The 57,671-nt window shown below is 34.5% G+C and carries 44 protein-coding genes, 2 tRNA genes and 4 pseudogenes (2 of these 50 cut by a window edge); 27 read left to right on the top strand and 23 right to left on the bottom strand.

From position 1 onward, the window contains the following. Together ACZZ9T_RS00835 and yidC are read left to right on the top strand one after the other, a co-directional pair. Window positions 1-667 (top strand): annotated as a pseudogene (locus ACZZ9T_RS00835) (CTP synthase) (it extends 946 nt beyond the left edge of the window). Window positions 668-840: 173 nt separating this feature from the next. Beyond that, on the top strand, window positions 841-2,640 hold the full coding sequence (gene yidC, locus ACZZ9T_RS00830; protein ID WP_463440532.1) for a membrane protein insertase YidC: 1,800 nt from the start codon (window positions 841-843) through the stop codon (window positions 2,638-2,640). Between the two features lie 109 nt (window positions 2,641-2,749). Here yidC and ACZZ9T_RS00825 read toward each other — a convergent pair whose 3' ends face one another. Beyond that, on the bottom strand, window positions 2,750-3,334 hold the full coding sequence (locus ACZZ9T_RS00825) for a ribonuclease HII (protein ID WP_463440531.1): 585 nt from the start codon (window positions 3,332-3,334) through the stop codon (window positions 2,750-2,752). 136 nt (window positions 3,335-3,470) lie between these two features. Here ACZZ9T_RS00825 and ACZZ9T_RS00820 point away from each other — a divergent pair, with 136 nt between their 5' ends. From ACZZ9T_RS00820 to argS, 4 genes are all read left to right on the top strand, one after another. Beyond that, a complete protein-coding gene (locus ACZZ9T_RS00820; protein WP_463440530.1) occupies window positions 3,471-4,199 on the top strand; it encodes a TonB-dependent receptor plug domain-containing protein in 729 nt (242 codons plus the stop codon). Continuing rightward, complete coding sequence (locus tag ACZZ9T_RS00815) at window positions 4,165-6,495, top strand: TonB-dependent receptor domain-containing protein (RefSeq protein ID WP_463440529.1); 2,331 nt, start codon at window positions 4,165-4,167, stop codon at window positions 6,493-6,495. The genes ACZZ9T_RS00820 and ACZZ9T_RS00815 overlap by 35 nt, the downstream gene beginning before the upstream one ends. Before the next feature lie 10 nt (window positions 6,496-6,505). Continuing rightward, window positions 6,506-7,969 (top strand): SusD/RagB family nutrient-binding outer membrane lipoprotein, encoded by a 1,464-nt coding sequence (locus ACZZ9T_RS00810; RefSeq protein ID WP_463440528.1) that lies wholly within the window; start codon window positions 6,506-6,508, stop codon window positions 7,967-7,969. A gap of 86 nt (window positions 7,970-8,055) precedes the next feature. Further along, entirely contained in the window at window positions 8,056-9,816 is a 1,761-nt protein-coding gene (argS, locus tag ACZZ9T_RS00805; protein ID WP_463440527.1) for an arginine--tRNA ligase, read from the top strand. A 91-nt stretch (window positions 9,817-9,907) separates the two neighbouring features. Here the strand turns inward: argS and ACZZ9T_RS00800 are convergent, their stop codons facing one another. Continuing rightward, complete coding sequence (locus tag ACZZ9T_RS00800) at window positions 9,908-10,204, bottom strand: MGMT family protein (RefSeq protein WP_463440526.1); 297 nt, start codon at window positions 10,202-10,204, stop codon at window positions 9,908-9,910. Between the two features lie 129 nt (window positions 10,205-10,333). Here ACZZ9T_RS00800 and ACZZ9T_RS00795 point away from each other — a divergent pair, with 129 nt between their 5' ends. Next, on the top strand, window positions 10,334-10,480 hold the full coding sequence (locus ACZZ9T_RS00795) for a hypothetical protein (RefSeq protein WP_463429545.1): 147 nt from the start codon (window positions 10,334-10,336) through the stop codon (window positions 10,478-10,480). Between the two features lie 90 nt (window positions 10,481-10,570). On the opposite strand, the gene ACZZ9T_RS00790 is transcribed toward ACZZ9T_RS00795, so the two are convergent. From ACZZ9T_RS00790 to ACZZ9T_RS00775, 4 genes are all read right to left on the bottom strand, one after another. After that, complete coding sequence (locus ACZZ9T_RS00790; protein WP_047444737.1) at window positions 10,571-11,542, bottom strand: deoxyhypusine synthase family protein; 972 nt, start codon at window positions 11,540-11,542, stop codon at window positions 10,571-10,573. A gap of 27 nt (window positions 11,543-11,569) precedes the next feature. Beyond that, complete coding sequence (locus ACZZ9T_RS00785; RefSeq protein ID WP_463440525.1) at window positions 11,570-12,238, bottom strand: hypothetical protein; 669 nt, start codon at window positions 12,236-12,238, stop codon at window positions 11,570-11,572. 46 nt (window positions 12,239-12,284) lie between these two features. Then, complete coding sequence (arfB, locus tag ACZZ9T_RS00780; protein WP_463440524.1) at window positions 12,285-12,677, bottom strand: alternative ribosome rescue aminoacyl-tRNA hydrolase ArfB; 393 nt, start codon at window positions 12,675-12,677, stop codon at window positions 12,285-12,287. Window positions 12,678-12,766: 89 nt separating this feature from the next. Next, window positions 12,767-13,798, bottom strand: a complete 1,032-nt coding sequence (locus tag ACZZ9T_RS00775) for an AMP-binding protein (RefSeq protein ID WP_463440523.1) — start codon at window positions 13,796-13,798, stop codon at window positions 12,767-12,769. Window positions 13,799-13,895: 97 nt separating this feature from the next. Here ACZZ9T_RS00775 and ACZZ9T_RS00770 point away from each other — a divergent pair. The 5 genes and pseudogenes from ACZZ9T_RS00770 (at window position 13,896) to ACZZ9T_RS00750 (ending at window position 22,854) form a co-directional block, all read left to right on the top strand. Next, window positions 13,896-13,966: transfer RNA gene (locus ACZZ9T_RS00770), tRNA-Gln, on the top strand. Window positions 13,967-14,087: 121 nt separating this feature from the next. After that, window positions 14,088-14,158: transfer RNA gene (locus ACZZ9T_RS00765), tRNA-Gln, on the top strand. A 332-nt stretch (window positions 14,159-14,490) separates the two neighbouring features. Then, window positions 14,491-19,528 (top strand): annotated as a pseudogene (locus ACZZ9T_RS00760) (translocation/assembly module TamB domain-containing protein). Beyond that, window positions 19,528-21,876: a translocation and assembly module lipoprotein TamL gene (tamL, locus tag ACZZ9T_RS00755; RefSeq protein WP_463440522.1), complete on the top strand. Its 2,349-nt coding sequence runs from the start codon at window positions 19,528-19,530 to the stop codon at window positions 21,874-21,876. The pseudogene ACZZ9T_RS00760 and the gene tamL overlap by 1 nt, the downstream one beginning before the upstream one ends. A 54-nt stretch (window positions 21,877-21,930) precedes the next feature. Continuing rightward, on the top strand, window positions 21,931-22,854 hold the full coding sequence (locus tag ACZZ9T_RS00750; protein ID WP_463440521.1) for a YihY/virulence factor BrkB family protein: 924 nt from the start codon (window positions 21,931-21,933) through the stop codon (window positions 22,852-22,854). A gap of 131 nt (window positions 22,855-22,985) precedes the next feature. Here the strand turns inward: ACZZ9T_RS00750 and htpG are convergent, their stop codons facing one another. The 6 genes and pseudogenes from htpG to sucC all read right to left on the bottom strand — a co-directional run bounded on the left by htpG (window position 22,986) and on the right by sucC (window position 29,818). After that, window positions 22,986-24,881, bottom strand: a complete 1,896-nt coding sequence (gene htpG / locus ACZZ9T_RS00745; RefSeq protein ID WP_463440520.1) for a molecular chaperone HtpG — start codon at window positions 24,879-24,881, stop codon at window positions 22,986-22,988. A gap of 97 nt (window positions 24,882-24,978) precedes the next feature. Beyond that, a complete protein-coding gene (locus ACZZ9T_RS00740; protein WP_463440519.1) occupies window positions 24,979-25,572 on the bottom strand; it encodes a hypothetical protein in 594 nt (197 codons plus the stop codon). A gap of 70 nt (window positions 25,573-25,642) precedes the next feature. Next, on the bottom strand, window positions 25,643-26,650 hold the full coding sequence (gene recA, locus ACZZ9T_RS00735) for a recombinase RecA (protein ID WP_463440518.1): 1,008 nt from the start codon (window positions 26,648-26,650) through the stop codon (window positions 25,643-25,645). Between the two features lie 156 nt (window positions 26,651-26,806). Next, window positions 26,807-28,003, bottom strand: coding sequence for an oxygenase MpaB family protein (locus ACZZ9T_RS00730; protein ID WP_463440517.1), 1,197 nt, complete (start codon window positions 28,001-28,003; stop codon window positions 26,807-26,809). 65 nt (window positions 28,004-28,068) lie between these two features. Next, complete coding sequence (locus tag ACZZ9T_RS00725; protein WP_463440516.1) at window positions 28,069-28,551, bottom strand: hypothetical protein; 483 nt, start codon at window positions 28,549-28,551, stop codon at window positions 28,069-28,071. Between the two features lie 75 nt (window positions 28,552-28,626). Further along, window positions 28,627-29,818 (bottom strand): annotated as a pseudogene (sucC, locus tag ACZZ9T_RS00720) (ADP-forming succinate--CoA ligase subunit beta). Between the two features lie 294 nt (window positions 29,819-30,112). On the opposite strand from sucC, the gene ACZZ9T_RS00715 reads away from it, so the two are divergent. From ACZZ9T_RS00715 to ACZZ9T_RS00700, 4 genes are read left to right on the top strand one after another with little or no spacing between them, the layout of a single operon-like run. Continuing rightward, a complete protein-coding gene (locus ACZZ9T_RS00715; RefSeq protein ID WP_463440515.1) occupies window positions 30,113-30,790 on the top strand; it encodes a TetR/AcrR family transcriptional regulator in 678 nt (225 codons plus the stop codon). Window positions 30,791-30,796: 6 nt separating this feature from the next. Further along, entirely contained in the window at window positions 30,797-32,461 is a 1,665-nt protein-coding gene (locus tag ACZZ9T_RS00710) for a peptidase domain-containing ABC transporter (protein ID WP_463440514.1), read from the top strand. Between the two features lie 15 nt (window positions 32,462-32,476). After that, entirely contained in the window at window positions 32,477-33,790 is a 1,314-nt protein-coding gene (locus ACZZ9T_RS00705) for an HlyD family secretion protein (protein ID WP_463440513.1), read from the top strand. After that, complete coding sequence (locus ACZZ9T_RS00700; protein ID WP_463440512.1) at window positions 33,774-35,180, top strand: TolC family protein; 1,407 nt, start codon at window positions 33,774-33,776, stop codon at window positions 35,178-35,180. The genes ACZZ9T_RS00705 and ACZZ9T_RS00700 overlap by 17 nt, the downstream gene beginning before the upstream one ends. A gap of 24 nt (window positions 35,181-35,204) precedes the next feature. Here the strand turns inward: ACZZ9T_RS00700 and ACZZ9T_RS00695 are convergent, their stop codons facing one another. The 3 genes from ACZZ9T_RS00695 to ACZZ9T_RS00685 form a co-directional block, all read right to left on the bottom strand. Next, window positions 35,205-35,591 (bottom strand): DUF423 domain-containing protein, encoded by a 387-nt coding sequence (locus tag ACZZ9T_RS00695; RefSeq protein WP_463440511.1) that lies wholly within the window; start codon window positions 35,589-35,591, stop codon window positions 35,205-35,207. A 1-nt stretch (window position 35,592) separates the two neighbouring features. Further along, a complete protein-coding gene (locus ACZZ9T_RS00690) occupies window positions 35,593-36,663 on the bottom strand; it encodes a hypothetical protein (RefSeq protein WP_463440510.1) in 1,071 nt (356 codons plus the stop codon). Between the two features lie 165 nt (window positions 36,664-36,828). Beyond that, complete coding sequence (locus ACZZ9T_RS00685) at window positions 36,829-38,157, bottom strand: hydroxymethylglutaryl-CoA reductase, degradative (RefSeq protein WP_463440509.1); 1,329 nt, start codon at window positions 38,155-38,157, stop codon at window positions 36,829-36,831. A 195-nt stretch (window positions 38,158-38,352) separates the two neighbouring features. Between ACZZ9T_RS00685 and ACZZ9T_RS00680 the strand changes: the two genes are divergently transcribed. The 5 genes and pseudogenes from ACZZ9T_RS00680 to gap all read left to right on the top strand — a co-directional run bounded on the left by ACZZ9T_RS00680 (window position 38,353) and on the right by gap (window position 43,128). Then, a complete protein-coding gene (locus ACZZ9T_RS00680) occupies window positions 38,353-39,612 on the top strand; it encodes a putative DNA modification/repair radical SAM protein (RefSeq protein ID WP_463440508.1) in 1,260 nt (419 codons plus the stop codon). Then, complete coding sequence (locus tag ACZZ9T_RS00675; RefSeq protein WP_463440507.1) at window positions 39,612-40,043, top strand: hypothetical protein; 432 nt, start codon at window positions 39,612-39,614, stop codon at window positions 40,041-40,043. Before ACZZ9T_RS00680 ends, ACZZ9T_RS00675 begins: the two co-directional genes overlap by 1 nt. 138 nt (window positions 40,044-40,181) lie before the next feature. After that, window positions 40,182-40,940, top strand: a complete 759-nt coding sequence (locus tag ACZZ9T_RS00670; protein ID WP_463440506.1) for a TIGR03915 family putative DNA repair protein — start codon at window positions 40,182-40,184, stop codon at window positions 40,938-40,940. Between the two features lie 159 nt (window positions 40,941-41,099). Next, a pseudogene (gene pfkA, locus ACZZ9T_RS00665) lies at window positions 41,100-42,085 on the top strand (6-phosphofructokinase). A gap of 32 nt (window positions 42,086-42,117) precedes the next feature. Further along, window positions 42,118-43,128 (top strand): type I glyceraldehyde-3-phosphate dehydrogenase, encoded by a 1,011-nt coding sequence (gap, locus tag ACZZ9T_RS00660; RefSeq protein ID WP_463440505.1) that lies wholly within the window; start codon window positions 42,118-42,120, stop codon window positions 43,126-43,128. Between the two features lie 54 nt (window positions 43,129-43,182). Here the strand turns inward: gap and ACZZ9T_RS00655 are convergent, their stop codons facing one another. Both ACZZ9T_RS00655 and ACZZ9T_RS00650 read right to left on the bottom strand, forming a co-directional pair. Beyond that, entirely contained in the window at window positions 43,183-43,746 is a 564-nt protein-coding gene (locus ACZZ9T_RS00655; RefSeq protein WP_463440504.1) for a hypothetical protein, read from the bottom strand. 213 nt (window positions 43,747-43,959) lie between these two features. Then, the gene (locus ACZZ9T_RS00650; protein ID WP_463440503.1) at window positions 43,960-44,844 is read right to left on the bottom strand and encodes a mechanosensitive ion channel family protein; all 885 of its coding nucleotides are present in this window, start codon (window positions 44,842-44,844) and stop codon (window positions 43,960-43,962) included. Between the two features lie 97 nt (window positions 44,845-44,941). Between ACZZ9T_RS00650 and ACZZ9T_RS00645 the strand changes: the two genes are divergently transcribed. Next, window positions 44,942-45,577, top strand: coding sequence for a peroxiredoxin (locus ACZZ9T_RS00645; protein ID WP_463440502.1), 636 nt, complete (start codon window positions 44,942-44,944; stop codon window positions 45,575-45,577). 102 nt (window positions 45,578-45,679) lie between these two features. On the opposite strand, the gene ACZZ9T_RS00640 is transcribed toward ACZZ9T_RS00645, so the two are convergent. The 3 genes from ACZZ9T_RS00640 to ACZZ9T_RS00630 all read right to left on the bottom strand — a co-directional run bounded on the left by ACZZ9T_RS00640 (window position 45,680) and on the right by ACZZ9T_RS00630 (window position 49,357). Beyond that, window positions 45,680-46,270, bottom strand: coding sequence for a hypothetical protein (locus ACZZ9T_RS00640; protein WP_463429519.1), 591 nt, complete (start codon window positions 46,268-46,270; stop codon window positions 45,680-45,682). Window positions 46,271-46,425: 155 nt separating this feature from the next. Next, complete coding sequence (locus ACZZ9T_RS00635) at window positions 46,426-46,941, bottom strand: hypothetical protein (RefSeq protein WP_463440501.1); 516 nt, start codon at window positions 46,939-46,941, stop codon at window positions 46,426-46,428. Between the two features lie 85 nt (window positions 46,942-47,026). Then, window positions 47,027-49,357 (bottom strand): TonB-dependent siderophore receptor, encoded by a 2,331-nt coding sequence (locus ACZZ9T_RS00630; protein WP_463440500.1) that lies wholly within the window; start codon window positions 49,355-49,357, stop codon window positions 47,027-47,029. 184 nt (window positions 49,358-49,541) lie between these two features. On the opposite strand from ACZZ9T_RS00630, the gene ACZZ9T_RS00625 reads away from it, so the two are divergent. Both ACZZ9T_RS00625 and ACZZ9T_RS00620 read left to right on the top strand, forming a co-directional pair. Continuing rightward, complete coding sequence (locus ACZZ9T_RS00625) at window positions 49,542-50,600, top strand: Gfo/Idh/MocA family oxidoreductase (protein WP_463440499.1); 1,059 nt, start codon at window positions 49,542-49,544, stop codon at window positions 50,598-50,600. A gap of 8 nt (window positions 50,601-50,608) precedes the next feature. After that, a complete protein-coding gene (locus ACZZ9T_RS00620) occupies window positions 50,609-50,767 on the top strand; it encodes a hypothetical protein (protein WP_463429515.1) in 159 nt (52 codons plus the stop codon). Window positions 50,768-50,827: 60 nt separating this feature from the next. On the opposite strand, the gene ACZZ9T_RS00615 is transcribed toward ACZZ9T_RS00620, so the two are convergent. Next, window positions 50,828-52,726, bottom strand: coding sequence for an ABC-F family ATP-binding cassette domain-containing protein (locus tag ACZZ9T_RS00615; RefSeq protein ID WP_463440498.1), 1,899 nt, complete (start codon window positions 52,724-52,726; stop codon window positions 50,828-50,830). A gap of 107 nt (window positions 52,727-52,833) precedes the next feature. Then, window positions 52,834-54,078 (bottom strand): cation:proton antiporter, encoded by a 1,245-nt coding sequence (locus ACZZ9T_RS00610; RefSeq protein WP_463440497.1) that lies wholly within the window; start codon window positions 54,076-54,078, stop codon window positions 52,834-52,836. A gap of 267 nt (window positions 54,079-54,345) precedes the next feature. On the opposite strand from ACZZ9T_RS00610, the gene ACZZ9T_RS00605 reads away from it, so the two are divergent. Then, window positions 54,346-54,855: a DUF1761 domain-containing protein gene (locus ACZZ9T_RS00605; RefSeq protein WP_463440496.1), complete on the top strand. Its 510-nt coding sequence runs from the start codon at window positions 54,346-54,348 to the stop codon at window positions 54,853-54,855. 45 nt (window positions 54,856-54,900) lie between these two features. Further along, window positions 54,901-56,037 (top strand): 8-amino-7-oxononanoate synthase, encoded by a 1,137-nt coding sequence (locus ACZZ9T_RS00600; RefSeq protein ID WP_463440495.1) that lies wholly within the window; start codon window positions 54,901-54,903, stop codon window positions 56,035-56,037. 54 nt (window positions 56,038-56,091) lie between these two features. On the opposite strand, the gene ACZZ9T_RS00595 is transcribed toward ACZZ9T_RS00600, so the two are convergent. Further along, window positions 56,092-56,955: a glycoside hydrolase family 25 protein gene (locus ACZZ9T_RS00595; protein WP_463440494.1), complete on the bottom strand. Its 864-nt coding sequence runs from the start codon at window positions 56,953-56,955 to the stop codon at window positions 56,092-56,094. 65 nt (window positions 56,956-57,020) lie between these two features. Between ACZZ9T_RS00595 and ACZZ9T_RS00590 the strand changes: the two genes are divergently transcribed. Continuing rightward, window positions 57,021-57,671: the 5' portion of an NAD(P)/FAD-dependent oxidoreductase gene (locus ACZZ9T_RS00590; protein WP_463440493.1), read on the top strand. 612 nt of this gene lie beyond the right edge of the window; the window shows 651 of its 1,263 coding nt (coding positions 1-651); the start codon lies at window positions 57,021-57,023; the stop codon falls past the right edge of the window.

Below are 57,671 nucleotides of genomic sequence, written 5' to 3'. Positions count from 1 at the left end.
TTTCAAACACGCCGGAGCAGATATTGAAACGGAAGTAAAAATAAGATGGGTTTACAGTGGTGATTTAACCAAAGACAATATCAAAGAAACTCTAGACGGAGTTTGCGGTATCTTGGTTGCTCCAGGTTTTGGTGACAGAGGTATTGAAGGTAAAATCCTTACGGCTCAATATGCAAGAGAAAATAAAGTTCCGATGTTGGGTATTTGTCTGGGAATGCAGATCATGACGGTTGAGTTTGCCAGAAATGTTTTAGGTTATACTAAAGCTAACTCTATGGAATTTGATACTTCTACGGAACATCCTGTAATTTCTTTAATGGAAGAACAGAAAAATGTAGTAGACAAAGGAGGTACAATGCGACTCGGAGCATGGAAATGTGCTGTGAAAAACGGGTCAAAATTACATGAAATCTACAGCAGTAAGCATATCTCTGAAAGACACCGTCACCGTTACGAATTCAACAGTGAATATATTCAGGAATTTGAGAAAAATGGTTTCTTAGCAACGGGTACAAACCCGGAAACAGGCTTAGTGGAAGCGCTGGAAATGCCGGATCATCCATTTTATGTAGGGGTGCAATATCACCCGGAATACAAGAGTACGGTAGCAAGTCCGCATCCTTTGTTCAGAGCTTTTATTAAGGCTTGTGAGAAAGAGATAAAGTAATTACTTGATAAAGACGTTATATAATACACTCAGATTGATTTTTGTCAGTCTGAGTTTATTATATAGTAACATATTATAATGTAGAGTTTTGATAAAAAAACAGTATTTTTGTCGACTCAAAAAGTATGGCATTGCCATGCTGATTTAAATTTTAAAATTTTAATTAAAATAAAATGCAACAGAACAACGGACTCGATAAAAGTCAGATTATTAGTTTTGCGGTTTTATGTTTGGTCCTTTTCGGATTCATGTTTTATTTTCAGAATAATCAACAGGAAGAAGAAAAGCTGAAAGCTGAGCAACAGAAAACAGAACAGGCAAAAAACCCCGTAAAACCAACTCCGGCAGCCAATATCAATCCCAATGTAACTCCGAATTCTATTCAGATTTCTAATTTGGAAAACAAGCAGCTGAAACTTGAATTTTCAAGCTTAGGAGGGCAGGTTTCAAAAGTGGAACTTTTAGAATACAAAGCGTATGACCGTAAAACGGATAAAGCAGATCTTCCGCTTAATCTGATTACTAAAAATAATTCAAGCTACGGTTTTCAGTTTAAAGATAAAACAGGGAAAACCATCAATACTAAAGATTTGGTTTTTTCGCCAACTGTTGCAGGAAATGCAGTGACCATGACTGCCAATTATAACGGAGCTGTTATTCAGTTTATTTATACATTATTAGATAAATACAGAGTTGATTTTAAAGTAAGAACTCAGGGGCTTGCAAAAATTACTTCTGATAATAAAGCAGATTTTATTTGGGACTACCAAGTGAGAAATCTCGAAAAAGGAAGAGCTCAGGAACAGTCTCACTCAGAATTTTCTTATGCGTTTAATAATTATGAAGATTATGATTATGACGGAAGAACGGATATGACTGAGGATAAAGAAACACTCAACTGGATTGGTGTAAAACAACAATTTTTCTCCTCTGTAATCGAGGCTAAAAATGGTTTCACACAAAGTAAAGGAAATCAGGAAGCCTTCGAAGAAGGTGAATATCTGAAAAAACTGAATTATGAAGGTTTTGTTCAGATGACAGGAAGTGAATTGAATCAGGATTTTACCTGGTACTTTATGCCTTTAGATCTAAAACTACTAAAAACCTACGATAAAAACTTTGACGAAATTTTACCGTTAGGCTGGTCATTCATCGGAGCAATGAACCGTTATTTCTTCATGCCGATGTACAATCTTATTGCATCTTGGGGAATTACAGCGGGTTGGGTAATTTTCTTAATGACGATTATCGTAAAATTAATCTTGTCACCCATTATGTACAAGCAGCATAAATTGAGTGCGATGATGAAAGTGATTCGTCCGGAAATTGATGAAGCAACCGCAAAATTCAAGGATGCAGATCCTATGAAAAAGCAACAGGCTACAATGGAGATTTACAGGAAAGCGGGGGTGAATCAAATGGCGGGATGTTTACCGGCATTGGTGCAGATTCCTATTTTCTATGCATTATTCAGATTTTTCCCGAATTTTATCGACTTGAGAGGTCAGGGTTTCTGGTTTGCAAAAGATCTTACAGCATATGACGATTTGATTAAATTGCCATTCAATGTACCGTTTTTAGGAGAGCATTTAAGTGTATTTGCTATTGCTTGTACAATTGTTATCTTAATTTACACGGTAATGACTTCAGGAAATATGCAGCAGCCACAACAGGAAGGGATGCCGAATATGAAAGTATTGATGTACATTTTCCCAATCACATTCTTATTCTTTCTGAACACATCAGCTTCAGGTTTATCTTGGTACTATTTTGTGTCAAATGCGATCAACATCTTGATTATTCTTGTCATCAAGTATTTGATTCTGGATGAAAAGAAAATTCATGCACAGATTCAGGCAAATAAAGAAAAGCCGAAAACAGAAGGTAAGTTCCAGAAGCGAATGCGAGAAATGATGGAAAAGGCTCAGGAACAGCAGAAAACGCAGGAGCAGACAAAAAATAAAAAGAAATAACTTATTATAACAAAAAGAGAAGCAGTTTATTGCTTCTCTTTTTTATTTGGAATGATTTTAAATTTAAAATGTTAAAATCTGTAATATAATAATTCACACACCAATTTATTTAATCATAGTTTAACCTGAAAGATAGACGGTGATATTTTGTTACACCATGCTTTGTCAGGGCTTCCTGGTGTTTTTTTGTGGCATAACCAAAGTTGGTGTTCCAGCCATATTCTGGGTGTTCATCATGTAGCCGGATCATCAGTTGATCTCTGTAATTTTTGGCTAAAATAGATGCTGCAGCAATTGATAATATTTTTGAATCACCTTTAATGATACATTGATGCGGAATGAAATTATATGGATGAAATTTGTTTCCATCTACCAAAATGAGCTCTGGTATAATGGTAAGTTGATCAAGAGCTCGATGCATTGCATGAATACTGGCATTCAGTATATTATGTTCGTCAATGAAAGTTGGCGGAAGTTCAGCAATTGCATAATTTTTTACATGGTCTTTGATGTAGCTGTCGAGTTCCATTCTCTTTTTAAAAGTTAATTTTTTTGAGTCATTTACCAGATTCTGATTAAAATTTTCATCCAAGATTACTGCCGCCGCAACCACTGGTCCACACAGGCATCCTCTGCCTACCTCATCGCAACCTGCTTCAATATAAAGATTTGACCATTTCTTTAATAATTCCATAAAAATTAACATTTACGTAAAGACAAATTTATCGAAAAATTAATGTACTATGAAGTGAATAATAATTTTTTCTCTTTTTAACAGTTTTTTATGAAAAAGTTTCACAACTTTGTTAACACAAAATTAATGTATAAATATGAAGAAATTAACAGCAGGTGTACTAGCTTTAGTATTATCTTCCTCGTTTGTTGTTGTAAATGCTCAGGAAACGCAGAAAGATACAATTAAAACACAAGAGATTGAGGGAGTTGTTGTAACCGCACTTGGTATCAAAAGAGAAAAAAAATCCTTAGGTTATTCGTCACAAACTCTAGACGCAGAGAAAGTAAATTCTGTACCAACAAATAATTTCATCAATAACTTATCGGGGAAAGTTGCCGGTATGGAAATTAAAAATAATGGTAATTTCGGTGGATCTAGTAATATTGTTTTAAGAGGTACAAAAAGTATTACGGGTGACAACCAAGCTTTAATAGTTTTGGACGGAGTACCCATTATTAGTGGTAACTTAAATTCAACTGATGCTTCAAGAGGTAGAGATGGTTTCGACTTCGGAAATGCTACTGCAGATATTGATCCAAATAACATAGAATCTATAAATGTTCTAAAAGGAGCAGCTGCAACTGCATTATATGGTAGTATGGCATCCAACGGAGCTGTCATCATTACAACTAAGAAAGGAAAAAAGGGGAAATCACTAGGTCTTACATTGAACTCAACAGTTTCTGTTGGTGAAATTGACAGATCAACTTTTCCTAAATATCAAAAATTATATGGAGCAGGATATTCGGGTCAAGACAGTTTTTTTAATGAAGATGTAAATGGTGATGGTGTCGTTGATATTTTCAGCACCAACTGGAGATGATGCTTCATATGGTGCTGCATTTAATCCTAATTTATTAGTTTATCAATGGAATTCTTTTGTACCAGGAAACCCAAACTTTGGAAAAGCAACACCATGGGTAGCTGCTAAAAACGATCCTAGCAAATTTTTCCAAAAGTCACTTTCTTTTGTCAACAGTTTTAATTTAAATGGAGGTGACGAATCAAATACTTATAACTTAACTTTTACTAACAACTATGAAACGGGTATTTTACCAAATAGTAGATTGAATAAAAATATGCTAAGTGGTAATTATACCAGAAAATTTAATGATAAGTTTAGTGCACGTACTTTTTTAACATTCAATGATCAAACAACTATCGGACGAAATTCTGTAGGATATGGTGATAATATTATGACCGGTTTTAGACAGTGGTGGCCAGTAAATGTTGATATTTTAGAATTGAGAGACGAATTTTTCAGAACCAACCAAAATTATACATGGAATATGAATTCTCCTCTGGATGGTGATCTGTCTGCCGCATTTTGGAATAATCCTTATTGGGATAGATACAAAAACTATTCATCTGATGATAAAACAAGATTAATTGCTGGTGCTGAACTATCTTATGATGTTACCGACAAATTTAATGTATTGGGAAGAGCGACAATAGATTATACAAACAGCAAACAAGAAATAAGAAAGGCTGTGGGCAGCCATGCTGAAGAGTTTGGCCTTGCACAAGCTGATGAAACTTCAGGATATTGGGTTTTTGATGATAATGTTATGAGACAGACCTACGATGTAATTGGAAGGTATAATTTAAATATATCGGATAAATTTAGTGCTTTGTTTGTAGGTGGAGCGCAGTTTTTGGATCAGCGCCAAAGAAGTATGGAAAATTCAACTACAGGCGGGCTGATAATACCTGATCTTTATACAATTGGTAACTCAAGATCGTATTTTCCTCCTATCGAAGGCAATATAAGAGGTCAGAAAGCTGGAGTTTATGCTCAGGCATCATTTGATTTTGACAGATTTTTGTTCTTAGAAGGTACTATTCGTAATGATACGTCAAGTGCTCTTCCAAAAGCAAATAACAACTATACCTATTATTCATTAGGCTCTAGTTTTGTTTTCTCAGAATTATTTAAAAGCAGCTGGTTAAATTTTGGAAAAGTAAGATTAAGTTATGCAGAAGTTGGTAATGATATGGCATTTGGAAGACCTGGCTTCTTCTCCAACAGAGGAACTGTTAGCGGAACTCCTATGGCAGATATAAGTACAACTTATGTAGACTATAATAACCTAAAACCAGAAAGACAGAAAAGCTGGGAAGTGGGTCTTGAGACATCTATGTTTAAACGAAGAGTAACTTTAGATTTGTCACTTTATAAAACAAATACATCTGACTTACTGTTTAGCGTGCCTCAGTCACCATCTACTGCATATAGTTTTTCTTTAATCAATGCAGGTGAAACAGAAAATAAAGGTATTGAAGTATCATTAGGTTTAGTACCACTGAAAAGTACAAATTTCCAATGGGATATTAATCTTAACTGGGCTAGAAATAGAAACATTGTAAAGGCTTTAAACCAAGGCAGAGATAATTTACAGCTTGCAAGTTTCCAGGAAACAACTCTGAATGCGACTATTGGTCAGCCATACGGAACGTTTCGGGGAACAGGATTTGTTTATGACTCAAACGGTAATAAAGTGGTAGACGATGATGGATTCTATTTGGTAGCATCGGACAAAGTTTTAGGCAACATTCAACCAGATTGGATTGGTGGAATCTACAACACGTTCAGATATAAAAATATTTCACTGGGTTTCCTGATTGATGTTAGACAGGGAGGCAGTGTATATTCTCTTGATCAATCTTACGGAGGACTTACTGGAATTTACGAATACAGTGCAGGATTAAATGATTTAGGAAATCCAATCAGAAATACACTTGAAAACGGTGGTGGAGTTATATTGAACGGAGTAAAACAAGATGGTACTCCCAATGATATAAGAATTGACGCATCTTTTGCTGGAGGAGCGTTCGGTACAGATGCAGGTGTACCTCAAGAGGCTTTTGTATATGATGCTTCATATGTGAAACTGCGTGAGGCAAAACTTTCTTACAGCTTACCTGCAGATTTATTGAGAAATACATTTATTAAAGGAATGACTTTAAGTTTGCTCGGTCAAAATTTATGGATTATACATAAAAATCTTCCTGATGCTGATCCTGAAGCCGGTACTTCTTCCGGAAATATACAAGGATTCCAATCAGGGGTAATGCCAACGACACGTATTTATTCTTTCAACGTAAAATTAGATTTCTAAATTAATTAAAATGAAAAAAATATTTTCAATACTAACCATAGGTTCTCTAGCTGTTTTCACGGGATGTGTAAACGGAGATGAAGAATTCAACAATAACCAAAGTCAGCCATACGAGGTGCCATCTGAACTTCTATTTACCAATGCTCAGAAAGAGCTTATGGATCAAATGGAAACACCAAGTGTAAATTTAAATGTCTTTAGATTTTTTCAACATTATTTAGCTACAACGATTTATAGAAATGATGCTAGGTTCAATTTTACCGGAACCAGAAAAGTTCCGGATAATATGTGGTTAGCATTGTACACTGATGTATTGGGTAATCTTAACGAATCTAAAAAAGTTATTTCTAAAGAGGTTAAGCCAACTGCAATTTCTCAGGCAGCATGGGAAAAGCAGCAAGCTAATAAATTAGCAATTGTTAATTTATTAGAAATTTATACTTATCAAGTTTTAGTCGACAGTTTCGGAAACGTCCCATATACGGAAGCAGCAAAACCAGAATCAATAGTGCTTCCAAAATATGATGATGCCAAAACAATATATGAAGATTTGATCAGCAGATTAAATACGATCGTAGGGACATTAGATTCAGGATACCCAAGTTTCGAAACGGGAGATAATATTTACAATGGTGATGTAAGTAAATGGATTGTTTTTGCTAATAGTTTAAAACTTAAAGTAGGTATCAATCTTGCAGATGTTAATCCTACTTTAGCAAAGCAAACTGTGGAGTCTGCTTACAAGGGTGGTGTTATGCTTACAAACGCAGAAAACTCATCATTTAAATATGACGTTACTTCGCCAAACTTTAACAGATTGTATGCTGAAGTTATTGCAAGTAATAGAAATGATTTTGTTGCTGAAGAAGAAATTGTAAATACAATGAATAATTTAAATGATCCTAGAAGACCTTTTTACTTTACAGAAGTATCTGGAGGAGGTTATGTCGGAGGTACAGTGGGGCAAACAAATACCTATAGTGCTAATTCTCACATAGGCGATGCTTTACTTCCAGCGAATAAACCAGGATTGTTATTTGATGCAGCCGAGGTTAATTTCTATCTTGCTGAAGCTGCAGCAAGAGGATACACCGTAGGATCTTCCGCTCAACAATATTATCAAAATGCTATTGAAAGATCGATGCAGCAATGGGGCGTGCCGGCAGCTGCTATTACTGCGTACTTGGCCAATCCTGATGTAGCTTATTCTAATGCCAATTGGAAACAAAAAATTGGTCAACAAGCTTGGATTGCCATGTATAACAGAGGATTTGAATCTTGGAATTTTTACAGAAGATTAGATTACCCTGTTTTGGCAGCACCTGATGCAATACCTGCAGCCGAAGGCAAGGTACCAACAAGATTGACTTACCCTATTAATGAACAGACGGTAAACGGTACTAATTGGTCTTCTGCTTCTTCTGCAATTGGAGGAGATAAATTGACAACAAAAATATTTTGGGATATTAATTAATTTAGAGTTAATTTAATATTATTCAAACTTAAACCGCCTTCGGGCGGTTTTTTTATTTCCGTATATTTGCCATTCAAATTAGAATAATGAATATTAAAGATATTATAGAACAAAAACTGGCAGAGGTTATCCTTAATGTCTATCAACTTAAAGATATAAAATTAGAAATTCAGGAAAATAAAACCGAGTTTGAAGGAGATTTTACCATTGTCACTTTTCCGTTGGTGAAACAGTTGAAGAAAAACCCTGAAAGTATAGGAGTAGAATTAGGTGAAGCGTTAACGACTCAAACAGATCTGCTTGAAAGTTTTAATGTAATAAAAGGCTTTTTGAATGTAAAAGTTAAAAATCAGTTTTTTATTAATCAATTTAAAACAGTAGCTGAACAATTTGCAACGATAGAAAAGAAAAATGCTACCGTAATGGTAGAATATTCTTCACCCAATACCAACAAGCCACTTCACTTAGGACATATCAGAAATAACTTATTAGGATTTTCTGTTGCGCAGATTCTGAAAGAAGATGGATATGATGTCATTAAAAGTCAGATCATTAACGATAGAGGTATTCATATATGTAAGTCGATGTTGGCTTGGGAAAAATTTGGGAAAGGCGAAACTCCGGATACAGATCATATAAAAGGAGATACATTTGTTGGAAACTACTACGTTGAGTTTGATAAAAACTATAAAAAAGAAATCGCCGAATTAATAACACAAGGAATTTCTGAAGATCAGGCAAAAAAAGAAGCTCCTCTCATGAAAGAAGCCCAAAAAATGCTACTTGATTGGGAAAATGGTGACGAAAAAGTGAGAAATCTTTGGAAAGAGATGAATTCTTGGGTGTATGAAGGTTTTAATCAGACGTATAAAAGACTTGGGGTAGATTTCGATCAGGTTCAATATGAAAGCAATACTTATATTTTAGGAAAAGATCTTATTCAGGAAGGCTTGGATAAAGGTGTTTTGTATAAAAAAGAAGACGGCTCTGTTTGGTGTGATTTGACTGAAGGTGGTTTGGATGAGAAACTTTTGCTTCGTTCAGACGGAACTTCAGTATATATGACGCAGGATTTAGGAACTGCAGTTGAGCGTTTTAAAGAAAATAATATTCAGAAGTTAATTTATACGGTAGGTAACGAACAGGATTATCATTTCCAGGTTTTATTTAAAGTTTTAGGTAAGCTTGGGTATTCGTGGGCAGATCAATTGTACCATTTGTCTTACGGAATGGTTGAGCTGCCGGAAGGGAAAATGAAATCTCGTGAAGGAACCGTAGTGGATGCAGACGATTTGATGCAGGAAATGTATGAAACGGCAAAATCAAAATCTCAGGAACTAGGAAAATTAGAAACTTTGTCTGATGAGGAAAAAGAATCTTCTTATGAAGCAGTTGGTATGGGAGCTTTAAAATATTTTATGCTGAAAGTTGACCCAAAGAAAAAAATGCTTTTCAACCCAGCTGAAAGTATTGATTTCAATGGAAATACAGGTCCGTTTATTCAATATACATTTGCCAGAATTCAGTCGCTTTTAGCAAAAGCTGAGTATACTAAAAAAGAGATTGCAGAAGTTGAATTGAATCAATTTGAAAAAGAATTGATCATGCAATTAGCGAACTATAAAACGGTTGTTTCCAGAGCGGCAGAAAGTTTAAGTCCGGCTTTAGTTGCTAATTATCTGTATGATGTTGTAAAAACGTATAATTCATTCTATCAGAATAATCCGATTGTGATTCAGGAAAATGAAAATATAAAACAATTGCGTTTAGAATTATCTGATCTTACTGCGAAAACAATTAAAAAATCTTTAGGATTATTAGGAATTGGAACGGTGAACAGAATGTAAAATTCTTAAACAAGTTAGTTTTTAAAGCAATAATAAAAGTCTGGTGAATAGCCGGACTTTTGTATTTTAGTAGTGGCTTTAAGTATCATTATTACAGCTCATTAAGAGGATTCCAAAATATATTTTTAAAGTTTTTTATTCTGAAATTTTCTATTTCAATACCTTCAGCTTCTAATCTTTCCTGAAATTCTGGAACAGACAAAATTCCTGAACTGGAAATCACCCGATGAGCCGGAACATCTTTCGGGCAACCTCCCATTGCTTTTCCAACGTGGCGTGAATGATTGGGAAAGCCAACCGCTTTAGCAATCGCTCCGTAGCTTGTCACCCTTCCTTTGGGAACTAACTTGGTAATTTCCCAGACCTGTTGTTTGAAAATTTCATTCATTTAGTTTGCTTAAATTATATTCAAAAATAAGATTTTAGCTCATGTATTAAAGTTTAAAATGAATGTTTTTTTAGGAATTTATTTTAAATATTGCATAATTTTTGAATTATACTATTTAAATCTAAAGTTATGAAAAAGTTCATTTTCAGATTATTAAATAAAATCAACAAAGCCGTTTTACCGAAACTGAGTGATAAAGATCCTGCAAAACTCACTAAACTGCAAAAAGGCATTTTAGCATATCGTTACTTTGTACTGACCAATTCTTTGGATTGAAACAACGTTAATCGCGAGATTTTTAGAAACAAAAAAACGCCTCAAAGTTGAAGCGTTTTATATCTAAGATTCAGACTTTTGTCTGCAAATTTAATTTTCTAAGATGTAAGAAAACATCAATGGTGCACAAATGGTTGCATCACTTTCAACGATAAATTTCGGCGTAGTGATATCCAGTTTACCCCAAGTGATTTTTTCGTTCGGAACAGCTCCGGAATATGAACCGTAAGAAGTCGTTGAGTCTGAAATCTGACAGAAATATGACCAGAACGGAATATCATGCATTTCCATATCCTGATACAGCATGGGTACAACGCAAATAGGAAAATCTCCGGCTATACCTCCTCCAATTTGGAAGAAACCAACCCCTTTTCCGGCAGAGTTTTTAGTATACCAATCTGCCAGATACGTCATGTATTCGATGCCTGATTTCATGGTTGTAGCAGTCAATTCACCTTTGATGCAGTAAGACGCAAAAATGTTTCCCATGGTAGAATCTTCCCAGCCGGGAACTACAATTGGAAGATTTTTCTCAGCTGCAGCAATCATCCAGGAGTTTTCTCTGGGAATCTCATAATATTGCTCCAAAACTCCGGAAAGAATCATTTTATACATAAATTCATGCGGAAAATATCTTTCACCCTTTGCTTCAGCATCTTTCCAGATTTCTACGATATGTTTCTGCAATCTTCTGAAAGCTTCTTCTTCAGGAATACAAGTATCGGTAACTCTGTTTAAGCCTCTTTCCAATAAATCCCATTCGTCCTGAGCTGTCAAATCTCTATAATGAGGAACTCTTTCGTAGTGAGAATGCGCAACAAGATTCATCAGGTCTTCCTCAAGATTCGCCCCAGTACAAGAGATAAAATCTACTTTATCCTGACGGATCATTTCAGCTAAGATCTTTCCCAACTCAGCAGTCGACATTGCTCCTGCCAAAGTAATCATCATTTTTCCACCTTCTTTCAAATGGGCAACATAGCCTTTTGATGCGTCTACCAAAGCTGCTGCATTGAAGTGCAGGTAATATTTTTCTATGAACTCAGTAATCGGTTTGCTCATTATTTTTATTTTTCACAAAGATAAAATTTAAAAACGGAAAGTTGCAGCTACACTCAAAGAAAGTCTGCTTAATCCTTCTTTTTCCTCATCACCGAAATTTACCGTTGTACCATTATATTTCATCTTGCTTAAAGTTCCTGCGGTAGTACCTAATTTTGGACCTATTAAAATCTGATTGGTGATTGCATATTGATAAGCGAAATTAGCTTCCAAACCAAGATTGGAGCCTGTTCCTTTTACAGCTCCTGTTTTGGTGGTGTAGGTAATAACACCTAATGCAATGTCATAATAGAATTTGTGTTTAGTGTCTTGTTTAAAATTTGAAAACATAAATGAAGGTCCAATAAATGTAATATTATCTTTGGTGCTTACAAACCCCGAAACCGTGTTTCCATTTGAATCTTGCACAGTTATTCTCCCATCGTTTGAAGCACTGAAGTTTGAATATTTTACACCAATTGCACCGTCTCCTTTTAAATGATAATATGCAGAAATATCAAAATTAATTCCGCTTTTCAGACCTTTAATGTAATCTCTCGTTTCTTTGGGAATTCCACTGGGCATTTTTGCCAAACGCCATGCATAACCTACAGACGGAATTAGCGAAATTTTTGGTTCTGATTTTAAGTTTTCTTCTTGCGCTGAAAACAAGAATGGGATTACGAAAGCTCCCGACATCAAAAGTTTTTTAAACATAGTTATTAATTTCCGCAAAAATACTGTTTTTTCTAATTGACGAGAATTAAAATTTGAAACGTCTGTTTTCTTTTTTGTCTGAATTTTGTTTTTTCTGCTGAATACGTTTTTCTACAGACGATTTTGTTGGTTTCGTTTTCGCCCTGAATTTTGGAATGATTAAAGCTTTATCTACAATATCAAGAATCTTTTCGGTAGCAATTTTCTTATTCTGAAGTTGTGTTCTGCTTTCAGAAACGCTTAGAAATAAAAATCCTTCCAGATTGATTCTGTTTTTCAGTTTTTCTAAAATTAAATCTTTTTGTCTCTCATTAAAAAACTCAGACTCTGAAATTTTCCAGGTAACGGTAACTGCAGTTTCCACTTTATTTACATTTTGTCCGCCTGCGCCGCTGCTTCGGGAAGTTTTGAAATTCAGTTCTTTGGAAAAATCTTTCATGTTTCACATTTTTAATTCCTTCATTTGGAAAGTTGGATCAACTTTAAGAAGAATTGCGACGAGGTGTTTATCAATTAGAATCTAATAAATCAACGACTTTCAATTGTTTTACGAAGCTCAGTTCTTTTTACCTTTCCATTGGGTGTTCTTGGGATTTCATCAACAAAGATAATCTGTTTTGGCTTGTGAAATTTCAGTTGATAATTGGTGATTAATATTTTTTCGATTAAAAATTCAGATTCATTTCCTTCAATTACTGCAATTAATCTCTCTCCCAAACTTTCATCTTTTAGGCCTAAAAATACAACTTCATTCGGAATTTCTTTTTTAACTAAAGCTTCCAGTTCTTCAGGAAATATTTTTGCTCCACCGGAATTGATCACGTTATCAATTCTCCCTAAAAACTTAAATTGATTGTCATCTCTTATTTCAACTAAATCATTAGTTTGTAAAGGTTCATCATTTAAATTAGGTGTGAAAATTTTCAGACAGCCTCTTTCATCCAAAGAAATGGAAATATTTTCAAAAACTGTAAAGTAGGGTTGCTGGTCTGGATAAATCTCTTTTAATGCAATGTGAGAAAGCGTTTCAGACATTCCGTAAGTTTCGTAAATTTTTATTTGAGAGTTGAAGGGTTTAAGAGTTTGGGTGATCTTAATTTTTAAGCTTTCCGAAACGGCTGCTCCGCCAATAATGAGATTTTTAATGAGATGAATTTTGTCTAAAGAATTTTCGACTTGCAAAGGAGTCATTGCACAGAAGTTAATTTCTTCATTCAGATTTTCTAAAGGTTTTACAGATGGATCAGTTACGATAAGCTTTAATTTTCTTTCAAAAGCACGAACCAACATCATTTTTCCGGAAATATATTCTACGGGAAGACAAAGTAGGGCAGTGTTATTTTTTTTCAAATCTAAAAAATCACAGGTCATTTTTGCTGAAGTGATCATTTTCGTTTTCTCAATTTCAAACATTTTCGGAACTCCTGTAGATCCGGATGTCTGTACTTGTACTGTTTCGGAACTCGAAAGCCATTCTTTTAAGAAAAAAAATATTTTTTTTTGAAATTCGGTATGAAAATGTAAATTATTAATTTCGAGATTATTGAAGTCAATCACCATGGTTGTCGCGGATAAAAATTTAGGTAAATTTAAAAAAAATAAAAAAACGATTTGCAGATAAATAAAAAAACTGTAAATTTGCATCACTAAAATAAACAGACCCATGGTGTAACGGTAGCACTCTGGTTTTTGGTACCATCAGTTGGGGTTCGAATCCCTGTGGGTCTACAAACCATCCTTTCTAAGGGTGGTTTTTGTTTTTAAGTACAGTTAATATTTTTTTCAAATTCATTTATATTTTTTTGTAGATATAGAAAAAAAATGTAGATTTGCACCACTAAAATAAAACAGACCCATGGTGTAACGGTAGCACTCTGGTTTTTGGTACCATCAGTTGGGGTTCGAATCCCTGTGGGTCTACAAACCATCCTTTTTAAGGGTGGTTTTTTTATTTTAATTAATCAAAAAGGGTATTTTTCACAAACCTGTTTATGGTGATCAGGTTTTTGTTATATAAAAACATACCTCATTTTCACAGAAATTCACCCTAAAAGGAACGGTTGGCAAACATATTGCTCATAAAATCAAACAAGTCCTATTTTTAATAAGCCATCACAAATAATATTACAATGGTAAATATCATTAAGTTTCAGATTTTCAAGATATAAGAGATTCATAAGAAATTTAAACAGTGGTAAAGAATACAAATTTGCCAACATTAAATATTGTATATTGGTCTAAATCAGAAAATTTTGAAACTGAAATTCAACAAAAGAAAAATTCTCAGAGGTATTGTTATTGCAATCATCTCTATCATTGTATTGGTTATCCTTCTTATATTAAGTTTACGACTTCCTGCAGTACAGAATTACGTAAAAGATAAACTGGTTGTTTATTTAGAGAAAAAAATCAAAACAAAAGTAAGTCTTGATAAAGTTTACATAGGTTTTCCAAACAGTTTGGTGATGGAAAATCTGTATTTGAAGGGTCAAAATATAGATACGTTACTTTCAGCGAGAAAATTAGATGTCGGATTAGATATGTGGCAACTTATGAAATCAAAAGCTGATCTTACTTCGATTGATCTTGAAGGCGTTCGTGCAAATGTGGTAAGAAATCCACAAGGGAAATTCAATTTCGATTATATTATTGATGCGTTTGCCACTTCAGATAAAGAAGAAAGCACTTCAAAACCTTTCATCATTTCTCTTGATAAAATTAAACTGAAAGATATAGGATTGACTTTCAATGATCAGCAATCTAAAAATGACATTAAAGTCTATTTTAATTCATTTGATACAAGAGTAAAAACTTTTGATCTTCAAAACAATTCTTATGCAGTTAATGATATTAATCTTGACGGATTAAAATTAAAATTAAAGCAGGATTTTGTAGAAGAAGTTTCTCAAAATGTTGAAGAAAAAGTAGACTCTCTCAATCAGAAAAAGCCTATGAAATTAGGTTTGAACGGAATTAAACTAACCAATTTCAATATTGATTACGGAGATGACAATTCTAAAACTTTTGCAAAAGTTCTTTTTAAAGAATTAAGCACGAAAGTCAACAGCATTGATCTTGAAAATAACGATTACAATGTTGGAAATGTCTATCTGACCGGAGCAAACATCAACGCAAATCTATTTCTTCCAACGGAAAACGCAAATTCTAAAAAAGACGAAAATCCAGAAGTTTCAACCGTTTCTAAAAAAGAAAAAGCGATGAAAGTTCTTTTAGGAAAACTGGTTCTTGATGATGTGAAAGTTGCTTATAACAATACCGCAGTTGCCCCCACCAAAAGCGGAATGGATTTTAACCATCTGAATTTTGCTAAACTAAATCTTGACGTCAGAAATTTTAAAATGGAAAACAATGGTTTTGCAGGAAGTGTAAAATCAGCAGAAATTCAGGAAGCGAGAGGTTTAAACGTTCAGAAATTCAATACAGATTTTGTGTATGAGGCAGAACAGGCTTATCTGAAAAATCTTTATTTAAAAACACCAAAAACAGTTTTAAGAGACGAAATTATTTTAAATTACAATTCGATTGAGCAATTATCGGCAAATCCGGGAGCAGTAAAAATTTCTGCAGATATTCGTGATTCTAAAATTGGTTTTTCAGATATTTTAAATATAGTTCCGACCCTAAAAAATACGGCTCCGTTTAATAAATATCCAAACGCATCACTCAACATAAATGCTTTGGTAAACGGTACAATTAATGATCTTGCGATTCAAAATCTGAAAGTTTCAGGTTTAGACAAACTAAAAGTTGCTGCTTCGGGAAGAATCAAAAATGCAATGAATCCTGATAACTTATATTATGATTTAAAAATTGCAGAACTCTCTTCTTCCGCAAAAACGATTTATAATTTAGTCCCGAAAAATACCATTCCGAAAAACATCACTTTACCATCTTTTTTCAGCGTAAAAGGAACAGCAAAAGGAACAACGAAAATTGTTGATACTAATTTGCGTCTGAATTCTACATTAGGAAATGCCGGAATTATCGCTAAAGTTGATATGCGAAGAAAAAACAGGGAAATTTTTGACGTAAAAGCCAATCTGCAGAATCTTCAAATAGGTAAATTGATTCAAAATAAAGATTTAGGAAGCATCACCGCACAGATCAATGCAAAAGGACAGAGTTTTGATCCGGAAGTAATGACTGCTCAACTAGCTGGAGCTGTAAAATCTGCTACGTACAAAGGTTATACTTACCAAAATATGAATCTGAAAGGGAAGATCAATCGTGGTGCTTACGATGTTGATTTAAACTCAAAAGATCCCAATGCCAATTTACATCTTGCAGCTTCAGGAGTTTACAACGAGAAAAATCCTACTGTAAAAGTTAATGGAAATATCAATAAACTAGATTTAAACAAATTAGGATTCTACAGTTCGCCAATGATTATTGCGGGAGCAGTTGACGGTGATTTTAAAAGTTTAGATCCGGATAATTTGAATGGATATTTGAATCTTAAAGATTTTGCGATCTCAGATACGAAAGAAGTCTACCCGGTTCAGGAAGTGAATTTGCTGGCGGTTTCTACGGCAGATTCTACCCAAATAAAATTCAATTCTCAGATTGCAGATGTTGAATTGAACGGAAAATATAAGCTGACTCAGATTTTTGGAGCGTTAACACAAACGATCAATCAATATTATCAGTTTCAAAAACCAGGGAAAGTTCAGAGAATTGATGCCGGACAGTTTTTTACCTTTAATGCTAAAATTAAAAATGATGATCTGATCAGAAAATTTGTTCCTGAACTGAAAAGTTTTGAAACCATCAAGATTACAGGAAATTACAACGCAGATTCTCAGAAAATAGAACTTGATGCACAGATTCCACAGGTTTTATACGGTGCAAATACACTTGAAAATACAAGCTTAAAAATTACCAACGAAAACCAGGCTTTGCAATATGATCTAAGTGTTGCGGCCTTGAAAAATGAGAGTTTGGCTTTAAATAAAGTTAATATCAACGGTGACGTTGCTCAAAATATTATCAATTACAATATCACGACAAAAGATGATAAAGATGCTACGCAATTCCTGATTGCAGGAAATGCCAAATCGATGAACGACATTACCGAAGTCTCCTTAAATCCTAATGGTTTAAAACTGAATTACATGGATTGGACGGTTGCTGAAAACAATAAGATTCAGATTTTCAGCCAAGGAATTGTTGCAGATAATTTTACACTTTCCAATGAAGGAGCTGAAATTTCTTTACAGTCTGAAAGCAATTCACCAAGCAGTCCGCTCAATGTTTCGCTGAAAGATTTTAAAATCGAAACGATCACGGAAATCATTAAAAAAGATTCACTTTTGGCCAAAGGAACGATCAACGGAACGGCTCAACTGAGAGATTTAACCAAAAAAATGACATTCACTTCAGACATCAACGTTTCAGATTTAATTGTTTACGGAAGTCCGGTCGGTAATTTAGCCATCAAAGTCAATAACCAGTCTGCGAATCTTCTGAATGCAGATGTAGTGCTTTCAGGGAACAATAATGACGTTAAAATTTTAGGAAATTACAATACTTCTTCAAGTACGTTTGATTTAGATTTAGATATGAATCAGCTTCAGATGAAAACGCTGCAAGGCTTTAGTATGAATGCTATTACCAATACAGAAGGTTATCTTTCCGGAGATTTAAAAATAAAAGGAACTACAACAGCTCCAAAAATTCTTGGTGATGTTAAAATGAATAATGTAGGATTAATGATTTCACAAACCGGAAGTGATTTCAGAAACATTAATGATAAAATAGGATTTACGAACCGGGGAATTGAGTTTGATAATTTCAAAATTAATGACAAAGACGGAAATTCTCTCAACATAGACGGACAGGTTCTTACGCAAACCTACAGAGATTTTGCATTTAACCTCGATTTGGATGCGAAAGATTTTAAAGTTGTAAATTCTGAAAAATCAAACGATGCGATGATGTACGGTATTCTGGCGATTGATGCAGCTTTGAAAGTAAGAGGAAATTTAGATTTGCCTAAAGTTGACGGCAGATTGGCCGTTGCAGAAACTACTGATTTCACTTTTGTTCTGCCTCAGTCAAGTCCGTCTTTACAGGAAAGAGACGGGATTGTCGAATTTATTGACCAAGATCAGATTGCTCTAAATAAAACCATTAAAGCAGATTCTATTGATGCTCAAAGCCAGATCAAAGGATTGGATGTGAATGTAAATATTGAAGTAGACAAAGAAGCGAAAATGTCTATTGTTATTGACAAAGCAGCCGGTGATTTTGTGAAACTTCAGGGTGAAGCAGATTTGACGGGAGGCATTGATCCTTCTGGAAAAACCACTCTGGTTGGTGTTTATTCAGTAGAAAAAGGAAGTTATGAAATGTCTGTAAGTGTTCTGAAAAGAAAATTTGACATTCAGAAAGGAAGTACAATTACCTGGACAGGAGAGCCTACGACTGCGAACCTTGATATCACAGCGATTTATAAAACTGAAACTGCACCGATCGATTTGATCGAGCAGCAAGTCGGGGATGCAGATCTGAACCAATACAAACAGAGAATACCATTTAATACGCTGTTGATTCTGAAAGGTGAACTCATGAAGCCTCAGATTTCATTTGACATTACAACAGATGAGAAAAATAATGCTGTTTCATCTGCTGTCACGGAGACCATTGATGGAAAACTCGCTCAGCTAAGACAAGATCCCAATGAGATGAACAAGCAGGTTTTTGCGTTGCTTTTATTGAATCGCTTCATTGGTGAAAATCCTTTCCAGAAGCAATTCCGGAGTATCCGCAGAGACCATGGCAAGACAGAGTGTGAGTAAAATTCTTTCTCAGCAGCTGAATAATCTGGCTTCAGATTTAATAAAAGGCGTTGATCTTAATTTCGATTTAGAATCTACTGAAGATTATTCTACAGGAACACAAAATACCAGAACGGATCTTAACATCGGTTTAAGCAAAAAATTACTGAATGATCGTCTGAAAGTTTCAGTAGGAAGTAATTTCGGATTAGAAGGCGAGGCGAGACAAAACGAGAACACGACCAATATTGCAGGAGACGTAACCGTAGATTACAGCCTTTCACGGGACGGAAGATATATGCTGCGTGCTTATCGTAAAAATGATTACCAAGTTGCTTTACAGGGACAGATTGTAGAAACCGGTGTTGGATTTATCATCACTTTAGATTACAATCAATTCAGAGATATTTTCCGGAAGTCGAGAAATAATCGAAACAGAGAAAGTCGTGAGAATAAGAAAAAACAAGATAACCAGGTCGTAGAATTTAAGTAATGAAGAATAAGATAAACATCTATTGTAGATATTTTTTAGCATCGGGAATGACTGCGGCTGTTGTTTCGTGCAGCAACACCAAATTTTTAAAAGAAGGACAAATGCTCTATACAGGAGCAGAAGTGAAGATTGAAAATGATACCCTTCCGAAAAAAGAAAAGAAAGCATTAAAAGCTGCTCTTGAAGAAAATTTAACACCAAAACCAAATTCGTCTTTTCTGGGTTTAAGACCTAAACTGTATGCCTACAACGTTACCAAAGAACCGAAGAAGGAGAAAGGAATTCGATATTGGCTGAAATATAAATTTGGAGAAGAACCCGTTTTATTGGGTGATGTTGACCGTGAATTTAATAAAGATATTATTGTCAATTATTCTGAAAACAAAGGATATTTTAATGCCAAAGCGAAGTATGACACCGTCTCAAAAAATAAGAAAGCGCAAGTAATTTATACTTTAAATCCGGGTGCACAATATTTAATCAGTAATGTTAATTTTGTGCAGGACTCAAGTTTAATTAATCAGGAAATTCAGGCTTTAAAAGGTAAAACGTTATTAAAACCGGGAAATCCTTTTGATCTGGATGTTATTAAACTCGAGAGACAGAGAATTGATGATGGCTTAAAGGATAAAGGTTTTTATTATTTCAATCCTGATAATATCATTGTTCAGGCAGACAGCACCGTTAGCAAAGATCATAAGGTCGAGATGATGGTGAAATTAAAAGAGAATACTCCAAAATTGGCGACCGAACAGTTTTCGATTGATAAAGTAGTTGTTTTCCCGAATTATAATCTTCGTGATGCGAAAAAAGGAAAATACAGCATTCCGATGAATCTGGATTCGCTGAAAGGCTATGAATACAATGATATTTATGTCGTTGATCCTGATAAAAAATTCAAACCGAAAATTTTCGACCGTGCTTTATATTTTAATAAAGGAGATATTTATAACAGAAAAGACCATAATTTATCTCTGAACAGACTGATAAGTTTGGGTGTGTTTAAATTCGTAAAAAATGAATTTGTAGTTTCAGATTCTTTAAATCATAAGTTTGATGCTTATTATGTACTGACTCCGAGAGAACTTCAGTCTTTACGTTTGGAAGCTCTGGGAAGAACCAATTCTGCCAATTATGCAGGAAGCGAATTAAACTTAAACTGGACCCAAAGAAATTTTTTCCGTGGAGCTGAACAGTTTAAAGCTTCTGTTTATGGTGCTTTTGATGTGCAAATTGGCGGACCGGCAGATGCTGAAAATATTTTCAGGGCAGGAACCAATGCGCAGTTGTCAATTCCTAGAATTGTTGCTCCTTTCCGTTTTAATTCTTCAAGTGCCTTTGTTCCCCGAACCAATATTCAGATCGGATATGAATTTCAAAACCGAACGACTTTATATACTTTAAATACTTTCAACGCCTCATTCGGATATCAGTGGAAAGAAAATGTAAGAAAAGAGCATGAGCTAAAAGTGATTGATGTTTCATTTATAGATCCTGCTAATGTAACACCGAAATACATTGAAAAATACCAACAAAATCCTTATCTGGCAAGAGTAGTAGAACCACAACTTATTTTTGGTCCTACTTATTCTTACACGTATTCAACCACCATGCTTCCCAGAAAGAATACTTTCTATTACAAAGGAATGCTTGATTTAGCCGGAAACATCACGGGACTTGTAACCGGAGCTAATGTAAAAGAAGATGATCAGAAAACAATCTTCGGAGTTCCGTTCAGCCAATATGCGAAGATTGAAAATGATGTGAGATTCTATCACAAATTTGGTGAAAAAACATCTTTTGCATCAAGATTTATTGCAGGAGTTGCTATTCCTTATGGTAATTCAGAATACATACCTTTTTCTCGACAGTTTTTTGTAGGGGGTAGTAACAGTATCAGAGCATTCCGTGCAAGAACTTTAGGACCGGGAAGTTTTGATCCGAGACCGCAACAGCAGGAGGGTTTTGTGTTTGATCAGGCAGGTGACGTAAAACTAGAACTGAATGCAGAATACCGTGCAAATATTTATAAGTTCCTTAATGTTGCCGTTTTTGCAGATGCAGGAAATATTTGGCTGATCAATGATGATCTCGATGAGAATGGGGTTAATAGAAGACCGGGAGGAAAATTTTCTAAAGAATTTTTAAGCGAAATAGCCGTTGGAGCAGGAGTTGGTTTGCGACTTGATTTTTCAATTCTTGTTTTACGACTCGACTTGGCAATGCCGTTACGGGTACCTTATTATGAAAAAGGCGAAAGATGGGCTTTTGACAGAATCAATTTTGGAGATTCAAGCTGGAGAAGAGATAATCTGATTTTGAATATTGCGATTGGTTATCCATTTTAAATAACTGAAATACTCATCAAAAAATTTTCAAACGTAATATTTAATCATAAAATGATGCTTAAAGAACTCAAATTTTTCTGGGAGACTGTAAAAGAAACATTCAAAGAATGGAATAATTCTTCAGCATCGAACGATTCTGCAAGCTTAGCATATTATGCTATTTTCTCAATTCCGGGATTATTAATTATTATTATCTGGCTTGCCGGGTACTTCTTTGGTGAAGAAGCTATACGTGGACAGATCAGTACACAAATCAGCGGAATGATGGGTGCAGATGCCGCCAAAAGTATTGAAGAGATGATCGCAGGTGCATTGATTGACAAAGAAAATATCTTCATGAAAATTATTGGTATTGGTTCGCTTGTTTTCGGTTCCACTACATTGTTTTTTCAATTACAGAAATCATTAAACAGTCTCTGGGATGTAGAACCAGCTCCCAAAAAGGCTTTTGTGAAATTTTTATTAGACCGTGCCAACTCGCTTGGTATGATCCTTATTATTGGATTTTTACTAATGATCACTATGGTTTTAACACTGATAATCAGTTTGCTTAATAATTTTCTCACCAGATATTTCGGACTCGAAACCTACTATTTGGTGGAGGTCATCAATTTTTCAGTAGGTTTTGTCATTACTGTTTTACTCTTTGCAATGATGTTTAAGGTACTTCCTGATGTGGAAATTAGCTGGAAGTCTGTATGGAAAGGAGCGATCCTGACTTCCGTACTATTTACTTTAGGTAAATTTCTGCTCAGCTTATATTTCAGTGAACTTAAACCTACTTCCGCATTTGGAGCCGCAGGAACTATTATTTTGGTCATGTTGTGGATTAACTATTCGTGTATGATGATTTTTTTCGGCGCAGAATTTACGAAAGTATACACCTACAAAAAAGGGTATAAAATAGCACCATCAAAACATGCAAAATGGAGTAATTCTAAGTTATATAAAGACAGTCAATTAAACATGAAAGTTTAACACTCTGCCTTCACAAATTGAAAAACAATAGTAAATTTTACTTATAAGTATTTTTTTAGATACAATTTCGGCGGCACCAAAGGTGCCGCCGAAAATATTTAATCATGTAAACCCTGAAGGTTTTCTACACATTATTTTTCCAACTGTTTGTAACTTCTCTGGATGAAGTCTGTCAAGTCTTTTCCTTTCAACAAATTTTGAGAAAGCTTAGCCAAATCTAAGGCATATTTAATCAAACTTTCTTTACTTTCAACATCCTCAGTTTTCAGAATTTGATTCGCAAATTCACTGTTAGAATTGACCACCAAATTATACATTTCCGGGAAACCGCCCATTCCGAACATTCCGCCACCACCGGTTGCCTGCATATCTTTCATTCTGCGCATAAATTCGGGTTGGGTAATGGTAAACGGAGCATCTGTACTGTCTAAATCCTCAAGCTGAACCGTGAATTTTGTATCTTTAATAGACTCTTCTACGTTTTTCTTCAGCGTTTCTTTTTCGGTTTCATTTAATTTAGAAATCGCTGGTTCATCTTTCTTAATCAAATTATTGATGTGGTCTGCATCTACTCTTGCGAAGGAAATTTTCTCTTTTGAAGTCTCTAATTTCTGAATTAAATGCGGAACAATCGGCGAATCTAAAAGTATCACTTCATATCCTTTATCTTTTGCAGATTGAATGTAAGAATGCTGCTCATCGGCATTGGTAGCATAAAGGATAACCATGTTACCGTCTTTATCAGTTTGAGACGGCTTGATTTTTTCTTCCAATTCATTCCATAGGAAATAGTTTCCGTCTGTTGTAGGGTACAATGCAAATTTGTCAGATTTTTCGAAGAATTTGTCTTCAGAAATCATCCCGTATTCGATAACGATTTTGATGTCGTTCCATTTTTTATTGTAATCTTCACGGTTTTCATTGATTAAAGAGACCATTTTGTCGGCAACTTTTTTCGTAATGTAAGAAGAGATTTTCTTCACCGCACCGTCGGCTTGTAAATAAGAACGCGAAACATTCAACGGAATATCCGGAGAATCAATCACACCTCTCAACAGCATCAAAAAGTCAGGAACAATTCCTTTCACCTCATCCGTTACGAAAACCTGGTTTTGATATAATTGAATTTTATCTTTTTCAATGTTTAAACTGTTCGCCAATTTCGGGAAATACAAAACTCCCGTTAAGTTGAAGGGATAATCAACATTCAAATGGATGTTAAATAAAGGCTCTTCAAACTGCATAGGATACAACTCGTGGTAGAACGCTTTGTAATCTTCATCTTTCAATTCACTTGGAGATTTCGTCCAGGCTGGAGTAGGATTGTTAACAATGTTATCTACTTCAATCTTTTCTGCAACGGCATCTTCAGCAGCTCCTTCAGGTAAAGGGAGTGTTTCTGTTTTTGTTCCGAATTTAATAGGAACAGGCATGAATTTGTTGTATTTCGTCAACAACTCACGGATTTTACTTTCTTCTAAAAATTCTGTAGAATCTTCGGCGATGTGAAGGATAATTTCTGTACCTCTGTCAGTTTTTTCAGTAGTTTCTTCTAAAGTAAATTCCGGACTTCCATCACAGATCCAGCGAACTGCAGGATTTTCCTCACGATAAGATTTAGTGAGGATTTCAACTTTTTCAGCCACCATAAAAGCGGAGTAAAAACCTAAACCGAAATGTCCGATAATTCCTGAATCTTTCGCAGAATCTTTATACTTATCTAAGAATTCTTCAGCTCCGGAAAATGCAACCTGATTGATATACTTTTCTACTTCTTCAGCGGTCATTCCCAAACCTTGGTCGATGATGTGAAGTTTTTTGTTTTCTTTATCTATTCTGACCTCGATTTTCGGATTCCCGTAATCTACTTTGGCTTCACCGATGTTGGTTAAATGTTTTAATTTTAAAGTGGCATCAGTGGAGTTTGAAATTAATTCTCTTAAAAATATTTCGTGGTCGCTGTACAAAAATTTCTTAATCAGCGGGAAGATATTTTCCACCGAAACATTGATATTTCCTTTTGTCATTTTTTAGATTTTTTAAATTTGATTATGAATTCTCAAAAGGAATACCATTGAACGGAAAGTGACAGATTGGCATTTTAATCTTGGTTTTTATCTATTTTTATAAATCATCTTTAGCCTTATCATAAATTCTGTTACCATTAATTTTGTCAAAATACATTAATTTTACAAAGCAACTGATAACACCATTGTGTTCTATAGATAATTGAATTTGTCCTTTGTCAGTTTCCCAAATTGAATAATATTTACAGTTGTCAAATTTAACTTGATACATTTTAGAACTTTCATCTTCAGGCTGAGAATAGGATTTTGTTACAAATTTTTCTAAAACATCTGACGGTTCTCCATATTTTTCGCTTAGCATTTTTTTTAAATTAAAATAGTTGTCTGAAAGTGATGACCATGTTTCTTTTTCAGGAAATACAACTGCAATTTTTGAAACTAAATCTGCCATTTTTAATGTTGAAACTCCGATATGGCAATCCTTATATCCTGCAAAATCACCTTGCAAGATCGCTTTTCCATCTTCAGTACTCAAATGAGTTAGTCCATTTTTTTTCATCTTGAGAATATAGTCTGCAAGAGTGCCGTCTATCGGAACGTTTTTAAATATAAGATGTTCAGAAGCGTAGTTTTGCGCATTAGAAAATATAAATAAAAATAACGTAATTGAAATTAAAATTTTTGTTTTCATAGTCCCTGTTTTTATATAATACAAAAAAAGACAGCTGAAAGGCTGTCTTCAATATTGTAACCAAAACAAATTATTTTTTGTTGTTGATAATTTCTTCTTTTACTTTTGCTTCAAGCTCTTCAGCCAGTTCAGGATTGTCTTTCAGCAAATCTCTTACACCGTCACGACCCTGACCTAATTTAGTTTCGCCATAGCTGAACCAAGAACCACTTTTCTTTACAATTCCCATGTCAACTGCAGTATCTAAGATTTCACCGGTTTTAGAAACTCCTTCACCATACATAATGTCAAATTCTGCCATTTTAAAAGGTGGAGCAACTTTATTCTTCACAATCTTCACTTTTACACGGCTACCCACTGCTTCATCACCATTTTTAATAGGCGCACTCGCTTTTCTGATATCTACTCTTACTGAAGCGTAAAACTTCAAAGCATTACCACCTGTAGTCGTTTCAGGATTTCCGAACATAACCCCGATTTTTTCTCTCAACTGGTTGATGAAAATCACTGTACATTTTGTTCTTGAAATCGTTGCGGTCAGTTTTCTCAAAGCCTGAGACATCAATCTTGCATGAAGACCCATTTTAGAATCTCCCATTTCGCCTTCAATCTCTGCTTTTGGAGTCAATGCTGCTACGGAGTCAATTACCACAATATCAATCGCCCCTGAACGGATTAAGTTATCGGCAATTTCCAAAGCCTGTTCACCATTATCCGGTTGAGAAATAATCAGATTTTCAAGATCGATTCCTAATTTTCCTGCGTAACCTCTGTCAAAAGCGTGCTCAGCATCAATAAATGCTGCGATTCCGCCTGCTTTCTGAGCTTCTGCGATGGCATGTAAAGTTAATGTTGTTTTACCAGAAGATTCAGGTCCGTAGATCTCAATGATTCTTCCTCTTGGATATCCTCCAACGCCCAAAGCGATGTCTAATCCTAATGATCCGGAAGGGATTACTTCAATCGTAGTGTCAATTGCACTGTCTCCCAAAGTCATCACAGTTCCTTTTCCGTATGTTTTATCTAGTTTGTCAAGCACCAATGCAAGTGCTTTTTTCTTATCGTCTAAATTGCTCATTTCGTATTCTTATAATTATCAAAATTACGGAATTTAAAATTCAAAAGCTAATTTTATTTGTTTCTGGAAATAGTTTTTAGCGTTAAAAAAATGATAAATTTCACCCCTTTTAAAAAGTGAAAATGTTTTATCTAATTTATTTTTATTTTTAAAAATCTAATGAAAATTTGAACTTTGAGTAACTCTCAAATAATCTTCCAAAACTTTTATCTGATCTTTGTTTCCTTTTTTAATTCTTGCTTCTCTGCTTACTGTAGAATCGTATATTTTATTAATAATTCTTTTAGTAACAGGAAATCCTTTCTTAAAAGGAACATCAGGAATCTGAAGTCTTTTGCACACTTCGTGATCTAGTAAATACCAAGTGCAACAAATGTGAAGATAACGAAGATTTTTTCTTTGAAACGTATATTTTAAAATAGGATTTTCAAGTGATTCATTCAGCAAAGAATGGGCAAGCAAAACCGAATCTTTATCGGATGACGGCTGTATGGATGTCCACAAATAAAAAAACTCTGTTGCCTCTTTTTTATCGTTTGGTAAAAGTTCTAAAGGTATTCCCAAAAGATAACCTACATATTTCCAAAGGTGAAAATGACCTTTCTCTTCCTCTTCGGAAATGGTGTTTCCTAATTTGTGAAGACTGTGCAGGAAAACCAAACTGAAACCAATGTATGTCGCCATCATATCCCAGGAATTAATTGGTTCGCCCCAATTTTCTGTATCCCAGTTTTTGTAATGTTTTTTAATAGAAAGTCGTGCGTAAGAATGTATTAATCTGGTTTTAATCGCAAATTCGTAACCTTTTTTATGAATTTCTAATGCGTCATATCTTGTAACATTTACCCAAAAATCTAAAGTTTCTGAAAGTCTTTTTACAGCACCTTTTTTCAGGGCTTCAGTAGCAATCAGTGGTTTGTTGAGATAAGAATAATCGTAGCCGCCAATGAGGCAATAATCCCGGAGAGAAATCAGCGAGTCGATATTGCAGCGCATACAAAGTTCTGCACCTTTTTTTATTAAATTATAATCCAGCCAATCAGGAATCGTCTGGGTTTGACTGAAAAGTTCTTTTACGCTTTCCGGAATTTCATCATTTTCTGAAACTCCTTTTCTGATGTAGTTTTCTATCTCTCGTGATGCTTCACTGTATTTTTTAGTTAAATAAACGTCTTTTACAACCTCGTCACCGATTGCATCAACATGATAAAAGTATTTTGAAAAATTATCAAAGTTTTTAAAGCTCACTTCAGCGCTGGAAAAGTCAATCAGCTGTTTTCCATTGCCATTGGTCCAAAAATCTTTGAAATGTGTTGAATCTTTAAATCTGGGTTGTAAAACTTTTCTTTCCATGTAATGATAAAAGTACGGGTTTTAGGTGGAAATCTTGATGAGATTTGTCAGCTGTGATTTAAGTATTAATTAGTTGATACCTTATTTAGTTTAATACTGTCATTTTTAGAAGCTTTGAATGCAGTATCATTTTGTATCAAAGGCTTACCTAATGTAAAATTTTTATTTTCTGTAGTATCAATCTCTAAATCAACTACTACTTCTCCTACAGTAGTACATTGTTCCTTAGATTTTCCACAGCTTACCAAAAATAAAATCAACGAAAAAAAAGAAAGTGTTATTTTATTAGTTCGAAAACTTACAGGAATATGTTTTAAAAATTGGTTTTTAATATTCAGTGAATTCTCAATATTTAATTGAGAATTGTGAAATCTCCCACAAATTCTTTCATTTTGTTTTTCTTTTAAAATCTCAATAATTTCTTGAGGTTTCTTTTCAGTAAAATCAGTTACGCATTTGTCACATACTGAACAAAATCTTCCTTGCTCTTTTGGTGACATTGAGTCCCACTTTTCAGAACAAGGAATTGGAATGTGTACATTTTTCATCATAACTATTTAAGGTAAACGCATTAAAAAACCGTTCCAGAATTGAAACGGTTTAAATTTATATAAAATTTTAGACTAAGCTAAAACTTCTTTTACTTTGTTTGCAGCTTCTTCTAAAGTAATAGCAGAGTGTACCGGAAGACCAGAACTCGTCAATTAATCTTTTAGCTTCTACAGCATTAGTTCCTTGTAATCTTACAATCAACGGAACAGGAAGACTTCCCATCGCTCTGTAAGCATCTACAACACCCTGAGCAACTCTGTCACATCTTACGATACCTCCGAAGATGTTGATTAAGATTGCTTTTACGTTTGGATCTCTTAAGATGATTCCGAAAGCAGTCTGTACTCTTGCAGCATCTGCAGTACCTCCAACGTCTAGGAAGTTTGCAGGGTTACCACCAGATAATTTAATAATGTCCATAGTTGCCATTGCAAGACCGGCTCCGTTTACCATACAAGCGACGTTACCGTCTAGCTTTACGAAGTTAAGACCAGCTTCACCAGCTTCTACATCTATAGGATCTTCTTCTCTTGTGTCTCTCAATGCTTCAAGATCTTTGTGACGGAACAATGAGTTACCATCCAAAGTTACTTTAGCATCTACAGCGATAATTTTGTTATCAGAAGTTTTTAAAACAGGATTGATTTCAAATAAAGAAGCATCAATTCCTACATAAGCATTGTATAAAGAAGTAATGAATTTTGTAAATTCTTTGAAAGCATTACCTTCAAGACCTAGGTTAAAAGCAATTTTTCTAGCCTGGAAACCTTGAAGCCCCAAAGTAGGATCGATCAATTCGTTGTGGATCAAGTGAGGAGTTACTTCAGCAACGTGCTCAATGTCCATACCACCTTCAGTAGAATATACGATTGTATTTTTACCTTCAGCTCTGTCTAAAAGGATAGAAACATAAAATTCTTTAGTTTCGCTTTCTCCTGGATAATATACATCCTCTGCTACCAATACAGAATTTACCAATTTACCTTCAGCAGAAGTCTGAGGGGTGATCAATTGCATTCCGATGATGTTTTGAGCGTTTTCTTTCAATTTATCCATGTTCGGAGAAAACTTTACACCGCCACCTTTACCACGACCACCTGCGTGAATTTGTGCTTTTACAACCCAAGCCTGAGCTCCGGTTTCAGCAGTCAGCTTTTCAGCAGCAGCTACAGCTTCTTCTACGTTGTTTGCAACGTGACCTCGTTGTATTGCTACTCCGTACTTTGATAAAATCTCTTTTGATTGATACTCGTGAAGATTCATATTATTTTATTATTTATTTAAATTTTAATATTTACAAAGATAATAAATTTGAGTAGATTTTCTATACCCCTAATAAAAGTCATTTTACATTTTACAAAAAATATAAATTACGATTTATTTCAGTTATACATTTTATTATTGATGGTTTTGTTTAAAATTGAAAAATATAGAAAGATCTAAAATTTAAAATTAATATTGATGATAGTATTACTATTATTTAAAATATAAATTATATATTTGCTGTAATAATTGCTATCGGTATTAATAGCTTTCAACTCTAAAGTGATCTGTAAAATGGAATTTCAATTAAAATTTAAAGTCAATGAAAATCTCTATCTCAGAGATCCCGAGAATAGTGAAATAGGAAAAGCTATCGTGAAACATTCGATTGAGTTGATTTATGAGATGGGTTTTGAGAATTTCACCTTCAAAAAGCTGGCGCAGAAAATAAATTCAACTGAAGCAACAGTTTACAGATATTTTTCATCAAAACACAAATTGCTTACTTATATTCTCAATTGGTACTGGTCGTATATTGAGTTTATTTCTAAACTCAGGCTCTCGGAAATGAAATTTCCTAAAGAAAAAATTGAAGTAATTCTGGAGATCATTACTCATCAGAATAAAACGGAAGATAAAGTTGAAGATTATAATCTTTCAAAACTTCACGCAATTGTCATTTCAGAAAGCAGCAAATCGTATTTGGTAAAAGAAGTAGACGAAATTAATAAAGAGTTGGTTTTTAATCCTTTAAAAAGCTTCTGTAATTTTTTTGGCGAAGTGATTTCTGAAGCCAAACCAGATTTTCCTTATCCAAAGTCTTTTGCGAGCACCCTTTTGGAGACTGCACACGATCAGCAGTTTTTTAGTGAGCATTTGCCAAAACTTACAGACAATCATATTGATCAGATCGATCATAAAAAATATGTATTAGAATATTTGAGACACATTACTTTTATTATCATAAAATAACAATTGATGGAAACTACTACGCCCAAACAACACGGTAATAATCTTTTTAAATACGTTACCAAAGAAAAAAAAGATGTTACGAATATCTATTTTTATGCAATACTTAATGGTTTGGTACAGCTTAGTGTTCCGTTAGGAATACAGTCTATTGTAAGCTTTGTAATGGGAGCTACAATGGCAACCTCTATCTATATCCTGATCATTTTTGTGGTCATCGGAACCTGGCTTGTAGGGTATTTCAAATTGAAAGTAATGCAGATTATCGAGAAAATACAGCAGAAGATTTTTTTTGAATTTTCTATTGCTTTTGCAGAAAAACTACCCAAAGTAAACCTAAGTGATACCAGAAAATATTATCTACCGGAACTCGTAAACCGTTTTTTTGATACCCAGAATTTACAGAAAGGAATCTCAAAGATACTTTTGGAAATTCCGACAGCCATTATTCAGATTTTATTTGGCATTCTGCTGCTTTCGTTTTATCATCCCTGGTTTTTGATGTTCGGGGCGCTTGTAATCATTTGCGTGATTATTATTTTTAGATTTACGATGGAAAGCGGAATTCAATCCAGTCTTGAAGAAAGTGAAAAAAAATATGAAGTAGCATCGTGGATTGAAGATATTGCAGCTGCGATCAAAACTTTTAAAATCAATTCTAAAACCGATGTACATCTGTCAGGTGTTGATGAGCGGGTTGTAGATTACCTTAATTTCAGAACTTCCCATTTTCGGGTTTTGGTGGTGCAGTACAAAACGATTATTGCTTTCAAAGTAATTATTACGCTCGTGATGCTGGTAATAGGAACATACCTTTTGGTTAATCAGCAGCTCAATATTGGTGCATTCATCGCAACAGAAATTGTAGTTTTAAGTATTATGGCGGCGGTAGAAAAATTGATCATCAGTTTAGAAAGTTACTATGACGTTATTGCTGCCCTTGCCAAGCTAAATAAAGTGACAGATCTGCCCGAAGAAAACAATGGAGAGATTATTTTGGAAGGTCATCATCAAGGTTTAGAATTAGAATTCAAAGAGGTAAACTTTGCTTTTAATGAGCATCAAAGTATTTTGAATGATATCAACTTTAAAGTTTCTGAAAATTCTCTAACGGTCATCTCCGGAAAATTAGGAGCAGGAAAATCACTTTTACTCAACATGATTACAGGCTTTTACGAACCAACATCAGGATCTGTGCTTTTTGATAAAATACCCCTCAAAAATATTGATAAAACAGAATTGAGAAACCAAATTGGTTTGTATCTCGAGGATATGACCATTATTAAAAGTACGGTACAGGAAAATATTATTTTAGGAAATAAAGATATAAGCCCGGAAAGCATACTCGAACTCGCTGATGAAATAGGAATTGATAATATTTCAAGTCAGTTCAGTGCAGGATTTTACACAGAATTAAGTGAGACAGATACAGAAATTTCATTCAGTTCGAAGAAGAAAATTTTACTGCTCAGAGCATTGTTGGGTAACAAAAGATTACTTGTGTTAGAAGATCCGCTTGATGGGATGAATGACGAATTCAGAAACAAAATGCTTCTGTACCTTAATAAAATTAAAAAAAATACTACCGTCATTATAGCCTCTCAGGATCAAACGCTTATGCAGCTTGCAGATCAGCGTCTTCATCTTCAGAACGGAACTTTAGAAATCGTTTAATCAAAGATTTTAAAAATGAAACTGCAATCATACGACAGAATATATCAGATCAATAAAAAAACAAAGGTAAAAAGATGGTTTCTCTTCATCTTTCTGGCAGGAATCATTGTTCTGTTTTTGCCCTGGACTCAAAATATAAAAGTGAAAGGGAATGTAAGTACACTGTATCAGGATCAGCGACCTCAGCAATTAAATTCTCCTATTCCCGGCAGAATTATTAAATGGAACGTCAAAAACGGAGATTACGTTAAAAAAGGTGACACGTTGATGCAACTCTCTGAAGTGAAAGAAGATTATCTGGATCCTCTTCTGGTACAAAGAACCGAGCAGCAGGTAGATGCTAAAAAAGGGGTAAGAGATTACTATGAAGCGAAAATAGGAACTACAAACAGTCAGCTTGATGCAATCAACTCATCACGAGATCTAAAACTCAATCAGCTGAAAATTAAAATAAGTCAGCTCAATAATAAACTTCAGGGTGAAGAAGCAGAGCTTGCTGCAGCCAATAACGAATTGAAATTAAGTGAAGATCAATACTCCAGACAAAAAAAAATGTATGATGAAGGACTTGTTTCTCTTACTCAGTTCCAGCAGCGAAGTGTATCTTTTCAGAATGCAGCAGCAAAAAAAACATCGGCTGAAAATAAGGTTGCCCAAACCAGACAGGAAATGATGAATGTAAGCATCGAGCAAAATGCCACTATTCAGGATTATACCGAAAAACTGAGTAAAATAGAAGGCGAACGTTTTCAGAGTATGGGACAGATAGAGGGAAGTGATGGTGAAATTGCCAAACTTCAAAATCAGGTAGCCAATTATCGCGCAAGACAGGGTTTGTACTTTATTCTTGCTTCCCAGGACGGACAAATTGTGCAGATCAACAAAGCAGGTATTGGTGAAATTCTTAAGGACGGCGAAAACATTGCCACTATCGTTCCTGATAAAGTTGACTATGCAGTAGAAATCTACATCAAACCTGTCGATCTGCCTCTCATAAAAGAAGGGCAGAGAGTGATGTGTATTTTCGACGGTTTCCCGGCAATCGTATTTTCAGGATGGCCCAATTCCAGCTACGGAACTTTTGCAGGTAAAGTAATTGCCGTAGAAAATAATATTAGCGCTAATGGACTTTTCAAAGCGTTGGTCATAGAAGATAAAAATGAAAAACAATGGCCTCCGAAAATAAAAATAGGAACCGGTGTGCAAGGTATTGCTATTCTGAATGACGTTCCGGTTTGGTACGAATTATGGCGAAACATCAATGGTTTCCCACCGGATTATTATGAAGTGAAAACGGAAAAATCTACAGAGAATGAAAAAGCAAAATAGAGTATGGCTGACCGTTGTGGCAATCTTTCTTTTTCAGTTTTCGTTTGGGCAGGATTGTTTGAAGCTTTCTCATCAGGAATTTCTCGAAATCGTAAAAAGATACCATCCACTGGCATTTAAATACCAACTACAAAATAAAATCGCCGAAGCTGAAATTACCAAAGCCAGAGGAAATTTTGATCCTGTACTTTCTGGTAAGTTGGGCGAAAAAAATATTGATGGTACGAGGTATTATGAACAAAAAAACGTAGAACTGGATATTCCGACCTGGTACGGTATCAACATCAACGGAGCTTACAATTATCTGGACGGAGAAAAACTTAATAACAGCGATACGAAAGGTGGTTTGGCTCAATTTGGCGTTACTGTTCCGCTTGCCAAAAATTTGTTGTATGATAAACGCAGAGCAATGCTGGATCAGGCAAAATTTGCTTTGAAAATGACAGAGGCGGAGCAGATTGTTCTGACTAACGAGTTACTCTTGGAAGCAGAAAATACGTTTTGGGAATGGGTGAAAAACTATGAAGTTTATGATCTTCAAAGAAAAGCGGTACAGATTAATTTTGAGAGATTAGAACTGACAAAAAAAACGTATAATTACGGTGAAAGACCTGCAATAGATACCGTAGAAGCGGTTTCGCAACTTCAGAGTTTCCAGTTGCAGGAAAGAGATGCATATCTTAGTTTTGTTAAAAGTACACAAGATCTGCAGCTTTTTTTATGGAAAGATAATCAGGAATTGTACGAAATTTCTGAGCTCATTTTTCCTTCAACTCGTCTTGATGAGCATAAAGGCTATAACGATTTTGAATTTTTGGTGCAGGACATACAGACGAAACAGCTCAATAATCACGCTTCACTTCAATACTATTTTCAGAAACAAAATATTTTAGAAAGCGAAAGAAGGCTTAAGTTGCAGAACTTTCTTCCCAAAATAGATTTTACCTACAATTTTTTTAATAAAGAAAATTACCGTGCAGAATATCTGCCATTGTTCGATCATAATTTTCAGTACGGCATCAAATTAGAAATCCCTATATTTCTAAGAGAAGCCAGAGCAGACTATCAAATTGCAAAGCTGAAGATTGCACAAAATCAACAGGATGTACAGCTGAAAACGAGAGAAATCAATACAAAAATTGAATCCTACAAGAATGAAGTTTTAAATTACCATCTGCAAATCGAGTTAGCTACCAATAATCTCAAAAATTATCAGAAACTTCTGAATGCCGAAGAAATAAGATACAGCAACGGAGAAAGTTCTCTGTTTCTTATCAATTCCCGCGAAAACAAATTAATTGAAGCTCGTGAAAAAAATATTGAACTAAAAGCTAAATTCCTGAAAAGCTATAATAAATTGAAATGGCTCAACGAGAATTTTAGATTTTAACCAAAAATTTTTTATGATGATAAATTAAATTCTATTTTTTGCAAAATAAAAAATAAGCATCAGCCAGCTCAGAATCATCAGTAATCCTCCAAGCGGAGTAATAGGTCCTAAAAACTTCAAGTTTGCTCCCAGATAATCCTGTAAACTCAAACCATAGATGCTGAATGAGAACAGTATGGTTCCTGCAATCATAAAGATGGAAATCCATTTTTGAGATGAGGTGTCAAACTTTAAAATATAGCCAATAATCAGCAAAAAGAAGGCTGCATACATTTGGTATCTTACGCCAGTTTCAAAGCTTTCCAATCTTTCTACAGATAATATTTTCTTTAAAGCATGAGCTCCGAAAGCTCCCAAGATAACGGATAACATGCCATAAGCGGCACCGAAGATTAATGTTATTGTTTTCATTTTATAATTCTTCTAATTCTAGTTTTAAATATTTTTTCGTTTTATAATTCTGCCAGGTTCCAATAATTTTATTTCTCTGTACATCTGCTTCGACCAAAGCTTTGAAGATCCATTGATTCGTTTCTTCGCTGTAATAGTCGTTTTCTATGATGGAGATGTGATGACCATTTAGTTTTCCATCCCATTGAATGAGTTTTTTATTCTTATTATACCAGTATTTTGCAGAAAAAGAACCGTCCGCATACACCTGATTGATCAAAACTGTGATTGAATATTTTCCGTCAATTTTTCCTTTATACAATTTGTTGTCAAAACTGGTTTTATCAATTTTTCCTGATTCAGACAAAAGGTTTTTTGCGTAAGAGCTCCAATGTTTTTCTAATTCTTTGTAGGAAAATTCGACAACATGACTACCGAGTTCATCCAATGCTCTCATTGCGTGATTAGAACATCTTCCCGCAATAAATCTGATCTTATCTTTTGCAAAATAATATTCAATTCCTTCTAATGTATAATCGGTAAAACAATCTTCATACATAGAAATTTGCTCTGAAACTTCTTCCGATGGGTTTTTCTCCGACTTTAACTGAACAAGAAAATCATTAACCTCTTTTTTGACGTTTTTCTGAATTAAATTTTCAATAGTTTTAACTGATTGAGGTTTAAATAAATCTTTAGCATTGATAAAGTTTCCCGTTCTCAAGTCAAAATTTTTCCAGATTGAAAATCCTTCAGGATAGGCACCAGAAGCTTCTCCGTCGATAGCAATACTCAGAATATTCTTTGGAGTTTCCAGCTTTTCCCAACTGTAAAAATAAACGTAGTTGGAATATGAAGTTTTTCCTGATGAAACCAATTTCGAAGGACTTACCTCTGAGCCGGGAATATATTCAAGCCGATCAACCTGCAGAAACGTATTGATTTTATTTTCTACTAAAGGTTTCTCGGGATAAGAGATCTTTGGGAAATTAAAATCCTCAGATTTGGGCTGCAAGTCGGTTATTTTCACATTTTTCTGTTGTGAAAAACAAAGCGAAGAAATCAGAATGAAAAATAATAAACCTTTTTTCATTATTGAGTTTTAAGATATTTTAAAATGATTCCACCAATCAGTGTCAGAATTCCGAGAATAATGAAAAAGGTAGAGAATTTTCGAGATCTTTGAAATTCTTGTTTTTTGGTGTTTTTTTAAAAATTCAAAATAAAATAAAGGTGATGGATCCTAATATTCCGAACATTATTGTGCTCTCAATCTGTTAAATTCCGTAATCACCTCATGATGCGTCACCGTTTTATCTTTAAAGTAAGTCACAAAATGTTGTTTCTCCTCTTCTGTTGCTCCCATTTGGTTTAAAATATTAAATAAATGCATTTTCATATGACCTTTTTGGATTCCTGTGGTTACCAAAGATCTTAAAGCACCAAAATTCTGAGCTAAACCCGAAACTGCCAAAATACTCATTAATTCCTGGGCAGAAGGTTTTCCCAATAATGCCAAAGAGAATTTTACCAAAGGATGAAGATTCGTTAAACCTCCCACAACGCCTACAGAAATCGGAAGATCGATCCAGAATCTGAAAATTCCGTTATCGATTGTACAATGCGTTAATGAAGAATATTTTCCGTCTTTTGCAGCATAAGCGTGTGCGCAGGCTTCCGTCGCACGGAAATCGTTTCCGGTAGCAATTACCACTGCATCAACACCGTTCATAATTCCTTTATTATGCGTCGTTGCACGGAAAGGTTCGATCTCTGCAATCGTTACCGCCTGTTTAAATTTTCTTGCAAATTCTTCATTAGAAATTCCGCTGTCGTCTTTCAGATCTTCAATTTTACATGAAACTTCTGCTCTCACGATACAGTCCGGAGTAAAATTAGAAAGAATATTCATCACCACCTGCAAAGAATCTCTTTCTTCCTGCGTGAAACTTTCTTCTAATGAAACCTGTTCTTTTAAAGTTTTACCAAATTGCTCAAGACAAGAATTGATGAAGTTGGCACCCATAGAATCTACCGTATCAAAACTTGCTTTAAGCTGATAATAATTAGGCATTTCCGAAGTTTTGTCTACCAGTTTTATTTCCAAAATTCCACCACCACGATTTCTCATGTTTGCTGTGATGCTTTCTGTGGCTTCAAACAGTTTTTTCTTTAGTTTAAAATTAAAAAAATGCTGAAGTTTGTGAGATTCTACATCAATAATGAAATGAGTGTGACCTAGTTTTTTTGTGTTAATAATGGTGGTCTTAAAGCCTCCTTTATCGATCCAGAATTTTGCTGCTTTTGAAGCTGCTGCAACCACCGAACTTTCTTCAACTGCCATTGGCAGAGCCAATAATTTTCCGTCAATCAGAAAATTAGGAGCAATTCCGTAGGGCATATAAAAATTGGAAATGGTGTTTTCAGAAAACTCATCATGAAGTTTCTGAAGATCCGCATTTTCGTTCCAATATTGATTGAGTATATTTTGATAATCTGTGTTTCCCTCGAGATATTCGTTGACAAGCCAATCAATTTTCCCCTGTTTGGTCAGTTTAGAAAAACCTTCTACCGGTTGATGATTCATAGATACGTTATTTTTGATAGATAAAAGTGGAATCGACCGTTTACGATTTCACGCATAAATTAATGATGGTAAATATAGTAAATTTGCTTTGGAAGTTTGTGGATAAGTTTGTTTAAAAAAGGGTGATATTTCTCAATTTTGGACATATTTTTGTATAGTAAATTGTATCTTTATCATAAATTCCAACTACAATAAATGAATTTTGACCGCCTGAAAGAAAAGTTAGAAATTCTTGCCGATGCTGCGAAATATGACGTATCATGTTCGTCAAGTGGAGGTTCAAGGAAAAACAAAAAAGGCGCTTTGGGAGATAGTTCTGCAAGCGGAATTTGTCATACCTATACCGAAGACGGGCGTTGTGTTTCTCTGCTTAAAGTTCTTTTAACCAATCACTGTATTTACGATTGCGCTTACTGTGTTTCGCGAAGTTCAAATGATATTAAAAGAGCCGCTTTTACAGTAGAAGAGGTGGTTGATTTAACGATCAATTTTTACCGCAGAAATTATATTGAAGGATTGTTTTTGAGTTCAGGAATTTTTAAAAATGCAGACACAACCATGGAGCGTTTGGTGCGTGTTGCCAAAAAACTTCGTCTGGAAGAAAATTTTAACGGATATATTCATTTAAAGTCAATTCCGGGAGCAAGTGATCTATTGATGCAGGAAGCGGCTTTGTATGCAGACCGACTTTCCATCAACATTGAAATTCCGACTGAAAGTGGTTTGAAATTATTGGCTCCTGAGAAAAACCGCCAGGATATGCTCAATCCGATGAAGTATATTCAATCCGGTATTACTCAATATAAAGAAGAAAAGAAAATTTTCAGAAAAGTGCCGAAGTTTGCTCCGGCCGGTCAATCTACACAAATGATTGTGGGCGCAACCAATGAAAACGATCTGCAGATTATTAAAGTTGCCGATCATTTTTACAAAAATTACAATCTTAAAAGAGTGTATTATTCGGGTTATGTTCCGGTTTTGGAAGATAGCAGATTGCCTGCATTGACGACGGCAGTTCCCATGCTTAGGGAAAACCGTCTGTATCAGTCGGATTGGCTGATGAGGTTTTACGGTTTTAAAGCAGATGAGATTTTAGATCCACATATGCCGTTTCTGGATTTGGAAGTTGATCCCAAATTGAGTTGGGCTTTGCGACATCTCGATCAATTTCCTGTCAATCTTCAGAGTGCAGACTATCAGATGATTCTTCGTATTCCAGGAATTGGGGTAAAGACTGCATTGAAAATAGTTTCAGCGAGACGTTTTCAGGTTTTAACAATTGATCATTTGAAAAAACTTGGAGCAGCGGTAAACCGAGCAAAATATTTTATTGATTTTAATGCAGGAAATGTTTTTCTGAGACATTTAACTGATCTGAATTTGAAAAAATTACTGATTGGAGGAAGCACTTCAAAATTTCAGGATCAATTTTCGCAGCAATTGACTCTCTTCTAATGATGATAAATAGTAAAGCGATAAGAGATGATGAACAAAAAATTAGAGATATTGAAAAAACAGTTGCTCAATTCTCTCAACACTTCATGTCAAATTCCAAGTGGATTAAATTAGTTAATGCAATAGTAGAAAACGCTGATTATTTTAAGAAAATTCAATTCAAAAAAATCCAAAATGATAATATTGGAGAATTATTTTTAAATGAAGACAGTATTTTCGAATTTGATTATTGGCAAACCGGATTTGAAGGGAATAATTCTTTAGGAGGATGGCTTGAATATAAAGAAATTGAGTTTCTTATTTTCGCGAAAATTATTAATTCTAAAGCTATACAGGATTTACATAAAATTGAAAAACTGATTAGAAATATTGGTGAATTCTATATTGAACATGATCAGGAAGATTTGAAAATCATGTGTTACAAAAGATAACTTAAACACTCATGCACGAATATTTTCACGAATTACACAAATAATAATATTGAGTATTTGCTGTTGAAGCTTTAGTTTAAATTTTAAACAACTGAATCACACAGCAACCCAAAAACTCTCAAACTCTCCCACTCAGAAATGACCACTTTACTCTACGACGGCAGTTTCGACGGACTTTTTACCGCAATATTCGAAGTTTTCGAGTATAAGTATAAAGATGCAGAGATTTTTTCAAAAGTAAGATTTCATCAGGAAAATATCTTTGCAGAAATTCATGAGGTGATTACGCAACAAGAAAAATCTGAAAGAGTTTTAAATAGATTAGAAGATAATATTGGCAAGTCGGGCATTCATGAATTGGTGAAAGTTTTTTTGTCGGAAGAGACAGATTCAGAACAAATCATTTTGTCTGCCGTAAGACAGTCGATTAAACATCCCAAAGAAAATATTCTTCAAAATTATGCAGATCAGGATATTTTGAGAATAGCTAAAATTTCAAAATCGGTCAGTAGGGAACGGCATCGTATGACGGCTTTCGTCAGATTTGAAAAAATGCAGGATGAGGTTTTTTTTGCGAAAATTGATCCGGATTTTAATGTTTTGCCTTTGATCAGGAAACATTTCAAAGACCGTTATCAGGATCAGAAATGGATGATCTATGATCTGAGAAGAAACTACGGAATTCTTTATGATCTGGAAACCTGCGATTTCTTTTATCCCGAAGAGAAAATAGATCTGAATAAATATCAGCAGAAATTTCATGATGAGGAGAAAAACTATCAGACACTTTGGCAACGTTATTTCACAAAAACGAATATTGTGGAAAGGAAAAATTTAAAATTACACATTCAGCATGTTCCCAAAAGGTATTGGAAGTATTTAACGGAAAAGACTTGACGAAAAATGTAGTTATGAGTTTCATAATTAATATTGTAAATGGTTTCTAAAACAATTTGATTTTAAATTTACAGGATACTAAAGGATGAAAAGTATTAGCAAGATACTGCCGTTATCTGAACTTGTTTTTGTAAATTTGTGTTTGAAATTTTTAACTAAATGAAAGAAAGTGCTGTAAAAAAAATTGCAGTTCTCACTTCCGGAGGAGACTCTCCTGGGATGAACGCAGCATTAAGAGCGGTTGTAAGAACTGCTAATTATTACGATATCGAATGTTACGGAGTGAGAGAAGGCTACAATGGTCTTATTCATGATGATTTCCTGAAAATGGGACCTCGTTCTGTAAAAAATATAATCAACCAAGGCGGAACTATTCTGAAATCTGCCCGTTCTAAAGAGTTTATGACCAAAGAAGGTCGCCAGAAGCTTATGACAATTGTGTGAAATACGGAATTGAAGCATTGGTGTGTATCGGCGGTGACGGAACTTTTACCGGAGCGAAAATCTTCTACGAAGAATTCGGGATCAAAGTGATTGGTGTTCCAGGAACAATTGATAATGATATCTTCGGGACAGACAACACGATTGGTTACGACACTGCTTTGAATACAGCAATGGATGCGATCGATAAAATCCGTGATACTGCGACTTCTCACAACAGGGTTTTCTTTGTTGAGGTAATGGGTCGTGATGCAGGTTTTATTGCTTTAAACAGCGGATTGGCAACCGGAGCTTTGGATATTTTGATTCCTGAGAAAAAAGACAGTATGGATGAGTTGTTTGCCAACTTCAGAAATGCAGAAAAAACAGGAAAAGCATCCAGCATTGTTGTGGTAGCCGAAGGTGAAAAATTAGCCAATATCTATGAACTGGCTGAGCAAACTAAGGTAGAGTTTCCGGAATATGATATTCGCGTGGCTATTTTAGGTCATATACAAAGAGGAGGATCACCAAGCTGTGCCGACAGAGTTTTAGCGAGCAGACTGGGTTATGGAGCCGTGACCGGATTGATGGATGGGCAAAACAATGTGATGGCAGGAATGCGCTCAAACGACATTGTTTATACACCCATTGAAGAAGCCATCAAAAAACACAACGAAATCAACAAAGATCTTTTACTGATTTCAGAAATTTTAGCAATCTAATATTTTATATAATTAAATAAATCAAAACAATTATGTCAACAATTAAAGTAGGTATTAACGGGTTTGGTAGAATCGGTCGTCTTGTTTTCAGAGCAATGACTGAAAGAGACAACATCGAAGTCGTTGGTATCAATGACCTTATCAATGCAGAATACATGGCTTACATGTTAAAATATGATTCTGTACATGGTATTTTCCCGGGAGAAGTTTCTGTAGAAGGAAATGACCTTGTGGTAAATGGTAAAAAGATCAGAGTTACTGCAGAAAGAGATCCTAATAACTTAAAATGGAACGAAATCGGTGCAGATTATATCGTAGAATCTACAGGTTTATTTTTAGATAAAGAAAGTGCTACGGCACACATCAATGCTGGTGCAAGAAAAGTAATTCTTTCTGCTCCGTCTAAAGATGATACGCCAATGTTTGTAATGGGTGTAAACCACACAGAACTTACAGATGATATCAAAATCTTATCAAACGCATCTTGTACTACAAACTGTTTAGCTCCTTTGGCTAAAGTAATTCACGATAACTTCGGAATCGTAGAAGGTTTGATGACTACTGTACACGCTACAACGGCAACTCAAAAAACTGTTGACGGTCCTTCTGCGAAAGACTGGAGAGGTGGTAGAGCTGCATTAAACAATATTATTCCTTCTTCTACAGGCGCTGCAAAAGCGGTAGGAAAAGTAATTCCTTCTTTGAACGGAAAGTTGACTGGTATGTCTTTCAGAGTACCAACTGTTGACGTTTCTGTGGTAGATTTAACAGTAAGAATTGAAAAAGCGGCCTCTTATGACGAAATCTGTGCGGTGATTAAAGCGGCATCAGAAGGTGAGTTGAAAGGTATTCTTGGATACACAGAAGATGCTGTAGTTTCTCAGGATTTCATTGGAGATAAGAGAACTTCAATCTTCGATAAAGATGCAGGTATTATGCTTTCTCCTAATTTTGTAAAACTTGTTTCTTGGTATGACAACGAGATGGGATATTCAAACAAATTAGTTGATATGTTGATCCACGCTTCTACATTATCAAAATAATTAGTGCATTCAGCTATAAATAAAGAAACCTTCCGATTTGGAAGGTTTTTTGTTTTATTCGATGACTAAATTAAACAATTTATTGGTGTCTTCATCTAATGTCATGGTTATGTAATCTGGTCTGTATTTAAACGTTGCAAATAGAGTTCCTGAATTTCTACCTTTTCCTGCTACACTCATTTTTAGACCCGCAGAACTTCCGTCAGGAGCAATGCTGATGCCTTTATTAGTCCCCACTACACGAGTCCAGCTTCTGGTTGTATAAAAAGAAGGGATAGGAGCTCCAACATATTTATATCCACAATTTTTTTTACCACCTGAAGATTTGCTGGTACACCAGTTTTTCACTGACAGTTCTACAAATTTGCTCTCAAATTCAGTTTTTCTCTCCTGTTTAAATTTATTCTTCAACTTTATAATCTCTTCATTAAGCAACCTTTGTTTTTCTTCTAACGAAATATCTTCTCTGAGTTGAATCTGCGAATATGCCATTTTGTAATAGGGCTTATAATCTGACAGATAAGAAATGTAAGGTTTTACTTCATACGTTTTTTGGTTTTCTTGAGCTGAGCCCATTACTGAGGCAAACAAAAATGCAGCAATTGATAATTTTTTCATGATAATAATTTTAGAATTAATGTTTAATGATTATTATTAACACAAATTTTGAAAAATTATGAATACAAAAAAATTACCTGTTTGTGTGATTTATATTTCAAAAATTAATGATCAAAACTTTTAGTTGTCACTTATTAATGTTTTAAAATGATTACAAAAATATTTTCAGGGGTATTAAAAGTATTTGGATAGAAATCTATCAATCATGATTTTTTACAAATCCGTATGATCCTTCAGAATTTCAGATGGAGTATTGGTAATGTTAATGCTGGTTGGCGTCACCAAAGGAATACCATCATCATCCAGACGTTTTTTAATTTTGGCTAAAGCTTCACTCTTTATCTGCAGCATGTTACTTCCGGTGATAATCCAGAATTTTGCCTGAAGATTAAAAACACCTTGTTTTAAACTTGTAAAAATGACTTCTGCAGTTTCTATTTTGTCAATATTTTCTATATTTTTAATGACATCCAAAATTCCTTTCTGAGCTTTGGATACATCTTCGTCTGCAGGAATTTCAAAATCTAAAATAATTCTCCGCTGAGGTGATGCTGTAATATTGTAAAAAGGCGCATTAAAAATTACCTGATTCGGGATGTAAGCTTTTTTCCCATCGTCAGTGATCAGTTTCGTCGTTAAAAAACCAATATCCTGTACCGTTCCGGAGTGATTTCCGATTGAAATATAATCTCCGACTTTAAAGGCCTTATCGATGCCGATCAACATTCCTGAAAATATGCTGGACACTAAATCTTTCAAAGCAACACCTGCAATCACCCCTGCAACTCCCAAGCTTCCGATAAACTTCCAAAGAAATCCGCTGAAGCCCATAATTTCCAGTGCAATGAAGCTTCCTATCATCATAATAAGGAATCTGAAGATACCAATAATAGTAACTACAGAACCCTCCTTCTGGCTTTTAGGCAAAACCTTATGCATGATCTTCACTGCTAGTTTACTCAGGTATTTACTTGTGAATAAGAAAAACATAAAAACAAGAATTCCTACTACTAGTTTTGGAGTGAGTTTCGCAAATGCGATATACCAATTCTCTAAAACTTTATAAACCGTGTCTACATAGCTTAAGCCATATTTCATAAAAAATATTTTTTCAAAATTAAGAATAAATTTCTCAACAAAAATTTTGCCAGTTGGAATAAGTCTATTAAATTTGTAGACTAATAAATAAAACAGTATGTCAATCAAACTAGGAGACACCGCACCCAACTTTCAGGCAGATTCAACCGCCGGAAGTATAGATTTTTACGAATATCTTGGAGATTCTTGGGGGATTTTATTTTCTCACCCCGCAGATTATACCCCGGTTTGTACTACTGAATTGGGCTATACTTCAAAATTGCAGTCAGATTTTGATCAAAGAGATACAAAAGTAATTGCTCTGAGTGTAGATGGAGTAGAAGATCATAAAAACTGGATCAAAGATATTAACGAGACTCAAAATACAGAAGTGCAATTTCCGATTATAGCAGATAAAGACAGAAAAGTTTCAGAACTGTATGATTTTATTCATCCTAATGCTTCTTTAACGGCAACTGTGCGTTCTTTATTAATTATTGATCCGGCTAAAAAAGTAAGATTGATAATTACTTATCCTGCTTCAACCGGAAGAAATTTTAACGAAATTCTTAGAGTTTTAGACTCACTGCAATTGGTAGATTCTTACAAAATTGCAACTCCTGCCAATTGGTACGATGGTGATGATGTGATCATTCCGCCATCAATTTCCACAGAAGATGCCAGAACAATTTTCCCGAAAGGAGTTACAGAAATTACACCATACCTTCGTTACACTCCACAACCTAATCAGTAGGCTTTAAATTTTTTATTTATTATATAGTTTAGTTTTAATTTGAAAAAGCGGCTCGGAAAATTTTCCGAGCCGCTTTTGTATGTTGTATGAAAGAAATATTTATTATTTCAAATCGTTAGCAACTGCTTTTGCTTTAGAAGTTGGTAAGTAGATACTGAAACCTACGTTAAAGCTAATTCTTGAAGTTAATCCTTCATTTCCGAAACCTGTTACGCCGTTATATTTTACTAAACCTTCAACACCGATATTTGGAGTGATAAAATATGAATAACCTGGACCTACACCAAAGTCTAAACCTGTTGTTGAAATACCGTTTTCAACATTGAATCCACCAACACCCAAGTTACCTTCTAAAAACCATCTACCGTGGTTCAATAAGTTGTCAACACCTTTTTCTCCCGGAGATAAAAAGTAACGACCTAACGCACCAACACCATATGTAAACTGAGTTGATTCACCAGCACCTGGCTTAGAAAGTCCTAAAGTTACGTAACCTCCTAAAGCAACATTGTCTTTAATAAAATAAGCTGCTCTTGGTTGAAGTGTAATGTCATATCCTGCACCAGTATTTAATCCAAAATTGCTCGAAAGTAAGCTACTACCTACCATCCAGTTTCCTTCTTGAATTTGTGCATTTGCTGTAGATGATAATCCTGCGATAGCTAATAATCCTGTAAAAATTAGTTTTTTCATAAATTTATAATTTTAATAGTTAATGTTCATCATTTTGATAAGCGTTTGAATTCAATAAATGTGCCACAAAGCCTGAAAGTGTTTATTCATGGGGAAATGTCATAGCAATGTGCATTTTTGTTATAAAAATTAAATAAAATGAAAGAACTTAAATATTATATCAATAATAAAATGACTGATATAATTACTCCGGCAATTGCAAATTTGATACCACGTTTAAATGCCTTACTTTTAGGATTAAACATCCAAAAACTTGAGATTACAAAGAAGAAAAGGCAGACTCCGAAAAATGCGTTCAATGGCGAAAGTGTATCAGCAGATTTAGCTTTGTGAAGTTTCGTCATTTTATCAAGCACAAACGGAAGTTCCTTTTTTGAATATTTTGCCTGTCCTGTTAAAGAGTTATACGTTCCGTTTTTAAAGTAGAGAATATTATTTTCAGATTTTTTGATCTCAAGATTTTTCATTTTCAGTTCTTTCTCAAGTTCTTTTTCAGAAAGATTTTTAGCAATCACTTTATCGTAAAGCTTTTCCTTTTTCAGAAAATCTGTATCTCTGTAGATAAGCAACATTCCGCTTACGGCATAAATTGCCATAATTCCCGCCATAAAAAATCCTAAATAGCGGTGCACAATTCTCATAAAACTTCTTGTATCTTTAATTTTGTCCATAGTCGTTTATATTTAAATTTCAAAAGTGGAAGCTGCAAAAATGCAACATCCACTTAGAATAATAAAATTATTAATTGTATAAATTTTAAAGTCTGTATGTTAGGGTAAAGTAATAGTTTCTTGGTGTGATTGGGTTGACCGAATAGTTTTCGTGCACATTATAATTAACTACATCAAATAAATTGCCCACTTTTCCTTGTAAAGAGAATTTCTTCCAGTCATAGCCTAGAGATAAAGAGACTGTTGTGTAATCTTCAAGATCAAACATTCTGCTTACCCCTTTTCTGCTGATGTTGGTAGATTTTGAATCATTCCAGCCTGCAATTCTGTCCCCGATATAATATACGCCAATTCCTGCTTTTAAACCTGGAACATAGTTTGTGAATTTATAAAATACCGATGCGTTAGCTGTTGTAGCGGGTGTTCTTACCAATCTTTGTTTTTCTACAAATCCTTTTTCTGGCGTGTCTAAATATACAGAGTTGTTGTAAGAAAAACCTCCAATGATTGAAACGTTTTCGTTAGGATTTCCGGTAATATCTAATTCTACACCACGGCTTCTCATTTTACCTGCAAATTCCTTTAAGTTTGTGTCTGGTGTTTGTATTGCTCCTGCAGCATCAACATAGAAAAAATTCTGATAAAAGTTATTATATAAAATTTGGTATAATGTTACGTTAACTGCTAAAGCATTGTTCCAGATATTTTTTTTGACACCTATTTCGTATTGATCTACTGTAGTAGGTTTTATACCTTCTTTGGGCAAATCGTTTACTCTGCTTCTTACCTGTGCTGCTGTTCCTGTAAGGTCAAGATTATCTATCTGACCAGACATATAACCTGCATTGGTTGCAAATGAATTGGTATAAGTTGCAAATGCTGAAAAATTATCATTTGGCATATAGACAAAGCCTACTTTCGGAGAAAGAGCCTGATCTGAAGTTGGAGAGTTTGTTACTTCTATTTTTGTATTTGTTCTAAACTTAGTATTCAAAGTTGGCATATTTTCTATGTAAGACCAACGCAAACCTGCTAAAACTTTGAATTCTTTGGTAAGACTAATGAAATCCTGTGCATATACTCCAATTCTTCTAGTGTTGATTCTGGTTTTCTCTAATTTTTCTGAGTTAGGCATATTTCCGCCAACCCAGGTTGAAGGATCATCCAGATATAATGTTCCTGTAGCACTTCCGTTGGCTCCGTAAATATACCCTGTCCCGAAAATAGCTTTTGCAGGATCTGCAATATTAGGATCGTAAAAAGTATAAGAATCTGAAACACCATAATCTGCATCAGCACCAATTAAAATCTTATGATTAATTTTCCCAGTGTTAAAATCTCCGTTTAAATTGGCCTGCAGACTTGTATAGTTCTGTTCATTGTATGTTCTGTTAAGAGGTCTGTTTGCCCAAGCCAGACGATTGCTGTTTTTCTCGTAAGTCCATTGTGCTCTTTCTGTCGAGAAATAATCTTTGGTAAAATTTTGATATGATGCACTTGTGTTTAATGACCACTTCTCATTCAACTGATGATTGAATGTTACATTTGTGGTAGCCTGCTGTACATTTTGATACTGCCAATCAGTTCCTAAAAATGCATTTCTCGGTAATAAATCATTGAGTTTGTAGCTTAAATCGCTACTAACGATTGACCCGATTCCGAAATCCGGTGTAAGGTCATTTTTAAGATAATCGGCCTCAATAATTAACTGTGATCTTTCTCCTAAATTGAATAAAAATGAAGGGTTAAAATAATATTTTGTCGATTTTACAACATCTCTGAAGCTTTCTGCATATTCATAAGCACCATTTATTCTGAATGCCACATTCTTAGATAGTGGTCCGTAAATATCCACCATTGGTTTATATGAATTCCAGCTTCCTGCATTCATTGCTAAACTACCTCCAAAATTAAATTTTGGTTTTTTAGTAACTAAGTTGACAATACCTCCTGCCGCAGCGTTTCCGTAAAGCATTGCAGTGGCACCTTTCAAAACTTCAACTCTTTCAAGACCGCTTACTTCGGGGAAAACACCACTATTGATTCTGGCTCCATTCTTATAAATATTATCGTTTCCGAAAATAAAACCACGACCTCCAAAACTGTCTTGAGAGCCTCCTCTTGCAGAAGTAAGATAAACTCCGTTTACATTTTGTAAAACATCACTTAATTGTTTGGCTTGTTGCTGCTCAATAATCTCATGGGTAACAATAGAAATCGCTTGTGGATTTTCCATTACTGTAAGATTTGACTTTGTGGTTGCAGGCCTGGCTGTATTTGGATTTCCTGTTTTATGAAGATTCACGTCTTCAATGGTTTGTACTCTGATGGTGTCAGAAGCAGAATTATCTTTCATCTGTGCATTTACAGAGGCTGCTACAGCGATAAGACCTAAGGAGAAAATCCTTCTTTTCATGGTTTTAAATATTTAGAATAGAATTATGATTTGGCAAAAGTAGAAAATAAGTTATTATTATTTAGAATTATTAAAAATAAATTTATTGATTTTTGTCATATTTAATTTTAAAAAAGCATTTAGAGCATTACAGAATATCATTAATGGAACACTTTTTATAATATATTTGTTTAAAATTTAAATTATGCAATTGGTAAAAGTGGGGATTTGTGCCTTTGGAATGAGCGGAAAAATTTTTCATGCTCCTTTTTTGAAAGAACATCCTGGATTTTTCATCTCTGCAATTGTAGAAAGATCGAAAAATGAGTCTCAAGAAAAATATCCTGATGCCACAATCTACCGTTCGGTAGAAGAGATGCTTCAGAATGCTGATGTAGATGTGGTTGTCGTAAATACGCCGGTTCAGACTCATTTTGAATATGTGAAAATGGCATTGGAAGCAGGAAAAAATGTAATTGTTGAAAAACCATTTACGGTAAATGTTTCAGAAGCACAAGAATTGGTGCGATTAGCTGAAGAAAAAAATCTTTTTTTAAGCGTTTATCAGAATAGAAGATTCGATCGTGATTATCTTCAGGTGCAGAAAATTATATCTGATGGAAAATTAGGAACCATCAAAGAGGTTGAGATCCGTTTTGACCGTTTCCGAACAGAGGCGAGTGGAAAAGAACACAAAGAAAATCCGGAGCAAAATGGTTCAGGATCTGTACATGATCTGGGTTCGCATCTTGTAGATCAGGCAACGCAGCTTTTTGGTTTTCCTGAAAAAGTTTTTGCGGATGTATTTTCCATGAAAGGTGAAGCGTTTGCTAATGATTATTTTGAAATTCTGCTTTATTATAAAAATGATTTAAGAGTAAGATTAAAATCTTCAGTTTTCAACAAAGAGGATCATTATGCGTACAAAATTTTTGGCGATAATGGTAGTTTTTTACAGGAACGAACTGATGATCAGGAAAATGAATTAGGATCAGGAACAATTCCAGCCTACGGAAAAGATTGGATGCAGCCTTTGAAAGAACCGGACGGAATTCTAAATTATTTTGATGAAAATTCAGAATCGAAAAGAATTTTAACCTCAAGTAAACCCGGAAATTATATGAATTATTATCAGCAGATCTACGAACATATCGTTTTCGGATATGCTTTACCATCACTCGGAAATGAAGTTATTCAAAACATGAAAATCATTGAGGTTGCTTTGGAAAGTTTCAGGAAAGGGAAAGTTTTAGATGTAAATTAGAAACGATCATGAAAAAAAGAAGCTCAAGTTTTACTGTAATCGGTTTGCTGTTTGTAGGAATCGGGTTAACGTTGGTTGATGATAATATGTATCTCAGGTATGGTTTTCTAATATTAGGAACTGCATTTTTGTTTTACAGTATTTTTACAATGATGAGAAATAAATAATTTTTAAGAAATAAAAAAGAACTGTCCAGTTATTGAACAGCTCTTATTATATGGTATGGTCTAATCCTGAAGTTCAAGCCATCTCATTTCGTGGTTTTCCAATTTTTCTGAAAGATTTTCCAGTTCGGCAGAGAGTTTTGAAATTTTATCGTAATCTGCTTCATTATTGAGCTGATCAAGAATCTTTGCTCTTTTTTCTTCAAACTCAGGGATTTCTTTTTCAATGGTTTCCAATTCACGCTGTTCTTTGAAAGATAATTTCTTTTTTGGAGTTTGTGGTTTTGAGACAGTTTCTGCAACCGGCTTTTCAACTACTTTTTCAGTTACAGGTTTAGGTTTTTTATCTTCGTTTTTTTGACTTCCATCCTCCATTTTTTTATTTTCTCGGTATTCTGAAAAGTTTCCGATAAAATCTTTGATTTTTCCTTCACCTTCAAACGCTAGAATGTGATCAACAATACGATCCATAAAATATCTGTCGTGAGAAACAATAATCAAACTTCCCTGAAAATTCAGTAGAAAATTTTCTAAAACCGTCAAAGTAGGAAGATCCAGATCATTTGTTGGCTCATCAAAAATCAAAAAGTTCGGATTTTGATATAGAATGTACATCAAATGCAGCCTTCTTTTTTCTCCTCCCGATAGTTTAGAAATCGGAGAATACTGCGTTTGATCATCAAACAAGAATAATCTCAAAAACTGTGAGGCAGAAATTGTTTTCCCGTTGGCTAAAGGGAAGTTTTCAGAAATGTCTTTGATGAAATCAATCACTCTTTCCTCTTCTTTATATTTTAAACCTTTCTGAGAAAAATATCCGAATTTGATGGTTTCTCCGGTTTCAATTTCTCCGGAATCTTTCGGCTCAAAACCCTGAATAATATTTAATAAAGTTGATTTCCCGGCTCCGTTTTTTCCTACAATTCCTACTTTTTCACCTCTTTGAAAAGAATAGCTGAAATCTTTTAATAATAATTTATCACCATAACTTTTAGAAATGTCTTTAAGTTCTAAGATCTTGTTGCCCAGTCTTTTCATCTCAAAATCAAGCTCCAGAGATTCTTTTCGGGTATCGGTTTTGGCTATTTTTTCAGTTTCGTAAAAGTCGTCTTGTCTCGATTTAGATTTTGTAGTTCTTGCTTTAGGCTGTCTTCTCATCCATTCCAGCTCCTTTCTGTAAAGATTGTTGGCTTTATCGATGGTCGAGTTCATATTATCCTCACGAATCATTTTGTTCTCAAGATAAGTGGCATAAGAACCATTGTGGAAGTACAGATTCTGATCTTCCATTTCCCAGATAATTCCGCAGACTGCATCAAGGAAATAACGGTCGTGAGTTACCAGAAGTAAAGTTATTTTTGCTTTATTCAAATAATTTTCAAGCCATTCTACCATTTCCACATCAAGGTGGTTGGTCGGCTCATCCATGATTAAAAGTGTGTGACGGTGTTCTGCTCTGGTTTCGGTTAAAAGTTTTGCCAGTGCAACACGTTTGATTTGTCCACCGGAAAGCATTCCCATTTTTGCTTCAAGATCGGTGATTTTAAGCTGAGAAAGTATCTGCGTCATTTCATTTTCAAGATCCCAGGCTTTATGAACTTCCATTTCAGCCAAAGCTTTTTCCATAAAATCAGGATCGTCTGATAACAGTGATTTGTGATAATTTTTCAGAGCTTTGATGGGAGCTGAGTCTAAAGTCATCATGAATTCTTCAATGGTCAGATCAGATTCAAAATCAATCTCCTGATCAAACAATACCACCTGAATATCTTTATTAATGACCACCGAACCGCTGTCTGCGATTTCTTTCCCCATTAAAATTTTCAGCAAAGTAGATTTTCCGCTTCCGTTTTTGGCAACAATGGCAATTTTGTCACCTTCATTGATGTTAAAAGAAATGTTTTTAAAAAGGGTTTTGATCCCGTAAGATTTTGTAAGATTCTCAGCCGCAACGTAATTCATTGATATCCAAATTTTGTGGTGCAAAAATACGAAATATTAAAGTCGCAGTAGATTAAAAAAAGTATTTGTATGCTAAAGGTGTTTGTAAACTTACAAGTCACAGGTTATTAAGGTTTTTTAGGTCTTTGGACCGGGTGGATAATTTTTTTCATTACAGAATTTGCAGTAAACCCATGCATTAGTATTGATAGCAAAATAGTGAATGCCACGATAGCCCAAAGCTCATCCTGATATTTGAAATCGAATTTTGTAAAAGCGAAAGCAAGGTAAAAGACAGAACCCATCCCTCTTATTCCGAAAAATCCTATTGCCAATTTTTCCCGAATATCAATTTTTGAAGTACTTAATGCTAAATATCCAAATAGCGGACGTATAACAAGCAAAAATAAGAATGCAAATAAAATCATTTTCCATGTAAGCTTTTCTAAAACGCCCATTGCAAGAGCTCCACCAAAGAGTATAAGCAGAATGCATAGCAGTAATCTTTCTATCTGATCTGTAAAAGAATGCAGATCATCATGATATTCATGACTTTTTTCATAATGTCGTAGCGTAATTGCAAATACAAAAACGGCAATAAAACCATATCCGTGAATCAGTTCTGTAATACCATAAACCATTAATGTTGCGGCTATGGCAAGAAGACCATCACGGGTTTTAAGGACTTTATATCTGTTGGCAATTTTAAATATCAGATAACCAATAGCTTTTCCTATTAAATATCCGATTAATATTCCTGTAAAAACGCGGTATAAAAGATCATAAGTAAACCAATCTAAGAAACTTACGTTTTTCCCGGAAAGTGAATAACCAATACATATGGCTAACCAGGTAAACGGAAATGCAACGCCGTCATTGAGACCAGCCTCGGATGTGAGAGCAAACTTAGTCTCAGATTTGCCCTTTTCATTAGGCGGGCCAACCTGTACATCAGAAGCGAGCACAGGATCTGTGGGCGCCAAAACTGCACCAAGCAACGTTGCAGAAGCAAGCCCTAATCCTAAAAAATAATATCCAAAAACAGTTGCTGCAAAGATGCAGAGGATCATGGTTATAGAAATAAGCTTTAGGGTAGAAGCCCAGCTTTTTAAGGAAAAAGCTCGGTCAATTTTTATTCCGGTTCCCATGATTGATATGATGACGATGAGCTCGGTAAGATGCAGCGTTATGCTTTCGTTTTTCTGTGGCAACGGATCGGGTAAATACTGTGGTATAAGTAAGTATAATATAAAACCCAAAATAACAAAAAACACAGAATATGATATACCTGTAAACTCCGCAATTTTTGGCATCCAGACCATGGTAAAGATCGCAAATCCTATGAAAGTTAAAATAAGTATATATTGATCCATAAATTATATGATTAGCTGAAAAAATCTGAGATGAATTGTTAATGAGAAATTATTGTTTTAAAGAAAAAACACTTTAAAGTAATCAAAAATTCAGCCATAAAGTCTTTATGGTTTTTAATTAAAAATAGACTCTCGCAGTCAAATTATTTATACTAAAAGAACAATCACTTTAACAGGTTTTTAAGAATAATTTTCATCAAATTGGGCATTATAATATTTTTTAATGTAGATTTGAGCATTACATTAAAACATAAAATTATGATACAAATGAACTTTCTCGCAATTCTATTTGCAGCCTTAATTCCCTTAGTAATGGGTTTTATCTGGTATCATCCAAAAGTTTTTGGAAATGCCTGGATGAAAGAAACCGGACTGTCTGAAGAAAAACTGAAGAATACCAATATGATTGTGGTGTTTGTGGTTTCGATTATTTTATCAATCATGATCGGTATGTTTCTGCAAATAGTAACCATTCATCAATATGGAGCATTAGGTTTAATTGGTGGAGATGAAAATTTAGCAAAACCTTCTTTTACAGAATTTATGAAAGATTATGGGAATAGTTTCAGATCATTTGGTCATGGCGCTTTGCACGGTTTTATGACAGGAATTTTTTTCGTATTTCCTTTAATTGCAATTAATGCAATGTTTGAAAGAAAATCATGGAAATATACTTTTATCAATACTGGTTACTGGACGATAACGATCACCATCATGGGTGGCATTATCTGCGGATGGTACGCTATTGATGGGTTCAATCTTGTTACTCCGAAATAGTTTTTACATATTTTGAAAATATAGGCTGCATTTGTAGCCTTTTTTATGAAGTTTACTTTAAAAAAATATAGACTTTCCGCGGAAATTCCTGATGAATGGGATCATATCATTGGACAGTATAATATTATGTTGTCTAAAGAATATTTTGAGACATTAGAATCTTCATGTCCCGAAAATATGAAATGCTTTTATGTAGGTTTTTTTAAAGATGAAGAGCTGATGGGTGGAGCATTGTTTCAGCATTTAAATTTTATTCAGCATAAAACTTTTCAGAAAAGGGAAACCTTTTGTAATATTAAAAATTTCATCACCAAAAAAATCACAAAAGATGTGATGATTTTGGGAAATAATATGCTGACCGGACAAAACGGATTTTATTTTGATGCTTCAAAGATTACCATTGATCAGGCAATCAGGCTTTTGGATGATGCTGTTCAGAAAATGCAAAATCAGGAAGGAAAAACATCGCTTATTATTTACAAAGATTATCAGGCAAGTTTTATTACCTATTTTCAAGCTAAAAATTACAGATCGTTTTATAGATTTTCGGTACAACCCAACATGATTTTAAATCTGAAAGAAAACTGGGTGAGATTTGATGATTATCTCAACGCATTTTCAACAAAATACAGAACCAGGGCTAAATCTGCAAAGAAAAAAATCACCGGAATTACAAAATCTGAGATGAGTATAGACACCATCAGAAATCATCAGAAAGAGATGAACGTTTTATACCAAAATGTTGCTGAAAATGCGCCCTTCAATACTTTTTTTCTCACCGAAAATCATTTTGAAAGCATGAAAGAATCTTTGGAAGAAAATTTCAGGGTTTTTGGATATTATTTAAATGAAAAACTGATTGGCTTCTATACTTTAATTCTCAATAATAAAGATATAGATACTTATTTTCTGGGTTATGACAAAAAGCTTCAAAAGGAAAAACAAATCTATCTGAATATGCTTTTAGATATGGTAGAATTTGGGATCAACGAAAAATTCAGTCGGATCATTTTTGGCAGAACCGCATTGGAAATCAAATCGACAATTGGTGCCGAACCGGTTGAGATATTCGGATTGATTAAACATAATAATCTGCTTGTAAATTACTTTATAGAAAAGATTTTTACTTCATTAAATCCTATTGTTGAATGGATTCAGCGAAAACCGTTTAAAGATTTATAATCGGTTATTTTAATATTGCAGAAAGCATTTAAACCCTTTCAAATTTAAATATTTTCAATCCAAAGTCAGGCTTTTCAGAGACCAGATCCCGCCATTGTAAACATCCAGATCAACTTTAGTGTTGATTCCGTAAACGATTCCTTTTTCACTGAATTGCCAGAAATCCCACTGGTCATCTGGCGATGGAGTAGGAACATCATTGTAATTGGCCAGCCAAAGAGGATAATCATCAAATTCACCTTTCAAAAAATCTTTATAGTAATGATAATAGGTGTAGATGATTGGTTTTTCACCATACGTTTCTTCAATGATCTTACACCAGATTTTCAGATCTTCAACCAGTTTTTTATTCGATTTTCTTCTCGGAATTTTTTCAATGTCTAATATCGGCGGAAGATCACCACTTTCGAGTTTTACATTTTCCAAAAAATTATTTGCCTGAATAATTGGGTCTTCATCAGCTCGGTAAAAATGATAGGCTCCACGAATGAGATTGTATTTCTGTGCCTGTTGCCAAAATTCATCAAAATGTTTGTCGGCACTACGGTTTCCCATTGTTGCACGCATCACTACAAATTCAAGCGGAATCGTTTTATTTCCTATGCTCAGACTATCCCATTTGATATCTTCTCTGTTTTGGTAGTGCGAAATGTCAAAACCATATGTTTTATCAAGATTATTGCTGATAATTTTCTGGATTCTTAAAGTTTCCTTTTCGCTGTTTTGAAGCTTTTTGTGAGTAAATTTGTTAAAATGTAAAGCATAATAATAACTTATTGATTGTTTGAGGTATAATCCTGTTCCCACCAATGCAATAATCAATAGAACCAACACCACTTTACGTCGGAAAAAATAATTTTTCCAGCGGTTTTTATGGATGCTTTTGGCAGCTCTTTTGGTATACTTTTTCGGACTCATAAAGTTTTGCAAAACTAACTTTTTAACCCCTAAAATACTAAATAAAATAAGTAAATTTGTGTACTATGGAAACACGCGAAAAGATCATCATCATCGGAGGAGGTTTTGCGGGGCTGCAGCTTGCGAAAACATTAAATAACAAAAATAAAAAAGTAATTGTTCTCGACAGAGTCAACCATCATATGTTTCAGCCCTTGTTTTATCAGGTGGCTTGCGGCAGGATAGAGCCTTCCAATATTTCATTTCCTTTTCGTAAGATTTTTCAGGAATCCAGAAATACCCAGTTTCGATTGACTGAGGTTAAAGAAATTATACCTTCTCAAAATAAAGTCATTACCGACGAAGCAGAATTTACCTACGATAAGCTTATTATTGCGACAGGTTGCAAAACTAATTTTTTCGGAAATAAAGATTTGGAAAGTAAAGCTTTCGGGATGAAAAATACCCAGGAAGCCATCAGAATCAGAAATCATGTTTTGATGACTTTCGAAAAATTAATTCTTGAAAAAAGCCGTAGTGATGATGGAAACTGGAATATCGTCATCGTAGGAAGCGGACCGACCGGAGTAGAATTGGCGGGAGCGTTTTCTGAAATGAAAAAAGAAATTCTTCCTCGTGACTATCCTTACATGAATTTTAATCACCTGAAAATTATTCTGGTAAGCTCTACAGAAAAACCTTTGGCAGTGATGAGCCAGGAAGCCCAACAACAATCT

It is taken from the genome of Chryseobacterium sp. AC417, from assembly GCF_979258215.1.
The sequence above is the reverse complement of the archived record's forward strand: the minus strand, read 5'-3'. Positions and strand labels throughout refer to the sequence as shown.

Excerpts from the sequence above, each read along its gene's own strand:
- yidC (WP_463440532.1), top strand. The coding sequence starts at position 841 with ATGCAACAGAACAACGGACTCGATAAAAGTCAGATTATTAGTTTTGCG.
- ACZZ9T_RS00825 (WP_463440531.1), bottom strand. The coding sequence starts at position 3,334 with ATGGAATTATTAAAGAAATGGTCAAATCTTTATATTGAAGCAGGTTGC.
- ACZZ9T_RS00820 (WP_463440530.1), top strand. The coding sequence starts at position 3,471 with ATGAAGAAATTAACAGCAGGTGTACTAGCTTTAGTATTATCTTCCTCG.
- ACZZ9T_RS00810 (WP_463440528.1), top strand. The coding sequence starts at position 6,506 with ATGAAAAAAATATTTTCAATACTAACCATAGGTTCTCTAGCTGTTTTC.
- argS (WP_463440527.1), top strand. The coding sequence starts at position 8,056 with ATGAATATTAAAGATATTATAGAACAAAAACTGGCAGAGGTTATCCTT.
- ACZZ9T_RS00800 (WP_463440526.1), bottom strand. The coding sequence starts at position 10,204 with ATGAATGAAATTTTCAAACAACAGGTCTGGGAAATTACCAAGTTAGTT.
- ACZZ9T_RS00795 (WP_463429545.1), top strand. The coding sequence starts at position 10,334 with ATGAAAAAGTTCATTTTCAGATTATTAAATAAAATCAACAAAGCCGTT.
- ACZZ9T_RS00790 (WP_047444737.1), bottom strand. The coding sequence starts at position 11,542 with ATGAGCAAACCGATTACTGAGTTCATAGAAAAATATTACCTGCACTTC.
- ACZZ9T_RS00785 (WP_463440525.1), bottom strand. The coding sequence starts at position 12,238 with ATGTTTAAAAAACTTTTGATGTCGGGAGCTTTCGTAATCCCATTCTTG.
- arfB (WP_463440524.1), bottom strand. The coding sequence starts at position 12,677 with ATGAAAGATTTTTCCAAAGAACTGAATTTCAAAACTTCCCGAAGCAGC.
- ACZZ9T_RS00775 (WP_463440523.1), bottom strand. The coding sequence starts at position 13,798 with ATGGTGATTGACTTCAATAATCTCGAAATTAATAATTTACATTTTCAT.
- tamL (WP_463440522.1), top strand. The coding sequence starts at position 19,528 with ATGAAGAATAAGATAAACATCTATTGTAGATATTTTTTAGCATCGGGA.
- ACZZ9T_RS00750 (WP_463440521.1), top strand. The coding sequence starts at position 21,931 with ATGCTTAAAGAACTCAAATTTTTCTGGGAGACTGTAAAAGAAACATTC.
- htpG (WP_463440520.1), bottom strand. The coding sequence starts at position 24,881 with ATGACAAAAGGAAATATCAATGTTTCGGTGGAAAATATCTTCCCGCTG.
- ACZZ9T_RS00740 (WP_463440519.1), bottom strand. The coding sequence starts at position 25,572 with ATGAAAACAAAAATTTTAATTTCAATTACGTTATTTTTATTTATATTT.
- recA (WP_463440518.1), bottom strand. The coding sequence starts at position 26,650 with ATGAGCAATTTAGACGATAAGAAAAAAGCACTTGCATTGGTGCTTGAC.
- ACZZ9T_RS00730 (WP_463440517.1), bottom strand. The coding sequence starts at position 28,003 with ATGGAAAGAAAAGTTTTACAACCCAGATTTAAAGATTCAACACATTTC.
- ACZZ9T_RS00725 (WP_463440516.1), bottom strand. The coding sequence starts at position 28,551 with ATGAAAAATGTACACATTCCAATTCCTTGTTCTGAAAAGTGGGACTCA.
- ACZZ9T_RS00715 (WP_463440515.1), top strand. The coding sequence starts at position 30,113 with ATGGAATTTCAATTAAAATTTAAAGTCAATGAAAATCTCTATCTCAGA.
- ACZZ9T_RS00710 (WP_463440514.1), top strand. The coding sequence starts at position 30,797 with ATGGAAACTACTACGCCCAAACAACACGGTAATAATCTTTTTAAATAC.
- ACZZ9T_RS00705 (WP_463440513.1), top strand. The coding sequence starts at position 32,477 with ATGAAACTGCAATCATACGACAGAATATATCAGATCAATAAAAAAACA.
- ACZZ9T_RS00700 (WP_463440512.1), top strand. The coding sequence starts at position 33,774 with ATGAAAAAGCAAAATAGAGTATGGCTGACCGTTGTGGCAATCTTTCTT.
- ACZZ9T_RS00695 (WP_463440511.1), bottom strand. The coding sequence starts at position 35,591 with ATGAAAACAATAACATTAATCTTCGGTGCCGCTTATGGCATGTTATCC.
- ACZZ9T_RS00690 (WP_463440510.1), bottom strand. The coding sequence starts at position 36,663 with ATGAAAAAAGGTTTATTATTTTTCATTCTGATTTCTTCGCTTTGTTTT.
- ACZZ9T_RS00685 (WP_463440509.1), bottom strand. The coding sequence starts at position 38,157 with ATGAATCATCAACCGGTAGAAGGTTTTTCTAAACTGACCAAACAGGGG.
- ACZZ9T_RS00680 (WP_463440508.1), top strand. The coding sequence starts at position 38,353 with ATGAATTTTGACCGCCTGAAAGAAAAGTTAGAAATTCTTGCCGATGCT.
- ACZZ9T_RS00675 (WP_463440507.1), top strand. The coding sequence starts at position 39,612 with ATGATGATAAATAGTAAAGCGATAAGAGATGATGAACAAAAAATTAGA.
- ACZZ9T_RS00670 (WP_463440506.1), top strand. The coding sequence starts at position 40,182 with ATGACCACTTTACTCTACGACGGCAGTTTCGACGGACTTTTTACCGCA.
- gap (WP_463440505.1), top strand. The coding sequence starts at position 42,118 with ATGTCAACAATTAAAGTAGGTATTAACGGGTTTGGTAGAATCGGTCGT.
- ACZZ9T_RS00655 (WP_463440504.1), bottom strand. The coding sequence starts at position 43,746 with ATGAAAAAATTATCAATTGCTGCATTTTTGTTTGCCTCAGTAATGGGC.
- ACZZ9T_RS00650 (WP_463440503.1), bottom strand. The coding sequence starts at position 44,844 with ATGAAATATGGCTTAAGCTATGTAGACACGGTTTATAAAGTTTTAGAG.
- ACZZ9T_RS00645 (WP_463440502.1), top strand. The coding sequence starts at position 44,942 with ATGTCAATCAAACTAGGAGACACCGCACCCAACTTTCAGGCAGATTCA.
- ACZZ9T_RS00640 (WP_463429519.1), bottom strand. The coding sequence starts at position 46,270 with ATGAAAAAACTAATTTTTACAGGATTATTAGCTATCGCAGGATTATCA.
- ACZZ9T_RS00635 (WP_463440501.1), bottom strand. The coding sequence starts at position 46,941 with ATGGACAAAATTAAAGATACAAGAAGTTTTATGAGAATTGTGCACCGC.
- ACZZ9T_RS00630 (WP_463440500.1), bottom strand. The coding sequence starts at position 49,357 with ATGAAAAGAAGGATTTTCTCCTTAGGTCTTATCGCTGTAGCAGCCTCT.
- ACZZ9T_RS00625 (WP_463440499.1), top strand. The coding sequence starts at position 49,542 with ATGCAATTGGTAAAAGTGGGGATTTGTGCCTTTGGAATGAGCGGAAAA.
- ACZZ9T_RS00620 (WP_463429515.1), top strand. The coding sequence starts at position 50,609 with ATGAAAAAAAGAAGCTCAAGTTTTACTGTAATCGGTTTGCTGTTTGTA.
- ACZZ9T_RS00615 (WP_463440498.1), bottom strand. The coding sequence starts at position 52,726 with ATGAATTACGTTGCGGCTGAGAATCTTACAAAATCTTACGGGATCAAA.
- ACZZ9T_RS00610 (WP_463440497.1), bottom strand. The coding sequence starts at position 54,078 with ATGGATCAATATATACTTATTTTAACTTTCATAGGATTTGCGATCTTT.
- ACZZ9T_RS00605 (WP_463440496.1), top strand. The coding sequence starts at position 54,346 with ATGAACTTTCTCGCAATTCTATTTGCAGCCTTAATTCCCTTAGTAATG.
- ACZZ9T_RS00600 (WP_463440495.1), top strand. The coding sequence starts at position 54,901 with ATGAAGTTTACTTTAAAAAAATATAGACTTTCCGCGGAAATTCCTGAT.
- ACZZ9T_RS00595 (WP_463440494.1), bottom strand. The coding sequence starts at position 56,955 with ATGAGTCCGAAAAAGTATACCAAAAGAGCTGCCAAAAGCATCCATAAA.